This is a genomic window from Kitasatospora sp. NPDC098663 (assembly GCF_044760075.1).
In the GTDB taxonomy this organism is placed as follows: Bacteria; Actinomycetota; Actinomycetes; order Streptomycetales; family Streptomycetaceae; genus Kitasatospora.
In genome coordinates, this window is the sequence record NZ_JBIWAP010000001.1 from 338,581 (window position 1) to 396,251 (window position 57,671).

Here is a 57,671-nt window from a genome sequence, read left to right on the forward strand (position 1 = left end):
GCGTCCTGGTCGACCACCTGCTCCCCGGCACCAAGGAGCACCGCATCGCCGCCCAGGTCACCGGCGACGCCGTCCTGGTCGTCGGCCACCCCTACATCGACATCTGGCAGGCCGTGAAGCCCGCCTCCGTCGGCATCGCCGGCTGGCCCGCCGTCCCGCGCGGCGAGGAGTGGAAGGAGGGCGTCTGCCGCCGCCTCGGCTGGCCGGTGAACACCCCCGCCGCCTGGAAGCGGATCCTCTCCACGGTGGACAGCTACAAGGACCTGGAGCCGGAACTGCTGGGCAAGGTCGAGGAGCTGATCGACTTCGTGACGGTTCCGGAGTGAGGCCGATCAGACGTACTGCTGAAAGTCCGTGGTGTCCAGATCGATCTCGAGCAGGCCGACGGGGACGGGCTCGCCGAACTTGCTGGTCCGCTCGGACATATACCTCGGGAGGCCGGACCCGGGATCCCTGCCCAACTCGGTCAACAGCACGCAGACCCCCTTGATCGGGTCCACGATCAGGTACGCGGGGACGGAGCCCTCGGCGTAGAGCTCCCGCTTGGTCCGGTAATCACGATCGACGCTGGTCTTCGACACCACCTCGACCACCAGGGTGACGGCGGGCGACGGCAGCAGTCGTCCGTGCTCCTGGACCGCCCCGCGTTCGAAGACGACCAGGTCGGGCTGGGGTTCGCTCGCCTGGCCGGGGATCCCCAGGTCCTGGGTCGTGAGGGGACGCCACCGACCGTACGGAAGCTGGTGCTGAATCGCCAGGACGATGAGGTTGTGGACCATGTCAGGCCCCGCCATCATCACGATTTCCCCCCTGATGAGTTCGGCCTTGATGCCTTCCGGCACCTCCAGGTTCTCGAAGATCCCGGTCATCCGATCATCGATGGCGGTCATCGCACGCTCCCTCCGACGGCTGACACCCACGGTAACGAATGTCAGTCCACCAGGTCACGTACGACCGCGTCGGCGAGCAGCCGGCCCTGGAGGGTGAGGACGGCGCGGCCCCCGGCGTACGGCCCGGCGGCGAGGAGGCCGTCGGCGAGGTGGCGGGCGGCGGCGTGGCGGCCGGTGTCGGTGAGGAGGGTGAGCGGGATGCCCTCGGCGAGGCGCAGTTCCAGCAGGATGCGCTCGACCCGGCGGTCCTCCTCGGCGAGCACCTCGCGGCCCAGGGCCGGGGTGCGGCCCTCGGCGAGGGCCTGGGCGTAGGCGGCGGGGTGCTTGGCGTTCCACCAGCGGACGCCGCCGACGTGGCTGTGCGCGCCCGGGCCGGCGCCCCACCAGTCGGCGCCGGTCCAGTACAGCTCGTTGTGGCGGCAGCGGCCCTCGGGGGTGGTGGCCCAGTTGGAGACCTCGTACCAGGTGTAGCCGGCGGCGCTGAGGGCCTGTTCGGCGATGAGGTAGCGGTCGGCGTGCACGTCGTCGTCGATCATCGGCAGTTCGCCGCGCTTGACCCGGGCGGCGAGCTTGGTGCCGTCCTCGACGATCAGGGAGTACGCCGAGACGTGGTCGGGCCCGGCGCCGATGGCGGCGTCCAGGGAGGCACGCCAGTCGTCGTCGGACTCGCCGGGGGTGCCGTAGATGAGGTCCAGGTTGACGTGGTCGAAGCCGGCGGCGCGGGCCTCGGCGACGCAGGCCTCGGGGCGGCCCGGGGTGTGGTGGCGGTCGAGCAGCTTCAGGACGTGCGGGCGGGCGCTCTGCATGCCGAAGGAGATCCGGTTGTAGCCGCCCTCGCGCAGTTCGGCCAGGTAGGCCGGGTCGACGGACTCCGGGTTGGCCTCCGTGGTGACCTCGGCGCCGTCGGCGAGCCCGAACTCCTCGCGCAGCGCGGCCAGCATCTTCACCAGGTCGCGGGCGGGCAGCAGGGTGGGGGTGCCGCCGCCGAGGAAGACGGTCTGCACCGGCAGGTCGACCGGGCCGAGGACCTGGCGGGCCAGCCGGATCTCGGCGACCACGTTGTCCGCGTAGGTCTCCTGGGAGGCGACCGCCCCGGAGGAGCGCAGCTCGGTGGCGGTGTAGGTGTTGAAGTCGCAGTAGCCGCAGCGGCTGGCGCAGTAGGGCACGTGCAGGTAGAAGCCGAACGGCCGCTGACCGAGTCCGGTGCGGGCGGATGCGGGCAGGGAACCGTCGGACGGCACCGGTTCGCCGTCGGGGAGTGCGGAGGGCATGACCCCATTGTCCCGTACGGCTCACCCGAACCGGTGAGCCGTACGGGGGCGGGGCCGGTCAGGCCTCGTTGGCGCCCGCGTACATCGCGGTGACGGCGTCCGCGTAGGTCCGCTCGACCACCGGGCGCTTGATCTTCAGGCTCGGGGTGAGCTCACCGTGCTCGATGTCGAGATCGCGCGGCAGCAGGTGGAACTTCTTGATCGTCTGCCAGCGCTGGAGGTCGGCGTTGAGCCGCTTGACGAAGCCCTCGATCAGCTGGTGCACCTGCGGGTCGGCGGTCACCTCGGCGTAGGACTTGCCCTGCAGCCCGTGCTCGGCGGCCCACGGCATGATGACCGCCTCGTCCAGGCCGATCAGCGCGGTGCAGAAGTTGCGGCCGTTGCCGATCACGAGGATGTTGCTGACGAACGGGCAGACCGCCTTGAACCTGCCCTCGACCTCGCTGGGCGCGACGTACTTGCCGCCGGAGGTCTTGAACAGGTCCTTCTTGCGGTCGGTGATCCGCAGGAAGCCGTCGGGACCGAGCTCACCGATGTCCTCGGTGTGGAACCAGCCGTCGGCCTCCAGCACCTCGGCGGTCTTCTCGGGCAGGTCGTGGTAGCCGCGCATGACGCCGGGGCCGCGCAGCAGGATCTCGCCGTCCTCGGCGATCCGGACCTCGGTGCCGGGCAGCGGGCGGCCCACGGTGCCGATCCGGATGTCCTCCTCACGGTTGACGCAGGAGCCGGCGCTGGTCTCGCTGAGGCCATAGCCCTCCAGGATCGGCACGCCGGCGCCGAGGAAGAAGTAGCCGATCTCGGGCGCGAGCGCGGCGCTGCCGGAGACGGCGCCGCGCAGCCGGCCGCCGAAGGCCGCGCGGATCTTGGCGTAGACCAGCTTGTCGGCCAGGCCGTGCTGGAGCCTGAGGCCCAGCGGGGCGGTGCCGGCGCCGGTGGCGATCCGGCTCTCCTGGACGGCGCGGGCGTGCTCGCGGGCGACCTTGGCGGCCCACCGGAAGATCTTGTACTTGGCGCCGCCCTCGGCCCGGGCCCGGCCGGCGATGCCGTTGTAGACCTTCTCGAAGATGCGCGGCGCCGAGGCCATCACGGTCGGCCGGATGACCGGCAGGTTGTGGATGATCCGGTCGACCCGGCCGTCCACGGCCATCACGTGGCCGGTGGCGATCTGACCGGAGATCAGCGTCTTGCCGAACACGTGCGACAGCGGCAGCCACATGAACTGGACGTCGTCGGAGCGCAGCAGCCCGCTGGCCTCCTGGGCGCGGGCCTCGTACGCCCAGCAGTCGTGCACCAGGCGCACGCCCTTGGGGCGGCCGGTGGTGCCCGAGGTGTAGATGAGGGTGGCCAGCTGCTCCTTGTCGAGCGCGGCGACGGTCTTCTCGACCACGTCCGGGTGCTGCTCCAGGTACTCGGCGCCGCGCTGCTCCAGCTCTGCGAGGGTGAGCACCGTGAGGGCGTTCAGGCCCTCGGCCCCGGGGGTACCAGTGCCGGGGGCCTCGGCGGCGCCGGCCTCGGGGGCGTCGAACAGGATGACGGTCCGCAGCTCGGGCAGCTGTCCGAGCTGGCCGACGGCCTTGGCGAGTTGGGCGGAGTTCTCCGCGAACAGCGCCCTGGAACCGGAGTTGGAGAGGATGAACGCGGTCTCATCGGCGTTGGTGCTGGGATAGACGGTCGTGGTGGCGGCACCCGCGCACATGTTCCCGAGGTCGGCGATGATCCATTCGAGCCGGGTGGAGGAGGCGAGCGCCACCCGGTCCTCCGGCTGGATGCCGAGCGCCATCAGGCCGGCGGCCACCGCCCTGACCCGGGCCGCGGTCTGCGCCCAGGTGAGCGAGCGCCACTGCTCGGCGCCCGGGGCGCTGTCCGCGGCGTGCTCGTCGACCGGGGCCGGGTAGCGGTAGGCCTCGGTGTTCGGGGTGGCGGCGACCCGCTCCAGGAAGAGGTGGGCGACGGAGGCGGGACGCCCGGCGACCAAGTCGGCACTGCCGGAGTCGATCAGGGACTGCGCGGAACTCAACGAGGACCTCCGGGGGCGGGTGGCCGTCTGAGGGATGGTTTCGGCGCCCGTGGGGGCGGCCGCCGGGCCCCCGGTCAACCCGGGCGATACCGGCGAGTAACAAGGGGGCAATCAGCAGCCTAGGGGGAAACCGGTCATTCCGTAAGAGGGCGGGGCCCGGCCGGCACACCGCCGCGCCACCGGTGCCCGACGACGACTCCGCCCGCGCCCCGGTGAACCCGGGCAATCGGGCCCGCCGTACGGTTCGGCAAAGGACTGGGCAAACCTGCGATCCACAACTCGTGAATCTCCTGTACGAGTCCACCAAAGAACGAGAATCGGGATGCGAATCCACCCGTCGACGACAAGAGTGTGCCAGTGCTGATCAGACTCCTCAGGGCGTACCTGCGCCCGTACTCCCGACCGATCGCGCTGCTCGTGGGGCTCCAACTGGTGTCCACCCTGGCGGCGCTCTACCTGCCGACGCTCAACGCCGACATCATCGACGACGGCGTGGTCAAGGGCGACACCGGCTACATCCTGCGCGTGGGCGGGGTGATGATCGGCATCACCCTGGTCCAGGCGCTCTGCTCGATCGGCGCCGTCTACTACGGCTCCAAGACCGCCATGGCCTTCGGCCGGGACGTCCGCGCCGCCGTCTTCGACCGGGTGCAGAGCTTCTCCTCCCGCGAGGTCGGCCAGTTCGGCGCCCCCTCGCTGATCACCCGGACCACCAACGACGTCCAACAGGTCCAGATGCTGGCCCTGATGAGCTTCACGCTCATGGTGGCCGCCCCGATCATGTGCGTCGGCGGCATCATCATGGCCCTCAACCAGGACGTGCCGCTGTCCGGCCTGCTGCTCGCCGTCATCCCGCTGCTCGGCGCCGTCGTCGTCCTCCTCGTCCGCTCGCTGCGCCCCAAGTTCCGCAGCATGCAGACCCGGATCGACACGGTGAACCGGGTCCTGCGCGAGCAGATCACCGGCATCCGGGTCATCCGCGCCTTCGTCAAGGACGACCACGAGCAGGCCCGCTTCGCCAAGGCCAACGGGGACCTCACCGACACCGCCCTCCAGGTCGGCCGGCTGATGTCGTTCATGTTCCCGGCCGTGATGCTGGTCGTGAACGTCTCCAGCGTCGCCGTGCTCTGGTTCGGCGCCCACCGGATCGACAACGGCGGCATGCAGATCGGCGCGCTCACCGCCTTCCTCTCCTACCTGATGCAGATCCTCATGAGCGTCATGATGGCCACCTTCATGTTCATGATGGTGCCGCGCGCCGAGGTCTGCGCCGAGCGCATCGAGGAGGTCCTCGGCACCTCCTCCAGCGTCGTCCCGCCCGCCGCGCCGATCACCGAGGTGCTGCGCCGCGGCAACCTGGAACTGCGCGACGTCGACTTCCGCTACCCCGGCGCCGAGGCCTCGGTGCTGCGCGGCATCGCCATCACCGCCCGCCCCGGCGAGACCACCGCCGTCATCGGCTCCACCGGCAGCGGCAAGTCCACCCTGCTCGGGCTCGTGCCCCGGCTCTTCGACGCCACCTCCGGCCAGGTCCTGCTCGACGGCGTCGACGTGCGCGAACTCGCCCCCGAGGCGATCGCCGAGAGCGTCGGCCTCGTCCCGCAGAAGCCCTACCTGTTCTCCGGCACCGTCGCCAGCAACCTCCGCTACGGCCGGCCCGACGCCACCGACGAGGAACTCTGGCACGCCCTGGAGATCGCCCAGGCCAAGGACTTCGTCCAGGAACTGGCCGAAGGCCTGGACGCCCCCATCGCCCAGGGCGGCGGCAACGTCTCCGGCGGCCAGCGCCAGCGCCTGGCCATCGCCCGGGCCCTGGTCCGCCGGCCCGACGTCTACCTGTTCGACGACTCCTTCTCCGCGCTCGACTACGCCACCGACGCCAGGCTGCGCAAGGCCCTCGCCCGCGAGACCTCCGACGCCACCGTGCTGATCGTCGCCCAGCGCGTCTCCACCATCCGCGACGCCGACCGGATCATCGTCCTCGACGAAGGCGCGGTCGTCGGCACCGGCACCCACCACGAACTGATGGCCGACAACCCGACGTACCGGGAGATCGTGCTCTCCCAGCTCACCGAGCAGGAGGCGGCGTGACCACCCCCGGCAAGCCCGACGCGGACACCAGGACCGCGGACACCGCGACAGCCGACCCCGAGGCCGCGGACCCCGGAACCACGGACACCAGAACCGCGGACCCCGCGGAGCCCGACCCGGACACCAGGACCGCGGACCCCGCCGACGAACTGCCCAGCGACTCGCAGGCCGCCGCCGCCCGCCGCGGCCCCGCCGGACCGGGCCGCTTCATGGGCGGCCAGGGCACCGAGAAGTCCATGGACTTCAAGGGCTCCGGCAAACGACTGCTCTCCCTGCTGCGCCCCGAACGCAACCTGATCTCCGGCGTGCTGGCCCTCGGCGTGCTCAGCATCGGCTGCGCCGTCACCGGCCCCAAGGTCCTCGGCAACGCCACCGACCTGATCTTCGCCGGCGTCGTCGGCGCCCGCTTCGAACCCGGCACCTCCAAGGCGCAGATCGTCGAAGGGCTGCGCGCCCACGGCGAGGGCGGCGTCGCCGGCCTGCTCTCCTCAGTGGACTTCACCCCCGGCCAGGGCATGGACTTCGGCGCCATCGGCACCGTCCTGCTCTGGGTGCTGGTCATCTACCTCGCCTCCGCCCTGTTCGGCATCGTCCAGGGCCGGCTGGCCACCGCGGCGATCCAGCGGGCCGGCTACCGGCTGCGCCAGGACGTCGAGGCCAAACTCGCCCGGCTGCCGCTCAGTTACTTCGACAAGCAGCCGCGCGGCGAGGTGCTCAGCCGGGTCACCAACGACATCGACAACATCAGCCAGTCCATGCAGCAGACCATGGGACAGGTCGTCAACTCGCTGCTCACCGTGGTCGGCGTGCTGGCGATGATGTTCTGGATCTCCCCGCTGCTGGCGACGATCGCCCTGGTCTCGGTGCCGCTGTCGGTGGTCGTCGCCGCCAAGGTCGGCAAGCGGGCGCAGCCCCAGTTCGTCCAGCAGTGGAAGTCCACCGGCCAACTCAACGCGCACATCGAGGAGATGTACACCGGCCACACCCTGGTCAAGGTGTTCGGCCGCCAGCGCGAGTCCGCCGAGACCTTCCGCGAGCACAACGAGGCGCTGTACACCTCCAGCTTCCGGGCGCAGTTCATCTCCGGAATCATCCAGCCCGCGATGATGCTCATCGGCAACCTGCAGTACGTGCTGGTCGCGGTCGTCGGCGGCCTGCGGGTGGCCAGCGGCGCGCTGTCCATCGGCGACGTGCAGGCGTTCATCCAGTACTCGCGGCAGTTCAGCCAGCCGCTCACCCAGGTCGCCAGCATGGCCAACCTGGTGCAGTCCGGGGTCGCCTCCGCCGAGCGCGTCTTCGAACTGCTGGACGCCCCCGAGCAGACCCCCGAGCCGGCCGTGTCCGAGCGGCCCGACACCATCCACGGCCGGGTCGCCTTCCAGGACGTGTCCTTCCGCTACGACCCCGAGAAGCCGCTCATCGAGGACCTCTCGCTCAAGGTCGAACCCGGCCAGACCGTCGCCATCGTCGGCCCCACCGGCGCCGGCAAGACCACCCTGGTCAACCTCCTGATGCGGTTCTACGAAGTCAGCTCCGGGCGGATCACCCTCGACGGGGTCGACGTCTCCGCGATGTCCCGCGAGGAACTGCGCTCCGGCATCGGCATGGTGCTCCAGGACACCTGGCTGTTCGGCGGCACCATCGCCGACAACATCGCCTACGGCGCCCAGGGAGCCACCCGCGAGCAGGTCGTCGAGGCCGCCAAGGCCGCCCACGTCGACCGCTTCGTGCGCACCCTGCCGGACGGCTACGACACCGTCATCGACGACGACGGCGCCGGGGTCAGCGCGGGCGAGAAGCAGCTGATCACCATCGCCCGGGCGTTCCTCGCCCAGCCGTCGATCCTCGTCCTGGACGAGGCGACCAGCTCCGTCGACACCCGCACCGAGGTGCTGATCCAGCGGGCCATGGCCCGGCTGCGCACCGGCCGCACCAGCTTCGTGATCGCGCACCGGCTCTCCACCATCCGGGACGCCGACGTGATCCTGGTGATGGAGAACGGCTCGATCGTCGAACAGGGCTCGCACGACGAGCTGATCGCCGCGGACGGCGCCTACGCGCGACTGTACCAGGCGCAGTTCGCGGAGGCCGTGGCCGAGGTGGACTGACCGTCGCACACCGCGTGCCGAGCCGGGGCGGACAACCGCCCCGGCTCCTCGTCCGCGGCGCGCCGCGATGGCCCGCTCCGGCGGGGAGAACGAGGAGGGGCCCGGGCGGTTGTCCGCCCGGGCCCCTCTCACGCGCCTGTGGTTACTTCTTTTCCTTCGGCGCCTCGGCGTCGGTGGACAGCGCGGCGATGAAGGCCTCCTGCGGGACCTCCACGCGGCCGACCATCTTCATCCGCTTCTTGCCTTCCTTCTGCTTCTCCAGCAGCTTGCGCTTACGCGAGATGTCACCGCCGTAGCACTTGGCGAGGACGTCCTTGCGGATCGCGCGGACCGTCTCACGGGCGATCACCCGGGAGCCGATGGCCGCCTGGATCGGCACCTCGAACTGCTGGCGCGGGATCAGCTTCTGCAGCTTGCCCGCCATCATCACGCCGTAGCCGTAGGCCTTGTCCTTGTGCACGATCGCGGAGAAGGCGTCCACCGCGTCGCCGTGCAGCAGGATGTCGACCTTCACCAGCTGGGCGGACTGCTCGCCGATGGGCTCGTAGTCGAGCGAGGCGTAGCCGCGGGTCTTGGACTTCAGCTGGTCGAAGAAGTCGAAGACGATCTCGGCGAGCGGCAGGGTGTAGCGCAGCTCGACCCGGTCCTCGGACAGGTAGTCCATGCCCTGGAGGTTGCCGCGGCGGGACTGGCAGAGCTCCATGATCGCGCCGACGAACTCGTTGGGCGCCAGGATGGTGCCGCGCACGACCGGCTCGTACACCTCGGCGAGCTTGCCGGTCGGGAACTCGCTCGGGTTGGTGACGGTGTGCTCGGTGCCGTCCTCCATGATCACCCGGTAGACCACGTTCGGGGCGGTGGAGATCAGGTCGAGGTTGAACTCGCGCTCCAGGCGCTCCCGGATGATCTCCAGGTGCAGCAGGCCGAGGAAGCCGCAGCGGTAGCCGAAGCCGAGCGCGACCGAGGTCTCCGGCTCGTACACCAGCGCGGCGTCGTTCAGCCGCAGCTTGTCCAGGGCGTCGCGCAGCAGCGGGTAGTCCGAGCCGTCCAGCGGGTACAGGCCGGAGAACACCATCGGGCGCGGCTCCTTGTAGCCGCCCAGCGCCTCGGTCGCACCCTTGTGCATCGAGGTGATGGTGTCACCGACCTTGGACTGCCGGACGTCCTTCACGCCGGTGATGATGTAGCCCACCTCGCCGACGCCCAGGCCGTCGGCGACCTTCGGCTCGGGCGAGATGACGCCGATCTCCAGCAGCTCGTGGGTGGCGCCGGTGGACATCATCGCGATCCGCTCGCGCTTGGTGAGCTGCCCGTCCACGACACGCACGTAGGTGACCACGCCGCGGTAGGAGTCGTACACCGAGTCGAAGATCATCGCGCGGGCCGGGGCGTCCTTGACGCCGACCGGGGCCGGGACGGTGTTGACGATGTGGTCCAGCAGGTCCTCGACGCCGAGGCCGGTCTTGGCGCTGACCTGCAGCACGTCCGAGGGGTCGCAGCCGATGATGTGCGCGATCTCCGCCGCGTACTTCTCCGGCTGGGCGGCCGGCAGGTCGATCTTGTTCAGCACCGGGACGATCGTGAGGTCGTTCTCCAGCGCCAGGTACAGGTTGGCGAGGGTCTGCGCCTCGATGCCCTGGGCCGCGTCGACCACCAGGATGGTGCCCTCGCAGGCCGCGAGGGAGCGGGACACCTCGTACGTGAAGTCCACGTGGCCGGGGGTGTCGATCATGTTGAGGATGTGCGTCGTCCCGGCACTCGGACCGGTGTTCGGCGCCCACGGGAGGCGGACCGCCTGCGACTTGATGGTGATGCCGCGCTCGCGCTCGATGTCCATGCGGTCGAGGTACTGGGCGCGCATCTGCCGCGGGTCGACGACGCCCGTGATCTGCAGCATCCGGTCTGCGAGCGTCGACTTGCCGTGGTCGATGTGGGCGATGATGCAGAAGTTGCGGATCAGCGCCGGGTCGGTACGGCTGGGCTCTGGCACATTGCTGGGGGTCGCGGGCACCTTGGTCCGATTCTCCGTTGGTCCGGGGCCGGGGGTGTCCTGGTCATCGCTGACCGGTTTTCCCGGGGACCGGACAGTCTCGTCCGATCGAAATAGTTCCTCCCATCCTCCCACGACCACGGCGCGAGCCGCCGTTCGGTCCGCCCGGACCTTCTCCGGGCCCGCGCCAGGCGGCAGGATGGCACCCCGTGATCCTCGAAAGCGCACTGCTCGACGTCCTGCCCGGCCAGGAGGACGAGTTCCTCGCCGCCTTCGCCGAGGCCCGGCCCCTGATCGCCGTCCAGCAGGGCTTCCGCTCCCTGCGACTGCGGCGCTGCCTCGACGAAGGACGCGGCTCGCGATTCCTCCTCCAGGTGGAATGGGAGACGCTCACGGACCACACCGAGGGCTTCCGCGGCTCCGCCGAGTACCGGCGCTGGCGGGAGCTGCTGCACCGCTTCTACCGGCCGTTCCCGGAGGTCGAGCACTACGGGGAGCCGGTGCTCAGTGCGTAGGCGACCCACTGCGGGGCCGGGCGCCCGGTTTGGGGCGGGTGGCGGGCCCCTGGTAGCGTGGGCTGCTGCACCTGGCCCCGGCATGCCCTCTCAGCTGCCCGGTGGCCGCGCGGTGCAGCCCGTTCAATCCTTTTAGACAAGACTGAGGCTCCTTCGTGGCGAACATCAAGTCCCAGATCAAGCGCAACAAGACCAACGAGAAGGCGCGCCTGCGCAACAAGGCCGTCAAGTCCTCGCTGAAGACCGCCCTGCGCAAGGCCCGTGAGGCCGCTGCCGCCGGCGAGACCGAGAAGGCCACCGTGCTGGCCCGCGCCGCCTCCAAGGCGCTGGACAAGGCCGTGAGCAAGGGCGTCATCCACGCCAACCAGGCCGCCAACAAGAAGTCGGCCATCACCAAGCGCGTCAACGCGGCCGTCCAGGCCTGACGCCTCGGGGGCCTCGGCCCCCACCGCCTCGGGACGGACCCGGCCCTCTACCCGGACCCCTGAGGCGCGCGAGACTCGCACCGCACGCGGCCTGCGTTCGCCACGCGGGTGCGGTGTACGAAGCAGTACGACAGGCGCCGTAGTCGGCCTCTCCCCAGAGGCCCACTGCGGCGCCTGTCGCGTTCCGTGGCCCGGCCGCTCGTCGTCGACCGGTCACGCGCGAGCGGGGCTCCGGACGGCGCTGCGGGCCGACGCCGGGGAGGCCGTCCGCTCGATGGGCGCGTAGGCGGTGGCGGGCGGGTCCGGTTCGGTGACCGGGCAAGCGGGTAGCCGGGTCCGGCTCGGGTCCGGCTCGGTGGCCGCGCCGCCGCTAGTACGCCGGGCGGGACCCGGCCCGGGCCGCCCGGGCGACGGCCACCACCGCGCGCTCCAGCGCGAAGGCCGGATCGTCCGAACCACCCTTGACGGCGGCGTCGGCCTGGGCGATCGCGGTCAGCGCGGTGGCCACCCCGTCGCCCGTCCAGCCGCGCATCTGCTGGCGCACCCGATCGACCTTCCACGGCGGCATGCCCAACTCGCGGGCCAGGTCGGCCGGACGCATGTTCCGCCCGGTGGTCGCCAACCGCCCGATGCTGCGCACGCCGGAGGCCAGCGCGTAGGTGATGCCGGTCGGCGGCTGGCCCACCGCCAGCGCCCAGCGCAGCCGCTCCAGCGCCTCCGCGGCCCGGCCGGTGACCGCCAGATCGGCCACCTCGAAGCCCGTCGCCTCGGCCCGGCCGCTGTAGTAGCGGGCCACCACCGTCTCGTCGATCGCGCCCTCGACGTCCGAGGTGAGCTGGCTGCACGCGGCCGCCAGCTCCCGCAGGTCGCTGCCGAGCGAGTCCAGCAGGGCCTGGCAGGCCTCCGGCGTCGCCGAGCGGCCCAGCGTACGGAACTCGCCCCGGACGAAGGCCAGCCGCTCGTTCGCCTTGGTCAGCTTCGCGCACGCCACCTCGCGACCGCCCGCCTTGCGCCCGGCGTCCAGCAGGCCCTTGCCCTTGGCACCGCCCGCGTGCGCCAACACCATGATCACTTCTTCGGCCGGCGCCTCGATGTACGCCTTGACCTCCTTCACCGAGTCGGCGGAGAGGTCCTGCGCGGCCCGCACCACGATCACCTTGCGCTCGGAGAACAGCGACGGCGTGGTCAGCTCGGCCAGGCTGCCCGGCTGCAGGCCGCCGGGCGGCAGATCCCGCACGTCGGTGTCCGGGTCCGCCGCCTTCGCCGCCGCCACCACCTGGGCGACCGCGCGGTCCAGCAGCAGCTCCTCCTGGCCGACCGCGAGGGTCAGCGGGGCGAGCAGGTCGTCGGGTGCACTCTTCCTGGCCATCGCCTACCAGCATCCCACGGGGCACGGACACTCCCGCCCGGGGCGACCCCGGCCCCCGGCCCTCCGGTCCTGCCTCTCCCGCCCGACCTGCCCGACCTGCCCGACCCGGCCTGCCGGACCCGACCTGCCCGACCGCGCCGGTCACCCGACCTGGACAATGGTCCGGTGACCGAGAACCACACCACCGACCTGCCGGACGTCAACGACCCGCACGCCCGGCAACTGCTCGTCCTGCCCGACCGCGACGCCGCTGAGGACGCCTCCGAGGAGCTCAGCGCCGCCCACCCCAACCTCGGCGAGCTCGACCTCGTCCGGGACGCCCTGGCCGGCGAGGACGACGCCGAGGACGCCCAGTGGCTGGTCGTCGTCGAGCCCCCGGAGGACGGCTGGACCCCGGCCCTGCTGCGCGCCCTGGACGCCATCGCCGTCGAGCACGAGGGCTGGCGCGAGGAAGGCTGACCCGGTCGGCCCTGCCAACAGCTCGCGCTTGATGGTCGAGTGCGACGCACCACCGCAGGTGCCCGTACTGCGGCGCGCTCCGGGCGGGGCCCGGAGCGCGCCGCAATCATTCTCCGGGCCCCGCCCCCCTCCCCTCCCCCCTCCCCACCCCTTTCCCTTCCCCACCCGATGGCTGGGAGGAGAGGAGGGCGGGGTCAGCCGGGCGGGGCTCGCGGGGTGTGCGGGCCCCGCCCGGTACGGGAGTCGGACGCTCCGTCCGCAGCGTGCGAGCGGGGCTTGCGCGCCTCGTGCGCCGCCTGCGGGTGCACGGACACCCCGAGGACGGCCGGCGAGCCACCCGTCACCGCGATGTCACCCACCCGATCGGTGCGCAGCACACTCGCGCCCAGCGCGCGCAGCCGGTCCACCGTCCGCACGGACGGATGCCCGTACGCGTTTCCCTCGCCGCACGAGATCAACGCCAGCCGGGGACGCAACACACCGGTCAAAGCCCAGTCCTGATGTGCCGATCCGTGGTGCGCCACCTTCAGGACGTCCACCCGCCCCAACCGGCCCAGCAGCGCCGACTGGGCAGGCGGTTCGAGGTCACCGAGCAACGCCATCCGCAGTCCGCCCGCCACCGTCACCACCAGCGCGACGCTCGCGTTGTTCGCCCCCGGCGCCTCGACAGCCGCCCCGGCGTCGGGCCAGACCACCTCCCAGGACAACCCCGGCCCCACCGAGCGCCGTTCACCGCGCCCCGCACGCAGCAGCGGGACTCCGGCACCGGCCGCCCAGCCCGCTACCCGGGCCGCCTCACCCGGTGGATCGTCCAGGGTCGTGCCCTCGATCGCTCCGACCCGGCGGCCCCGGACCACCCCCGGCACACCTTCGACGTGATCGGCGTGGAAGTGCGTCACCACCAACAGCGGCACTTCCGAGACACCCAGATCCCGCAGGCACCTGTCAGCGGCGTTCGGATCCGGCCCCGCGTCGACCACCACCGCGCTGTCCGGCGCACCGGCCGCGAGCACCAGCATGTCCCCTTGGCCCACGTCGCACATCACCATCCGCCACCCCGGCGGCGGCCAGCCGGTCGCGATCCGGGTGAGCTGCGGTGGCCGCAGCAGCACGGCCAGCAGGACCACGAGCAGGACCCCCGTCACCAGCGCCCGCACCCACCGCCGCCGAACGCGGACGGGCTTGCCGGACGGCACTCGCCGTGGCAGCAGGAGCGGCATCACCCAGCAGGCCGCCAGGGTGGCCAGCGCGACCGTCACCGTCCCGAACCACCCGCCCGGCCAGGAGACTTGGCTGCCCGGAAGTTCGGCACCGCGCCGCGCCACCAGGGCGAGCCAGCCGACCGGCACGCCGGCCGGCTCCGCGAGCAGGCGGGCCAGGTCCGGGAGGAGCGGCTGCAGCACGAGCACCCCGAAGCCGAGCAGGGTCGCCGGGGCCACCGCCAGTTCGGCCAGCAGGTTGCACGGGATCGCGACCAGGCTGACGTGCCCGGACAGCACCACCGTCACCGGCGCGCACAGGGCCTGGGCGGCGGCCGTCGCCGCCAGGGCACCCGCCAGGTGGTGCGGCCAGCGCCGGGACCGCAGCGCCTCGGCCCAGTGCGGCCCGAGGACGAGCAGCCCGGCCGTGGCGAGCACCGAGAGCAGGAATCCGAAGGAACGCGCCAGGAACGGGTCGAGCAGGACGAGCACCAGTACCGCCCCGGCGAGCGCCGGCACCGCCTGCCGGGGCCGGCCGGTGGCCAGCGCGAGCATGCCGATCAGCCCCGTCCCGGCCGCGCGCAGGACGCTGGGCTCCGGCCGGCAGACGGCGACGAAGGCCAGCGTCAGCGCCGTCCCGAGCAGCGCACTGGTGCGCAGCGAGAGCCCCAGCAGCGCGGCCAGCCCGCGCCGTTCCGGGGTGCCGGCCTGCCCCGGGGCGCCCAGCAGCGCGCCGAGGACGATCGCCAGGTTGGCCCCGCTCACCGCCACCAGGTGCACCAGGTCGGTGGCCCGGAAGGCGTCCTCAAGGTCGTCGGGCAGTCGCGAGGTGTCCCCCACGACCAGGCCCGGGAGCAGGCCGCGCGCGTCCGGCGGGAGCCCGTCGCTGGCCGTGCGCAGACCGGCACGCAGCCGCCCGGCGATCCGCTGCGGCAGGCTCGGCGGCGCGAGGTGCCGGGGCGGGCCGTGGACGACCAGCAGCGCCGCGCACTCGGTGTCGTAGCCGTCTCCTGCGGGCCGCACCTCGGCCTCCACCGCCAGCCGCTCCGACGGGAGCAGCCCCTGCCAGGGCCCGGATTCCGCGCCTCGGACCATGACGGTCACCGGGGTCCGCGTCCGGGTGCTCCGCCCGTCCGGCAGGAGCGTGACCCGGTCGGCCACCGCGTCGACGGTGAGGAGGGTCTGCCCGCCGGTGGTCCCGCCCCGGGCCGCGTGGGTCTTCGGGTCCCCGGCGACGGTCAGCTCGGCCTCCACCACCCGAGCGGGCTCGCCCGGGGACCGCGGCGGGGCGTGCTCGGCCGCTCGGACGAGCTCCGGCAGCGGCCCCCGGTGCAGATCGGCGGTGTGCAGCGGGGTCGCCACCGCGGCGGCGGCTCCGGTGAGCAGGACGGCGGCCAAGGTCACCGCCGCCGCGCGTCGGCGCAGGAGCGCGGGCCTGACGAGCAGCAGGACGGCCGCCGGCGCGGCGGCACCCGCCAGAACGAAGGCGAGGACGTCGTACCCCGGCTCCAGGCCGAGGAGCGCGGCCGTCACCACCCAGGCCGAGACGGCGGGAAGCAGCAGCCGGAAGTCGGCACCGGTGGAGCGGTTCGGCAGGTTCGGTTCGGTGGTGGCGGGCATGGCGGTACCTCCCTTCGACGGGTGGCGGCGACGGACGAACGACGACGGACCATGACGGATGGGCGGGAGAACAGGCGGGCAAGGGGACGGGCGGGGAGGTCAAAGAGTCAGCAGCGGACGGAGTTCCGCGAACGTGCGCGCCCCGATGCCGCTGACCTGCCGGAGCTGGTCGAGCGTGCGGAACGAGCCGTGCGACGTGCGGTAGGCGAGGATGCGCTGGGCGAGGGTCGGGCCGACGCCGGGGAGGGTGTCGAGCTGTTCGAGGCCGGCGCGGTTGAGGCTGACGGGCGGTCTGGGCGTGCCGGCCGCCGGCGGTCCGTTGCCTGCTCCGGCGCCCGGGGCGGAGGCCTGAGCCGGCTCGCCGACCAGGATCTGTTCACCGTCCGTCAGTACCCGGGCCAGGTTGAGGCTTCGGGTGTCCGTCTCCGGCAGCGGACCGCCCGCCGCCCGTAGGGCGTCGGCCACCCGCGAGCCGCCGGGCAGGGTGTGCAGGCCGGCGAGGTGCACCCGCCCGCCGATGTCGACCACGACGACCGCCCCGCTCCCGGGGCCGACGAGGTCGGCCGCCGAGACGGTGGCCGGGCCCGATGCCGGAGCCGGCACGGATGCGGATGTTGCCCCCGCCGACCCCTCCGCCCCCGGTGAATCCGGTGAGACCGGTGAAACTGGTGAGCCCAGGGCGGAGGCCAACGCCGGCACGGCCACCGCCTGCGGTCTGGCCAGCCAGAAGTGCTGCACGGCGTAGCCGACCGCGAACAGCAGCAGAACGGCCAACCCGGCCACAGCCCGCCGGTCGAGCGCCATCGCCGAGCCGAATCGAAGGCCAGACCCGGCCCCCGGCTCCGGCGGATCCGCGTCACCGCCCGCCCTGACCGGCTCCAACGGCGCAGGTGGCACAGGCGGCGCAGGCCCCGCCGGCGGAGGCCGCTCCCCCGCCCCGGACGGAACCGCGCCCGAAGGCGGCCCGGTCGACGCGAGCGCGCCCACCGCGGCACCGGAGCCCACCGGCCCGCCGACCCCGGCCTCTGCCCCTGCCCCATCGCCCACGGCGCTGCCACCGCCGCTCGGCAGCAGCGCCGCCATCCGCAGCCGGACGGTCTCGTTGATCTCGTGGCGCTTCGCCGCGCCCAGGCCCATGGTCGTCATGCCGAGGACGGTAGGAGTCCTCGGCAGAGTTCGCAGAAATTACCGAACCCCTGTGGACAACTCGGGGGTTGTGGACAAAACAGATCACTCACACGAGTGATCGGTATCGCGAAGAGTTGACCAGAGCCCGCGACGCGACGCGACGCGCCCGGCCCGCTCAGCTCAGCTCAACTCAGCGCGGCGCGGCGCGGCGCGACGACCACCGCGAGCAGCCCCGGCCCGACGTGCGCGCCGATCACCGCCCCCACCTCGCCCACGTACAGCTCCCGCAGCCCCGGCACCCGGGCCCGCAGCCGCTCCGCGAGCGGCTCGGCCCGTTCCTCGGCCGCCAGGTGGTGCACGGTGATGTCGACCTCCCCGCCCCCCGACCGCTCGACCGCGATCTCCTCCAGGCGCGCGATCGCCCGCGACGCGGTGCGCACCTTCTCCAGCGGTTCGATGCGCCCCCCGTCCAGGTGCAGCAGCGGCTTGACCGCCAGCCCCGACCCGAGCAGCGCCCGCGCCGCCCCGATCCGGCCGCCCCTGCGCAGGTGTTCCAGGGTGTCGACGTAGAAGAATCCGCTGGTCACGGCCGCCCGCCGGGTGGCGCCCTCGGCCGCCGCCGCCAGGTCCCGCCCGGCCGCGATCGCCTCGGCCGCCGCCAGCACCGCGTATCCGAGGGCCATGCCGACCAGACGGCTGTCCACCACCCGCACGGGTACCGGCGCCTCGGCGGCCGCCAGCCGGGCGGCCTCCACCGTGCCGGACAGCTCGCCGGAGATGTGCACCGAGACGATGCCCTTCGCCCCGGCCTCGGCGGCGGCCCGATAGGCGGCGGCGAAGGCCTCGGGGTTCGGTCGGGAGGTCGTCACCCGCTGCCTGTCGCGCAGCGCCTCGGCGACGTCCTTGGGGGAGATCTCGACGCCTTCGCACAGGACCGCGTCACCGACCGCGACGCTCAGCGGGACCACCGTGATCCCGTACCGGTCGAGGGTCTCCTGCGGCAGGTAGGCCGTGGAGTCGGTGACAAGTGCGAGGTCAGAGGGCATGAGGCGGAGATTACTCCCCGTTCGTCCGGGAGGACAGCGCCCGGGTGCGAGCCCCGAAGGGCCCCGCGGGCACCGCCGGAACAACCGCGCAGCACCTGCCGAAACACGGCCGCGGCACCCGACGCGGGGTGCTCAGCCCGCCGTCGGCCCTGCCGACGGCTTCCGCAGCCGCTGGGCCAGCTTGGCCAGCGGGTCGGCGAGCCCGAGCAGTTCCTCCGAGCTCGGGCGCCCCTTCCCCTCCGTCAGCCCGGCCCGCGCAGCACCGCCGGAGGCCGCCCCTGACCGCGTACCCGCAGACGCGGACGCGGAGCCAGAGGAGCCAGAGGAGCCAGAGGCGGCAGCGCCAGCAGCGGAGCCCCCGGAGGAGGACGCGGACGACGACTCCCCCGAGGTGTCCCAGTGCCGCAGCGCCCCCGCCTCGCTCTCGCACTCCTGGCTGAGCCGGCTCAGCTCGTCGTCCGCGAACCGGTGCATCCGGTCCTGCGCGGCCCAGCGCATGGTCTCCGCGGAGTGGGTGATCCGTTCGGCGCGCTCGCGCAGCTCCGGCAGCTTGGCCGCGATCCGCGCGGTGTCCGGCTCCCGCTCCAGCATCCGCAGTTCGCCGTCGAGTTCGGCGGCGTGTGTGTCGAGCCTGCCGAGCAGGGCGAGGGACTCGCCGAGCTGGCCGTCCTGGGGGAGGCCGCTCTCCAGCACCTGCCGGGTGCCGTCGAGCGAGGTGCGCAGGCCGAGCCGGACGGCGGCGATCTGGCCGGGCGGTCCGACCTTGGTGAAGGTCTTCGCCTTGAGGCCGGCGTTCTCCACGGCGCGCCGGGCGTTGGCCTCGTGCCGCCCGATCTTCGTGGCGACGGCCTTCGCCGCCTTGACCGTACCGACCACGGCCAGGACGAACGCCGCGATCCCGAAGAGCAGGACCAGGCCGATCATCACGCCGAACGCGTTCATCGCGAGCCACCTTCCGCCACCGTTTCGGCCCCCACCGGACCCAACGCGGGCCGCACTGCCGAGGGTTCCACGGTAGCCGCCGGATCGGGTCCGGAGCGGACGGAACGGGCCCGGGCGGTGGAGATCAGGGACAGATCGGGGATCTCCCCGAGGGTTCGCGGGTCCTCCCGAGGGCCCGGGTACGAGCAAGGGCGGGCGTCCCGAAGGACACCCGCCCCAGCAGCGTCGGCCGGCCGACCGACAACCAGCCGACCTCGGCCTCAGCCGGTGACGATGTTCACCAGCTTCGGCGCCCGCGCGATCACCTTGCGCACCGGCGCCCCGCCGATCGCCGCGACGACGGCCGGGTCGGCCAGCGCCAGCGCCTCCAGCTCGGCGTCCGAGATCGTCGGCGCGACCTCCAGCCGGGCCTTCACCTTGCCCTTGAGCTGCACCACGCAGGTCACCGTCTCGTCCACCACGTACGCCGGGTCGGCGACCGGGTAGTCGGTGTGCGCCAGCGACTCGCCGTGGCCCAGCCGGCGCCACAGCTCCTCGGCGATGTGCGGGGCCAGCGGCGCGACGATCAGGACCAGCTGCTCGGCCACGGCGCGCGGCGTGGAGCCGCGCTTGACCAGGTAGTTGTTCAGCTCGATCGCCTTGGCGACGGCCGTGTTGAACCGCAGCCCGGCCATGTCGCCGCGGATGCCGTCGATCGCCTTGTGCAGGGCACGCAGCGTCGCCTCGTCCGGCTCCTCCTCGGTGACGACCAGGTCGCCGGTGGCCTCCGAGACGACGTTGCGCCACAGCCGCTGCAGGAAGCGGTACGAGCCGACGACGGCGCGGGTGTCCCAGGGGCGGGAGACGTCCAGCGGGCCCATGGACATCTCGTACAGGCGCAGCGTGTCGGCGCCGTACTCGTCGGCGATCTCGTCGGGGGCGACTGCGTTCTTCAGGGACTTGCCCATCTTGCCGGCCTCGCGCTTGACGGCCTCGCCCTGCCAGAAGTACTGGCCGTCGCGCTCCTCGACCTCGGCGGCGGGCACCGGGAAGCCGCGCTCGTCTCGGTAGACGTCGGCGGTGATCATGCCCTGGTTGAACAGCTTGTGGAACGGCTCGACGGACGAGACGTGGCCCAGGTCGTGCAGCACCTTGTGCCAGAAGCGCGCGTACAGCAGGTGCAGCACGGCGTGCTCGGCACCGCCGACGTACAGGTCGGCGCCGCCGGCCGGCTTGGTGGCCGTGGGGCCCAGCCAGTACTTCTCGTTGGCCGGGTCGACGACCGCCGAGGAGTTCGACGGGTCGACGTAGCGCAGCTCGTACCAGCACGAACCCGCCCAGTTGGGCATGGTGTTGGTCTCGCGCCGGTACGTGCGGACGCCGTCGCCCAGGTCCAGCTCGACGTTGACCCAGGCCTCGTTGCGCGACAGCGGGGTCTTGGGCGAGGAGGTGGCGTCGTACGGGTCGTAGGTGTGCGGCGAGTAGTCCTCGACCTCGGGGACCTCGACCGGCAGCATCGACTCGGGCAGCGCGTGCATGACGCCGTCCTCGTCGTAGACGATCGGGAAGGGCTCGCCCCAGTACCGCTGGCGGCTGAACAGCCAGTCCCGCAGGCGGTAGTTGACGGTTCCCTCGCCGATGCCGCGCTCGGCCAGCCAGGCGGTGACGGCGGCCTTGGCGTCGACGACGCTCAGCCCGTCCAGCGTCAGCCCGTCCCGGGAGGAGTTGACGATGGCGGAGTCGTAGGTGTCGAAGGCGTCGTCCCAGGCGGCCGGGTCCTCGCCGCGCCCGTCGGTGGGCTGGACGACGCAGCGCATCGGCAGCGCGAAGGCGCGGGCGAAGGCGAAGTCGCGGTGGTCGTGGGCGGGGACGGCCATGATGGCGCCGGTGCCGTAGCCCATCAGCACGTAGTCGGCGATGAACACCGGGACGGACGCGCCGCTGACCGGGTTCACGGCGTAGGCGCCGGTGAAGACGCCGGTCTTGACCTTGGCCTCGACCTGCCGCTCGACGTCCGACTTGGCGGCGGCGGTGGCCCGGTAGGCGGCGACGGCCTCGGCGGGGGTGGCGGCGCCGCCGGTCCACTCGGCGGGCACGTCCGCGGGCCAGGCGGCCGGGACGATGGAGTCGACCAGGCCGTGCTCGGGGGCCAGCACCATGTAGGTGGCGCCGAACAGGGTGTCGGGCCGGGTGGTGAAGACGGTGATCTTCTCGTCGGAGCCGACGGCGAAGTCGACCCGGGCGCCCTCGGAGCGCCCGATCCAGTTGCGCTGCTGCAGCTTGATGGCCTCGGGCCAGTCCAGCAGGTCCAGGTCGGAGATCAGACGGTCGGAGTACGCGGTGATGCGCATCATCCACTGGCGCAGGTTGGACTTGAACACCGGGAAGTTGCCGCGCTCGGAGCGGCCGTCCGCGGTGACCTCCTCGTTGGCCAGGACGGTGCCCAGGCCGGGGCACCAGTTGACCGGCACCTCCTTGGAGTACGCCAGCCGGTACTCGCCCAGCAGTTCGTCGCGCTCGGCGGCGGACAGGTCGGCCCACGGGCGCCCGTCCGGGGTCGGCTTCGTGCCGGACTCGAACCGGGCGATCAGCTCGGCGATCGGCCGGGCCCGGCCGGCCTGCTCGTCGTACCAGGAGTTGAAGATCTGCAGGAAGATCCACTGGGTCCAGCGGTAGTACTCCGGGTCGATCGTGGAGATCGAGCGGCGCGGGTCGTGGCCCAGGCCCAGCCGGCGCAGCTGCTGGCGCATGTTGGCGATGTTGGCCTCGGTGGAGACCCGCGGGTGGGTGCCGGTCTGCACCGCGTACTGCTCGGCGGGCAGGCCGAACGCGTCGTAGCCCAGCGTGTGCAGCACGTTGTGGCCGGTCATCCGCTGGTAGCGGGCGTAGACGTCGGTGGCGATGTAGCCCAGCGGGTGGCCGACGTGCAGGCCCGCGCCCGAGGGGTACGGGAACATGTCCATGATGAAGCTGTGCGGCTTCGCGGCGACGTCACCGGCCGCCGGGTCGGCCAGCGCACCGGCGGGGTTGGGGGCGTTGAAGGTGCCCTCCTTCTCCCAGAGGTCCTGCCAGCGGGACTCGATCTCCGCCGCCAGCGCGGCGCTGTACCGGAACGGCTCGGTCGCGGTCTCGGCCGTGCCGGACGCAGGGGTCGTCTCGCTCATGGTCCTTCAAGCTCCATCGATGTCAGTTGGCGAACCGCGGACACGGCCGGCCCGTGCACGGGGGCGGAAAACAAAAAATCCCCTCGCAGGAGGGGACGCCACGCCGACTCCGGCACCGCCCGAGGGCGTAACCGGTCCTGGTCAGCGCGGCCGGCTAAGGAGCAGGCGCACGGTTCGCATGGGCTCAGGGTACCGCAAGCGGATCAGGGCGCTCCCGGGTATCCACCGGGGCCCGACGGCCCCCCGGGCCCGCCCCCGCACGGACCGTCGACGTGAGAAGCCCTGCCGAAGCCACCCCCACCGCACGCAGGCCTCACCGCCCCGCCGACGCCGCCGCCCGCGTCGCCGCGTCGAAGTCGCGCAGCGCCCGCGCCAGCCGCTCGGACTGCATGCCCGCCGCGAGCGCCCGGGCGAGCGACGCCGTGCGGGCGGCCTCCCGCTGGTCGCCGAGGCGCCGGTGGGTCTCGGCGAGGCGGACCATCAGCAGCGCCTTGGACCGCCCGCGGCCGGCCCCCAGCCCGGCGACGGCCTCGGCGAGCAGCGCCTTGGCCATCCGGTGCTGGCCCAGTGCCAGCCGCCCCTCCCCCACCATCCCGGCGAGTTCGGCGCGGGCCGCCTCCGTGCCGGGCACGCCGTCGAGTTCGGCGAAGGCCCGGGCGGCGGCGGCCTCGGCCTGCTCGGCCTCGCCCCGGCGGCCGTGCGCGCGGGCGATCCGGCCGAGTTGCCGGGCCCGTCCGGCGGGGCTCAGTACGGAGCCGTGCCGCGCCAGGGCGGTGTTGAGCGCGGCGACGGCGTCCAGGCCGCGTCCGCCGGCGCCCTGGGTGGCGAGCACCACCAGGCCGCCGAGCACGGCGACGCCGAGCCGGGCGTCGCCGCTGACGTGGGCGGCCCGCAGGGCGGCGACGAAGGCGCGCTGGGCGGCCGCGTCGTGGCCGAGGTCGTACGCGGCCCAGCCGGCCAGCCGGGCGAGCCGGCTGGCCGTGCCGTACAGCTCGCGGCCGACCCGTTCGTCGTAGGCGCCGAGTTCCAGCAGCTTGGCCAGCATGGCGAGTTCGGCCCGGGTGGGGCCGAGGACGAGCCCGCCGCCGCAGGAGCGTTCGAGCCGCTGCTTGCTGCGGTAGGACAGGCCGAGGTCGCCGACGAGGCCGGGGTCGATGCGCAGCGCCCCTTCCCCGCCCCCGACGGGCGGGGGCGGGGAGGCGAGCCGTTCGGCGGCCTGGTCGAGGTCGGCGCCGCGGAAGAGGTCGGTGAGGCGGACGGGCCCGGCGTCGGTGGCGGCCTCGCGCAGCGCGGTCTGGGCGGTGTCGGCGGTCCACGGGTCGGTGAGCAGCCGGGGCGAGAGGATCTTGGCGCCGCGGTGGCCGCCCATCCGGCCCCAGAGCTGTTCGTAGGTGACGGCGATGCCGAGGGTGCGGCTGAGCACTTCGCAGACGGTCTGGTCGTGCGGGCTGCGCGGCACCATGCCGCGGTCGCGCCACTTGTAGGGGGCGGTGGAGCTGATGGCCAGGCCTGGCGGCAGGGCGAGGCTCACCTCGCGGGCGAGCCGTTCCGGACTCCAGCCGAGCTGGTGCAGTATCCGGGCCAGTTCCTCGTTCCGCCTTCTCTCCAGATCGGCCATGGAACGACGGTAGCGGTCTTTCCCGCCCTTCCGCCGGTGGCGTGCACAGAACGCCGAAGGGCCGCCTCCCATTTCGGGAGGCGGCCCTCGACTTCTGTGGAGCTACGGGGAATTGAACCCCGGACCTCTTGCATGCCATGCAAGCGCTCTACCAACTGAGCTACAGCCCCTTGACCTGCGACGTCACCGGGGGCTTTCGACCGTTTCCGTCCGGTTTCCCTCGGCGACATCGACTACTTTACACGGTCCCAGGGGTGCTCCACGAATCCGTTCCCGGGGCCCGCGTTCCCGCCCTCCCAGGCCCGCACTCCCCCACCCCCGAGACCCGCGGGGCCCGCACCCCCGAGACCCGCAGGGCCCGCACCCCACCCCGGAAGCGGCCCGACAACGCGAGAGGCCGCCACCCGATGGGTGACGGCCTCTCAACTACTGTGGAGCTACGGGGAATTGAACCCCGGACCTCTTGCATGCCATGCAAGCGCTCTACCAACTGAGCTACAGCCCCGCGACACGGGCGCTCCTGATCGAACAGGACCGCTGGTGCGGAGTGGAGCTATGGGGAATTGAACCCCAGACCTCTTGCATGCCATGCAAGCGCTCTACCAACTGAGCTATAGCCCCGCAGTCGTCGGATCTCCCGCTTCCCTTCCGGGCCGCGTTCCTTCCCTGCGAACGAGGAAAACTCTAGCTGGTCAGGCCCGGAACTGCGAAATCCGCCCCTGTGAAGCCCCTGCACGCCCCCTGGCGAGCCCCTGCATGCCCGCACCCCACCCCACCCCGCGACACGCCCGTCGCTCAGGTGTCGTCGCCGATGACCGGCTGCGGGAGCGTGCCCGCGTTGTGCTCCAGCAGGCGCCAGCCGCGCGCCCCCTGCCCGAGTACCGACCAGCAGCAGTTGGACAGCCCGCCGAAGCACTCCCACTGGACCGGGTCCAGGTCCAGCAGCCGCCCGAGCATGGTGCGGATGGTGCCGCCGTGGCTGACCACCACCAGCGTCCCGTCCTCCGGCAGCTTGTCGACGGCCTCCAGCACGACCGGCACCGAGCGGTCGGCGACCTCGGTGGCCAGTTCGCCGCCGCCGCGCCGCACCGGCTCGCCGGCCGCCCAGGCCGCGTACTCCTCCGGGAAGCGGTCGCGGATCTCGGCGTTGGTCAGGCCCTGCCAGGAGCCCGCGTAGGTCTCCCGCAGGCCCTCGTGGTGCTGCACGTCGAGGCCGGTGACCTTGGCCAGTTCCTCGGCCGTGCGCTTGGCCCGGGTGAGGTCGGAGGAGATCAGCAGGTCGGGGCGCAGGCCGGAGAGCAGCCGGGCCGCCCGCTGGGCCTGGAGGACGCCCTGGCCGGTCAGTTCGATGTCCGTGGTGCCCTGGAAGCGGGACTCCAGGTTCCACGAGGTCTGGCCGTGGCGCCAGAAGACGACGCGCGGCCCCCGCCCGTCCCGGCTCAGTGCAGGTCCTCGGGCTTGCCGAAGTCGTCGGCCGGGGCGACGACGTTGCCGGCCTCGTCGGTGTGGGCGTCGGGCCGGTTGCGCGTGGCCAGGGCGTCCTCGGGCAGCGGCAGCTCGGGGCAGTCCTTCCAGAGGCGGTCCAGCGAGTAGAAGGAGCGCTCCTCGGAGTGCTGGACGTGCACGACGATGTCCAGGTAGTCGAGCAGGATCCAGCGGCCGTCGCGCTCGCCCTCGCGGCGCACCGGCTTGATGTCCAGCTGCTCGCGCAGCTGGTCCTCGATCTCCTCGGCGATCGACCGGACCTGGCGGTCGTTGTTCGCGGAGGCGATCAGGAAGGCGTCGGTGATCGACAGCACCTCGCTGACGTCGAAGGCGATGATGTTGTGCGCGAGCTTGTCGGCCGCCGCCTGCGCGGCGACGGTGATGAGCTGCTGGCTGTGGTCGGTGACGGTCACGGTGTTCTTCCGGCTCGGCGGCTTGGGGGGCGACCCCTGGCTCCTGGCCGGGGGTCGCCTTCCAGGATCTCACGCCGCCCGGGCGGCCCCGGAACGCTTTTCCGGGGCCGCCCGGGCCGGAGGCCGCGGCCTACTGGCTCTTCGGCGGCTGGTAGTCCTTGCCGAGCACGACCACCAGGTCCGCGTTCTGGGCGTCGGCGACCTTCTTCACCGCCGTGTCCGGCAGTCCGAGGCTGATCGCCAGCGACTTCGCCGCGGCCTGCCGGGCGTCGTCGGTGTAGCGGATCTCACTGGCGGCCTGCGCGGCGGTCTTGGAGCCGGGCAGGAAGGTCAGGCCGGAGTTCACGATCTGGACCTGTGCGGCGGCCGCCGCCTGGTCGTTGCCGGTGGCGTCCTGGAGCGAGACCCGGGCGGGGGCGTCGGCGGAGGCCGCGGACTTCACGGTGCCGCCGAGCACGTCCTTGACCTGCTTGCCGGCGGTGGCGTCGTCCAGGCCGCCGTCCGGTTTGACGGTCAGCGCGGTGGTGCCGAGGTGGCCGTCCTTCGCCTGCTGGGCGAGCTGGGCGAGCACCCCGGCGAGGGCGTCCTCGGGCAGCGAGGGGTCGAGCACCGCGTTCATCCGGTGCACGTCGTCCTTGGCGTCCTTGAACTCGGTGGGCATGGTGCGCACCACCGCGTCCATCACCTGTCCGAACCGGGCCAGTTGGGCGTCCCGGTTCTCGCCGGACGCCTGGAGGGTGGCGTAGGCGACCGCGGCCTTCCCGTTCAGCAGGGTGTTCTTGCCGGCCGCGGACAGCAGCTTGCCGTCCGGCTTGCCGCCCTCGTGGGTCTCGGCGTTGGTGTCGACCCGGACGCCGCCGAGCTGGGAGACCAGCATCTCCAGGTAGGGGGTGTCCAGCCGCCAGGTGCCCGCGACCGGGGCGCCGAGCACGGTGGACAGGCCGTCGCGGGTCGCGGAGGCGCCGATGCTGTCCATGGCCTGGCCGACGGTGGTGACCGGCGGGTCGCCGGGGCCGGGCAGCCGCAGGGTGTCGGGCAGCAGGAGCACGGTGCCCTTCTTCCCGGTGGAGTCGTTGACCAGCAGCGCGCTGGAGACCTTGCCCTGGAGGTCGCGCAGGTGGACCACGTTGACCTGGCGCGGACCGGCCGCGCTCGCCGCGGTCTGCTTGTCGCCGGTGAACCAGAGGTAGCCGCCGGTGCCGGCCGCCGCGAGCGCCACCACCACGCCGAGGCCGATCAGCCGGTTGCGCAGCCGGCGGCGGCGCTCGGCGCGCACCTCGCTGCGGGACTCGGCGAACTTCAGCCAGTCGATGACGTCCTCGGACTCCTCCTCCTCGTCGACGAAGGTGAACTCGTCCGTGGGGTAGTCGTCCTTGGCGGCCTTGCCTCCACCCTTGCCGCCGGGCTTGCCGGCCCGGGCCCCGCCGACCAGTTCGGACGGCGGCTCGGGCTTGGCGCCCGCCGCGTCGGCGGCGGGCCGGGGCACGCGCGGGCGCGACGGCGCGGGGGCGACGGGGGCGGGCGCGACGGCCTCGGGCTCGACCGCCGCCGGCGAACCCGCCGCCGGCGCGGCCGGGTAGGCCTGCTGCTGGTAACCGCCCCCGGCCTCCGGCCCGGCCGACCCCCATCCCCCGTACGCCGGGTCCTGGTAGCCGTAGCCCCCCTGCTGCTGGTACGCCTGCGCGGGCTGCCCAGGCTGCACCGGCTGCCCGTACTGGTCGTACTGCTGGTCGTACTGCTGCTGCGGGGGCTGCTGGTACGCCTGGTACGGCTGCTGCTCCTGGTAGCCGCCGTACGGGTCCCCCGTGTACACCGGCTGCCCGTACTGGTCGTACTGCTGCTGGTCGTACTGCTGCTGCGGAGGCTGTTCAGGCTGCTGCTGGTACCCCTGGTACTGCTGGTACTGCCCGGTCGACCAGTCCTCCGGCTGCTGCTGGTGCCGCTGGCCTCCGCCGCTTCGCTCGGTCACGCCCGCTCCTGGTCAGGTCCGGTGCGGCGCGTAGAGCGCCCGCTTGTCGATGTAGCGGACCACGCCGTCCGGGACGAGGTACCAGACCGGTTCGCCCTTGGCGACCCGGTTGCGGCAGTCCGTGGAGGAGATGGCCAGCGCGGGGACCTCGACCAGGGAGACCCCGCCCACCGGGAGCCCGGCGTCCGACAGGGTGTGTCCCGGGCGGGTGCACCCGATGAAGTGCGCGAGCGAGAAGAGCTCGTCGGAGTCGCGCCAGGAGAGGATCTGGGCGAGCGCGTCGGCGCCGGTGATGAAGAAGAGGTCGGCGTCCGGGTGCTGGGAGTGCAGGTCGCGCAGGGTGTCGACGGTGTACGTCGGGCCCTCGCGGTCGATGTCGATCCGGCTGACCGAGAACTGCGGGTTCTCGGCGGTGGCGATGACCGTCATCAGGTAGCGGTCCTCGGCCGGGGTGACGTGGCGGTCGCTCTTCTGCCACGGCTGCCCGGTCGGCACGAAGATCACCTCGTCCAGGTGGAACGCGCTCGCCACCTCGCTGGCGGCGACCAGGTGGCCGTGGTGGATCGGGTCGAAGGTGCCGCCCATCACCCCGAGGCGCTTCTTCACCGGTTCCGGTCCGCCGGGATTCCCGGCCTGCTCTCCCATGCCGCCACACCTTACGCGACGCCCGTTACGGTGCGGGAACGCCCGGGTGGGGGTTGTCCGAAGACGCGTGAGGGAGCGGCCGGCCGGTACGCCGGACGCTCCCCGAGCGGCCCCGGGAGGCGGCTCAGCGGTCCCGGTTGAAGCGGGTGGTCACGAAGAGCAGGAGCGCCAGGATGAACAGTGCGGCGCCACCCGTCAGGTACGGGTTCAGGCTCTCGTGGTTGCCCCCCTCGCTCTCGGCGAGCAGGTTCAGGACGGGGAGTGCGGCGGCAGTGTTCATGGTCGGCGGGACCTTCTCGGCTCGGGTGAACGGACCAGGGGTTCTTCCGGGCCCGTGAAGGCCCACCTGTCATCGTACGGGGGCTTACCCGGCAACCGCTCGGCGGCCCACCGCCGCTGACCGGGCGTGAGCCTGAACCGGGGCGTCGGCGCTCAGTTGCCGCGGAAAGCCCGCGCCATGATCCAGACCAGCAGGCCGACGCCGACGAACGACGCCACCACGATGATCCGCAGGAACAGGCCCGGGCCGGCCTCGTTGGAGATGGGTGCGGCCAGGCTGACAAGCGCGTCGGTGGACATCTGCGGGGCTCCTCGAACTGCTCGGTACCGGGGCCGGGTCCGGTCTCGGTTCTCCAGGGCATTCAGGGTAGACCGGCCTCACACCGGCGGCGCCCACCGGCCCCTGCGGCGTGGCCCGGCCCGCGCGTACGCTGCCGGTGGGGACGAGTACGCAACCGCGGACGTTGCAAGGACAGTCGTTGCAGGCGTAGACCAGCGGGGGCCGGCCGCCGAGCCGGGGCCGCCGTCGACCAGGAGGTACTCAGACCATGACCGACCCGACCGCGAAGACCCCGAGCCGGCGCCGCCAGCGCTTCCCCGACATCTCCACCCGCGCCTGGGAGCACCCCGCGGACCGTTCCGCCCTGGTCGCCCTGCGCAAGCTCACCGGCTTCGACGACGTCCTGCGCAAGCTCGCCGGGCTGGTGTCCGAGCGCTCGATCCGGCTGATGTTCCTGGCCACCGCCGTGAAGACCTCCGAGCGCCAGTTCCCCGAGCTGTACGACATGGTGCGCGACGCCGCCTACGTGCTCGACCTGGAGCAGGTCCCGGACCTGTACGTCACCCAGGACCCGACGGTCAACGCGTACTGCATCGGCATCGACACCCCGATCATCGTGATCACCAGCGGCCTGATCGAGCTGCTCGACGAGGAGGAACTGCGCTCGGTCATCGGCCACGAGGTCGGCCACGCGATGTCCGGCCACGCGGTCTACCGGACGATGCTGATGATCCTCACCAACATCGCCACCCGGGTCGCCTGGGTGCCACTCGGCAACCTGGCGATCATGGCGATCGTCACCGCGCTCAAGGAGTGGTTCCGCAAGGCGGAGCTGTCCAGCGACCGGGCCGGCCTGCTCGCCGGGCAGGACGTCCAGGCGTCCATGCGCGCCCTGATGAAACTGGCCGGCGGGCACAACCTGGCCGAACTGAACGTCGACGCCTTCCTGGAGCAGGCCGAGGAGTACGACAAGGCCGGCGACCTGCGCGACGGCGTGCTCAAGCTGCTCCAACTGCTGCCGCAGAGCCACCCGTTCGCGGTGGTACGGGTCGCCCAGCTGAAGAAGTGGGCGGAGAGCGACGAGTACCGCTCGATCCTGGCCGGCGCCTACCCGCGCCGCACGGACGACCCGGACACCTCGGTCGGCGAGCAGTGGAAGGCCGCCGCCGACCACTACACGACCTCGGTGAAGGAGAGCAAGGACCCGCTGATGGGCCTGATCCGCGACGTGGCCGGCGGCGCCGCGACCGTCGGCGGCAAGCTCCGCGACACCTTCGCCGACACGTTCACCGGCGGCTCCCGCGGCGGTTCCGCCACCCGCGAGGACGGCCGCACCGACCGGGGCGAGCGCACCGACGGCTGACCCGCCGCACCCGCGCCGACGGCCGGTGCGCCCCGCCCGGGGGCACCGGCCGTCGGCCTGCCGGGGCGGGCCTACCCCGGCTGCCAGTGGTACACCGCCACCCCGGCCCCGTCCGCCACCCGCCGGTACCCGCCGCCGTCGACCAGCCCGGCCAGGAACCGCCGCTGCTCCGCCACCGGCACCGGGAAGGCGTCCGGCTCCTCCAGCACCGCCACCCACTCCGCCACCGGCCGCCCCCAGCCGCCCGGCCCGCCCGCCCCGCCCGGCGGCGTCAGGTACGGGAACAGCGACACCGTGCAGCGCCCGGTCAGCTGCGGCGCCAGGCGGTTGGCGGCGGCCACCCGGGCGCCGTCCGGGACGACCGCCAGCACCCTGCGCACCTGCGCCGCCCGCCCGTCGCCCCGCCGGGCGTCCCCCGACAGCACGCCCGCCACCGGGCCGGCTGCGGTCAGCGCCACCGTGGCGGCGAGCATCCCCGCCGCCACCGGCAGCCCCCGGCCCAGCCTGCCCAGCCGGGGCAGCCGGGGCAGCAGCAGGCCCACCCCGTGCAGCCCCGCCGTGAACAGCAGCGGCACCAGCACCGCGTCGTAGTGCTGCCCGGTGCGCCAGAACGCCGGGTTGTCCACCCAGAACCGGGCCGCCAGCAGCACGCCCGCCAGCAACACCAGCGGCGAGCGCAGCGCCAGCAGCAGCGTCGGCGCCAGCAGCAGCAGGACGGTCAGCGCCTTGACCGCCGGGAACAGCAGCCGCGCCAGCGGGTTCCCGCCGTCGAACTCCCCCATGTGCGCGTACGTGTACTCGCCGCCGGGGTTGAGCGCCGGGATCACCACCAGGGTGACCAGCAGCCCGGCCGCCACCGCCGCCAGCACGGTGACCGCCCCCAGCCGGCGCCGCCCGCGCCACCACACGTAGCCGCCGACCGCCGCGACCAACAGCGCCTGGTCCTCCTTGACCAGCAGCAGCGGCAGCGCCCACGCCACCGCCGGGCCGTACCGCTCCCGGGCCAGCGCCACCACCGCGCACGCCGCGAGCGGCACCGCGAAGGCCACCTCGTGGAAGTCGAACGCCACCGCGCTCTGCAACCCCGCCGACAGCCCGTACGCGACCCCGGCGACCGCCCCGCCCGCCGGCCCCAGCACCCGCACCGCGTACGCCGTCACCGGCACCGCGGACAGCGCCACCAGCACCGCCTGCGCCACCAGCAGCGTGCCTGCCCCCGGCCAGAGCCGGTAGAACGGCGCCAGCACCGCCAGCACCGGGCTGAAGTGGTCGCCCAGGAGGTTGAAGCCGGTGCCCTTCAGCGCGACCACCGGCGCTTCGAGCCGGGAGTAGGCGCGCACCGCCTCCTCGAAGATGCCCAGGTCGAAACCCGCACTCTCCAACCGGGCGTGCCGGGTGAGCGAGACGGCCGCGTACAGCGGGGCGAACAGGGCGGCCACCGACCACGGCAGCACACGTCGGAAATCCATGGTCCGGACGCTAGGAATTCCGCACTGAAGGGAAACTGAGGAAAGCTGAGGAAAACTTCAGCTCGGATATCCCGGGCAAGCCGGTCAAGGCCGTTGCGGGAAAACGGAATTCCCCCAAGGATGGTCGCCATGCGGCTACTGATCGTCGAGGACGAAGAGCGACTCGCGCGGTCCCTGAGACAGGGGCTGGCGGCGGAGGGCTACGCGGTCGACCTGGCCCACGACGGCGTCCAGGGGCTCGAACTCGCCCTCACCGAGCCCTATTCGGCGATCGTGCTCGATCTGATGCTGCCCGGTCTCAACGGCTTCAAGGTCTGCCACGAACTGCGCGGCGCCGGGAATTCCGTACCGATTCTGATGCTCACCGCGAAGAACGGCGAGTACGACGAGGCCGAGGCACTGGACTGCGGCGCCGACGACTTCCTCAGCAAGCCGTTCTCCTACGTCGTGCTCACCGCCCGGCTGCGCGCCCTGCTGCGCCGCGGCGCCGCCGCCCGCCCGCCGGTGCTCGCGGTCGGCGCGCTGCGGATCGACCCGGCGGCCCGCCGCTGCACCGCCGCCGACCGACAGGTCCGGCTCACCACCAAGGAGTTCGCCGTGCTGGAGTGCCTGGCCCACCGCCCCGGCGAGGTGATCCCCAAGGGCGGCATCCTGGACACCGTCTGGGACGCCGCCTTCCGGGGCGACGTGAACATCGTCGAGGTCTACATCGCCGCCCTGCGGCGGAAACTGAACGTGCCCGGCGTCGGCTGCCGGATCGAGACGGTGCGCGGCGCCGGGTACCGGCTGGTGCCCGATGCGCGCTGACCGCCTCCGCCCGCTGCTGCGCCCCTGGCACCGCTCCTCGCTCCGCGTCCGCGCCGCCCTCGGCGCGGCCCTCGCCTCGGTGCTGGCCTTCTCGGTGGCCAGCCTCTGGGTCGGCGGCGCGGTCCACGACCAGTGGACGGCCGTCACCGAGAAGCAGGCCCGGGAAAGCGTCCGGCTCGTCGCCCACGACATCCCCACCGGCACCCAGACCTGGGGCTCGACCCTGAAGGAGTCGTTCCTGCTGGTGCTGGCCGACGGCAACGTGGCCTTCCCGGCCAGCCCCGACGGCCGGGGCAGCATCACCACCTACCGCAACCAGGGCTCCGTCCAGGCCAACACCCTGCTGGGCGAGTACGCGGGCCTGCCGCCCGAGCCCTTCGCCGCCCTTCCCCCGTACCCCCAGGACGTCCCCACCGGGCAGACCGGGCAGGTCCGGATCACGCTGCCCGACCACACCCGGCTGTTCCACTGGCCCGCGAACGGTCCCTCCCTCGTCAGCCGGGACGTCACCCTGCTCAAGCAGGTCACCGACCAGGCGTCCTCGGAGGCGCTGGAGACGTACACCGGCATCGCGGGCCTGCCGGCCCAGCGCGTCACCGTCTACCTGCTGGTCAACCCCACCTCCGCCGACCAGGCCGAGGACCGGATCACCGGCATCCTGCTGCGCTACGTACTGCCCGCCGCGACCCTGTTCACCGCCCTGATCGCCTGGCTGGTCACCGGCCTGGCGCTGCGGCCGGTGGAGTCGATCCGCCGGGGCATGGCCCGGATCGGCGCCGGCGCCTTCCACGAGCGCGTCCCGGTGCCACCCTCGCGGGACGCCATCGCCCGGCTGGCCGAGACCACCAACACCACGCTCGGCCGCCTGGAACACGCGATCGACGAGCAGCGCCGGCTGGTCTCGGACGCCTCGCACGAGCTGCGCAGCCCGCTGGCCGCGCTGCGCAACTCGCTGGAGGTCCCGCTGGCCCACCCGGCGGGCGTGGAATGGCCGCAGGTGGTCCGCGACGCGCTCACCGACACCGAGCGGCTGCAACTGCTCACCGACGACCTGCTGCTGCTCGCCGCCGTCGAGGAACGCTCCGGGCCGCTCGGCGGCGAGCCGGTGGACCTCGCCGACCTGGTCGGCGAGCAGGTCGCCGAACGCGCCCACCCGTCCGCCGATGGGCCGGCCTTCCTGGCCGTCTCCCTGGAGCCCGCGCCCGTCCCGGGCAGCGAACTGCGGCTGGGCCGGCTGGTGCGCAACCTGCTCGACAACGCCGCCCGGCACGCCCGCACCGCCGTCGCCGTCTCGGTGACCGTCGAGGACGGGCACGCCGTGCTGACCGTCACGGACGACGGCCCGGGCATCCCGCCGGAGGACCGGGAGCGGATCTTCGACCGGTTCGTCCGGCTGGACGACGCCCGCTCCCGCGACGCCGGCGGCGCCGGCCTGGGCCTCGCCCTGGTCCGCTCGATCGCCCGCGGCGTCGACGGCACCGCCGCCTTCACCGACCCGCCCCCGCCCGGCCCGGGCGCCCGCGCGGTGGTCCGCCTCCCGCTCGCCGCCGGCGCCCCGGACACGCCCTAGCTAAGGCGCCAGCACCCCGCACACCTGCCAGGCCGGCTGCGCGTGGTTGCCCGGATCGATCGGCGCCGGCGGCGGGACCTGGGTGCCCTGCGGGGTGGCCAGCACCGGCTGGAGGAAGCCGGCCATCGAGGTGGTGCAGGGCTCCGGCCCGGCCTGGATCACCGAGTCCACCAGCCGCAGCTGGGCCGAGGCCAGGTCGACCCGGTCGAACTGGAAGGTCAGCTGCCGCCGGACGGTCTCCAGGGTGACCGGCGCACCGGCCGCGGCTCCGGCCGCCTTCAGCGCGTAGACGAAGGTGTGGTCGGTGGTGATCTGCAGCGTGCCGCCGTCGGCCTCGTCGATCCGCATCGCGCCGGTCACCTTCATGGTGTCGGCGGCCAGCGCGACCTGCGCCGGGTCGAAGCGCACCAGCCAGCCGGTCAGCGCGTGGTGCCGGTCGTCGACCGGCTGGGTCACGCTGGTGTCGAACTGGGCCTGCTCCCCGGGGGTGACGAAGGCCCGCACGTCGGCGGTCGCGCCCTGGACGAGGGTGGCCGGGGCCAGCGAGGAGGCCACCAGGTAGCGCTGGACGGTGTCGAGCGCCTTGGTCACCTCGACCCGGCTGAAGTGCTCGGTGGCGGCCCCGGTCGGGGTGCCCAGTCCGATCGCCCCGTCGCTGTACCCGACCGGCAGCGCGGCGAACGGGTTGGCCGGGTCGGCGACCGGCCGGACCACCGAGGCCGGACTCAACGCGACCAGGCTGACGGTCAGTTGGCTGCCCTCGGGCCGGGCCGAGATCCGGTTCGGCGAGCTGACCCCGAAGTACACCGCGGCCCCGAAGGCCAGCAGCACGAGCAGCAACAGGGCGAGCGCCTGCCGCGGCACGCTGCCCAGCGGGCCGAACCGCACCCGCGGGCGGGTGGCCCGGCCGAAGGACCCGGCCAGCCGCTCCCGGGCGGACAGCTCCTGGATCCGGGCAGCCCGGACGAAGGACTCGTCGAAGACGACGGACCGGTACTCGTCCTCATTGCCGGAACCACCGTCGGGCGCACCCTCAGGAGGCTCTCGCGGGTCACCCATGACACCAGGGTAAGGCGCGCCCTCGCCCCTCCACGAGGGTGCGCCCGCAGATTCCCGGGAACGCCCCGCGACCGCCCGCCCCGGCGCGCACCACCCCCGTGCCACGCCCTACGACGTCACCCCGCAGGTGCGGTGACCACGAGCGACGGCTCGGCCGGCGCGGGCCTCGGATCGGTCCCGGGGCTGCTGCTGCCGGACTCCGGGCGCCGGGGCGCGCCGGAGGAGCCGCCCACGCCCTGGTAGATCGCCGCGACCGCGACGGCCACCAGGCTCACGCCCATGATCACGGCGAGCACCCAGGCCACCGGCCGGTGCCAGCGCTGCTGGGCCACGTACCGCCCGCGCCCGCGCGCCGGGTCGTAGCCGCGTCGGCGGCGGCCCGGGCGGCCGGTCGCCCGGCCGGGGCCCGACCAGGGATCGGGGTACAGGTGGTCGTCGTCGAGTCCGCTCGGGTGCGGGCGCAGCTCCAGCGGCAGCCCGTCCCCGGCGGTGACGTCATAGCCCCAGACCGGGCCCGCGGTGTCCGGCTCGAACCGGGCCTCGGCGGCGGCGAGCTGCCGCTCCTTGGCCGTCGGCTCGTGCACGGCGGCGGACCGGACGAAGGCCTCATCGAAGACCACGGTGGCGAACTCGTCGTCCGCACCACCGTGGTCGGCGCCGTCGGGGTACGGCGAGCCCCCCACATCGTCAGCCACGGCTTCAGCGTATTACCGGGCGGCCGATTTGTCTGTGGCTCATCGCAGTTGGTCCGTCACACGTGTGACGCGGGCCGCCGCGGAACGCCCCGGGGCCCGGCCGGCCGACCGCGCGGGCCGCGCTCAGCGCGCGTCCGCGTCCCCGCCCACGGTCTGCGTCGCCTCGCCGCGCACGTGCCCGTCACCAGTGACGATGTACTTGGTGCTGGTCAGCTCGGGCAGGCCCATCGGACCGCGGGCGTGCAGCTTCTGGGTGGAGATGCCGATCTCGGCGCCGAAGCCGAACTCGGCGCCGTCGGTGAATCGGGTGGAGGCGTTGACGGCCACCGTGGTCGAGTCGACCAACCGGGTGAAGCGCCGGGCGGCGGCCTGCGAGGTGGTGACGATCGCCTCGGTGTGGCCGGAGGACCAGCGGCGGATGTGCTCGACGGCGGCGTCCAGCGAGGGCACCACGGCCGCCGCCAGGTCGTAGGACAGGTACTCGGCGCCCCAGTCCTCCTCGGTGGCGGGCACCACGGTGGCGGCGCCGCCCTCGGCGGCCTTGAGCACCGCGTCGTCGCCGTGCACGGTCACCCCGGCCTCGGCGAGGGCGGCCAGCGCGAGCGGCAGGAAGGCGTCCGCGACGTCCTGGTGGACGAGCAGCGTCTCGGCCGCGTTGCAGACGCTGACCCGCTGCGCCTTGGAGTTCAGCAGGATCCCGACGGCCATCGCCAGGTCGGTCTGCGCGTCCACGTACACGTGGCAGTTGCCGGTGCCGGTCTCGATCACGGGCACGGTCGAGCCCTCGACCACCGTGCGGATCAGCGAGGCCCCGCCGCGCGGGATCAGCACGTCGACCAGGCCGCGGGCGCGCATCAGCTCCTGGACGGAGTCCCGGCTCTCGCCCGGGACGAGCTGGACGGCGTCGGCGGGCAGCCCGGCCGCGGCGACCGCGTCCCGCAGGACGGCGACCAGCGCGGTGTTGGAGCGGTAGGCGGAGGCCGAGCCGCGCAGCAGCACGGCGTTGCCGGACTTGAGGCAGAGCGCGGCGGCGTCCACCGTGACGTTCGGCCGGGCCTCGTAGATGATGCCGACCACGCCGAGCGGCACCCGCACCTGGCGCACGTCCAGGCCGTTGGGCAGGGTGTAGCCGCGCAGCACCTCGCCGACCGGGTCGGGCAGGCCGACGACGTCGCGCACGTCGGAGGCGATCGCGGCGATCCGCTCGTGGTCGAGGCTCAGCCGGTCGATCACCGACTCGGCGGTGCCGGCCGCGCGGGCGCGGGCCACGTCCTCGGCGTTGGCGGCGGTGATCTCGGCGCTGCGGGCCACCAGGGCGTCCGCGATCGCCAGCAGCGCGGCGTCCTTCGCCCTGCGCGGCAGCGGGGCGAGCGCGGCGGCGGCCTCCCGGGCTCGGCGCGCTACGGCGAGGACGGGGCTGTCGGCGGTGGCGAGATCGCTGGTCATGCGCCAAGGGTAGCGACTGCGCGGGGCCCGCCGAGCGGCCATTTCGCCCGGCGAGACGGCCTGGCGGGACGGTTCTCCCCGGCGGCTCACCCGCTCCGGGGCTCGTCCCGGTGGCCGCGTCCGGGGTGCGTCCCCCTCAGTACGGGTGCACCCCGCCCAGGTGCGGCGGCGGATCGCCGAAGCCCTCCGCCACCCGCTTGTGGTACGTCGCCCGGTCGACCACCTCCAGGCCGACGATCTCCCACGGCGGCAGGTTCGCGGTGACCTTGTGCTCGCCCCACAGCCGCAGCGCTATCGCCGCCGCGTCGTGCAGGTCCCGGGCCTGCTCCCAGTACCGGATCTCGGCGTGGTCGGCTGCGTAGCGGGCGGTGAGGAAGAACGAGTGGTCGTGCGCCAGCCGCTCCAGCGAGGTCCGCAGCGAGGACAGCGGGGTGACCTGGCCGGACACGCTCAGCACCACGTGCCAGAGCCGGGCCTGCTCGGGCACGGTGGGCGGCTCCCCCGGGTCCGCGTGCCGCGACCGCGGCCTGCGCATCCCGCCGGGCGTCTGCGGCGGCGGACCGGCCGGCTCGGCGGGTCCGTCCCCGCGTCCGCCGTCGATGCTGGTCAGCCGCCGGCCCGCCGTCCCTGCGGTCAGCGTTGCCTCGCTTCTGCGTTCCACCGGCGGCCTCCTGTTCGGCGATGTCGTGTCGTCCCCCGCACCGGACCCGCCGGCCCGCGGCCGACCGGTACGGCTGCACCGCTCCTCGCCCGCGGCCGAGCCACTCCCCGTACGGAGCGGCCCGCCCACCGCGCTCTGCCGGTCGGCCGGTACCGGCCGACCGGCCGGTCAGCCGCGCAGAACGACCAGGTCGTCGCGGTGGACGACCTCACGCTCGTACGCGGCGCCGAACTCCTGGGCCAGGTCGCGGGTGGACCGGCCGAGCAGGCGGGGCAACTCCCTCGCATCAAAGTTGACCAGTCCGCGAGCCACGATGTGGCCGTTTTCGGCAAGAAGGTCCACCGGATCACCCGCCGTGAACTCCCCGTCCACCTTGGTGACCCCGGCGGGCAGCAGCGAGGCGCCGCCGGAGACGACGGCCGTGACGGCGCCCGCGTCGAGGTGCAGGGCGCCGCGCGGGCTGCTCGCGTGGGCCAGCCAGAGCATCCGGTCGGAGGTGCGGCTGCCGGTGCGCAGGAACAGGGTGCCGGTGCGCCGTCCGGCCAGCGCGTCGGCGGCGTGGCTGGCGGCGGTGAGCACCACCGGGATGCCCGCGCCGGTGGCGATCCGGGCCGCCTCGACCTTGGTGACCATGCCGCCGGTGCCGACGCCGGCCTTGCCCGCGCTGCCGATCTCGACGCCGTCGAGGTCGTGCGGGCCGCTCACCTGGTCGATCCGGCTGGTGCCGGGCCGGGCCGGGTCGCCGTCGTAGAGGCCGTCCACGTCGGAGAGCAGCACGAGCAGGTCGGCCCGGACCAGGTGGGCGACCAGCGCGGCCAGCCGGTCGTTGTCCCCGAACTTGATTTCGGCGGTGGCGACGGTGTCGTTCTCGTTGACGATCGGCATCGCGCCCATGGCCAGCAGCTGGTCGAGGGTGCGGTAGGCGTTGCGGTAGTGGGCGCGCCGGCTGGCGTCCTCGGCGGTGAGCAGCACCTGGCCGACCCGGATGCCGTACCGGGCGAAGGAGGCGGTGTAGCGGGCGACCAGCAGTCCCTGGCCGACGCTGGCGGCGGCCTGCTGGCGGGCCAGGTCCTTGGGCCGCTTGTCCAGGCCGAGCGGGGCCAGGCCGGCGGCGATGGCGCCGGAGGAGACGAGGACGACCTCGGGGGCGTCCGGGCGGCTGCGCACCTTGGCGAGCGCGTCGACCAGGGCGTCGACCCGGTCGGCGTCCAGGCCGCCGGCCGCCGTGGTGAGGGAGGAGGAGCCGACCTTGACGACGATCCGCCGGGCGGTCAGCACCTCCTCGCGCAGTGAGTCCTCGCTCATCTCGCTGTACGCCCTTCCGGTGTGGTGCGGGTGCGGCGGGCCGGGCCCGGCCGTCACCCCCGAAATCTACGCGATCCGCGCAGGTCGCCCGCAGGGAGTTTCACCGGCTGGACCGGCCCCGGCCTCGGCGAAGCCACGGCCGGAGTCACGGCCGGAGCGCCGGTCCGGACGGCCGGCGGTCCTGGGCCGGTACGGTCCCCGACCGCGGACCCGGCAGACATGACGACCCGTCAGTTCCGAACGGGGGGCCGGACACGCGAACGGCCCCCACCGCCCCGGAGGGTGGTGGGGGCCGTTCGCCCGGGTCGGCCGGGACGCGTCCCGGCCGACCCGGTCACTCCTCGTCGTCGCCCTCGTCGATGGCGGCCGGGCGGGTGCTGGAGAGCGCCTCGAAGGCGAGGAACTCGGCCTCGGCCGCGTCCTTGCCCTTCTGCTTCTCGCGGCGGCGGTCGACCGCCGGGCGCGGGCTCTCCAGGCGGTGGTCCTCACCGCGGCGGCCGAGCATCTCGGCGCCGGCGGCCATGGTCGGCTCCCAGTCGAAGACGACGGCGTTCTCGTCCGGGCCGATGATGACGGTGTCGCCCTCGTGCGCCCCGACCTTCCACAGCTTGTCCTCGACGCCGAGGCGGGCCAGCCGGTCGGCGAGGTAGCCGACGGCCTCGTCGTTGGAGAAGTCGGTCTGGCGGACCCAGCGCTCCGGCTTGGTGCCGCGGATGCGGTAGGCGCCGTCCTCCTCGGTGATGGTGAAGCCCTCGTCGTCAACGGCCTTGGGCCGCAGCACGATCCGGGTCGACTCCTCGACCGGCTTGGCGGCGCGCGCCTCGGCGACGATCTGCGCCAGCGCGAAGTTCAGCTCGCGCAGGCCCTTGCGGGAGGCGGCGGAGACCTCGAACACCCGGTAGCCGCGCTCCTCCAGGGACTCCCGGGTGAGGTCGGCGATGTCCTGGCCGTCCGGCACGTCCACCTTGTTGAGCGCGACCAGGCGCGGGCGCTCCTCCAGACCGCCGTACTCGGCCAGCTCGGCCTCGATGGTCTCCAGGTCGGTCAGCGGGTCGCGGCCGGGCTCCAGGGTGGCGCAGTCCAGCACGTGCACCAGCACCGAGCAGCGCTCGACGTGCCGCAGGAACTCCAGGCCCAGGCCGCGGCCCTGGCTGGCGCCGGGGATCAGGCCGGGCACGTCGGCGATGGTGTAGACGGTGTCGCCGGCGGTGACCACGCCGAGGTTGGGGATCAGGGTGGTGAACGGGTAGTCCGCGATCTTCGGCTTGGCCGCCGAGAGCACCGAGATCAGCGAGGACTTGCCGGCGCTCGGGTAGCCGACCAGGGCCACGTCGGCGACGGACTTGAGCTCCATCACGATGTCGCGGGCCTCGCCGGGCTCGCCGAGCAGCGCGAAGCCGGGCGCCTTGCGGCGGGCCGAGGACAGCGCGGCGTTGCCGAGGCCGCCACGGCCGCCCTGGGCGGCGACGAAGCTGGTGCCGTGCCCGACCAGGTCGGCCAGCACCTCGCCGTTGCGGTCCAGCACCACGGTGCCGTCCGGCACCAGCAGGACGAGGTCGCCGCCGTCCGCGCCGGTGCGGTGGCCGCCCGCGCCGGGCTTGCCGTTGGTGGCCTTGCGCTTGGGCGAGTGGTGGTACTCGAGCAGGGTGGTGATCTGCGCGTCGACGGTGAGGATGACGCTGCCGCCCTCGCCGCCGTTGCCGCCGTCGGGGCCGCCGAGCGGCTTGAACTTCTCCCGGTGCACGGAGGCGCAGCCGTGGCCCCCGTTACCCGCGGCGACGTGAAGTTCGACGCGGTCCACGAAGGTGGTCATGGTGTGCCTCCAGTGTGCGAAAGTCTGCTGCTACCTGCGTAAAGCATGAAGGGTGGACCGGAACATTCCGGCCCACCCTTCACTGTGAGTCTGGTGTGACTCAGGCCTCGACGGCCACGACGTTGACGACCTTGCGGCCGCGGCGGGTGCCGAACTGCACGGCACCGGCGGTCAGCGCGAACAGGGTGTCGTCGCCACCGCGACCGACGCCCGCACCCGGGTGGAAGTGGGTGCCGCGCTGGCGCACGAGGATCTCGCCGGCGGAGACGACCTGGCCGCCGAAGCGCTTCACGCCGAGGCGCTGGGCGTTCGAGTCACGGCCGTTACGGGTAGAGCTTGCGCCCTTCTTGTGTGCCATATCTCGCTATCCCCTTACTTGCTGACCGAGTCGATGCTGGTGATGCGCACCGCGGTGTGCTTCTGACGGTGACCCTGGCGACGGCGGTAGCCGGTCTTGTTCTTGTAGCGCAGGATGACGATCTTGTCGCCCTTGGTCTGGTCGACGACCTCGGCGTGGGTCTTCACACCGGCCAGGACCCACGGGTCGGACGTGACGGCTTCGCCGTCGACGATCAGGATGGTCGAGAGCTCGACCGAGTCACCCGGCTTGGCCTCGATACGGTCGATCTCCAGCACGTCGCCGACGGCGACCTTGTGCTGGCGGCCGCCTGCGCGAACGATCGCGTACATGCGGTACCTGCTTTCCTTACTCGGTCGGAACTCCCGACGCCAGCCGCCTGGGTACGGACACAGGGGCCTCTCCCCGCCCGCTGCCGCGCGAACGCGGCGCTTCGGGAAGGTGATGTGCTCGGGAGCGTGTGGCGTAGACACGCCGAGGGTCAAGAATACGGACCGGCCGCCCGGGGGGCAAACCGGCCCGTACGGCCCGGGGCGGGAAGGGTCCCGCCCCGGGCGCGTGGGCACTACTCGGCCGCCGTATCACCTTCGGCGGCCGCCGCCTTCTTGGCCGCCGCGCTCGTCCGCTTGGTCGCGGTCTTGCGGGCGGTGGTCTTCTTGGCCGCCGTGGTCGTCTTCTTGGCGGCGGTCTTCTTCGCGGCGGTCTTGCGGGCGGCCCGCTTCTTGGGCGCCGGGGCCTCATCCGCGGGCGGCTCCTCGGCCTCGGCCTCGGCGGCCGGTGCCTCCTGCGCCGGAGCCTCGACGACGGCCTCCACGGCTTCCACGGTCTCGACGGCCGGGGCCTCCTCCGCGGGCGCCTCGACGACGGCCTCCACGGTCTCGACGGCCTCGGGCGTCACCACGGCCGGGGCGGCCGGGTTGGCGGCCTCCAGGGCCGCCTCCAGCGCCGCGTCGGCCCGCGCCTGGAGCACCACGATCTCGGCCTCGCCCGGCGCCCCGGCCGGAGCCGTCGCCTTGCGGACCGCGCGGCGGCGGGTGCGGCCGGCCGGAGCCGCCGGAGCGGCGGGGATCTCGACCAGGTCCGGCTGGGCGGCCGGGGCCTCCTCGACGGCCTCCGCCTCGACGCCCGGGACCTCCAGGGCCAGCTGGCCCTCGATCTCCTCGCGCACCGGCTCGCCCTCGACGGCCACCTCGGCCACGGCGGCCTCGACGGCCTGCGGCTCCTCGGCGGCCGCCCCGCCCTTGCCCCGGCGACGGCGCTTGCTGCTGCCCGCGGCCGCCTCGGCCGACACGGCCGGGGTGTGGACGTGGGCGCTCGGCTGCTCCATGTGAACGATCACGCCGCGGCCGTTGCAGTGCACGCACGGCTCGGAGAAGGACTCCAGCAGGCCCTGGCCGACCCGCTTGCGGGTCATCTGGACCAGGCCCAGCGAGGTGACCTCGGCCACCTGGTGCTTGGTCCGGTCCCGGCCCAGGCACTCCAGCAGGCGGCGCAGCACCAGGTCCCGGTTGGACTCCAGCACCATGTCGATGAAGTCGATCACGATGATGCCGCCGAGGTCGCGCAGCCGCAGCTGGCGCACGATCTCCTCGGCCGCCTCGATGTTGTTGCGGGTGACCGTCTCCTCCAGGTTGCCGCCCTGGCCGACGAACTTCCCGGTGTTGACGTCGACGACGACCATCGCCTCGGTGCGGTCGATCACCAGCGAACCGCCGCTGGGCAGCCAGACCTTGCGGTCCAGCGCCTTCATCAGCTGCTCGTCGATCCGGTAGGTGGCGAACACGTCCACCTCGGAGGTCCACCGCTGGAGCCGCTCGGCGAGGTCCGGGGCCACGTTGGAGACGTAGTCGTGGATGGTGCGCCACGCCTCGTCGCCGGAGACGATGACCTTGGTGAAGTCCTCGTTGAAGATGTCGCGGACGACCCGGACGGTCATGTCCGGCTCGCCGTACAGCAGCGCGGGGGCGTTGCCGGTCGCGGCCTTCTTCTGGATGTCCTCCCACTGCTGCTGCAGCCGCTGGACGTCGTGGGTCAGCTCCTCCTCGGAGGCGCCCTCGGCGGCGGTGCGCACGATGACGCCCGCGTCGTCCGGGACGATCTTCTTGAGGATCTGCTTCAGCCGGGCGCGCTCGTTCTCGGGGAGCTTGCGCGAGATGCCGGTCATCGAGCCCTCGGGCACGTAGACCAGGTAGCGGCCGGGCAGCGAGATCTGGCTGGTCAGGCGGGCGCCCTTGTGGCCGATCGGGTCCTTGGAGACCTGCACCAGCACGGACTGGCCGGACTTCAGCACCGACTCGATCCGGCGCGGGCCGCCGTGGCCCAGCGCACCGAAGTTGACCTCGCCGGCGTACAGCACGGCGTTGCGGCCCTTGCCGATGTCGACGAAGGCGGCCTCCATCGACGGCAGCACGTTCTGGACCTTGCCCAGGTAGACGTTGCCGACGTACGAGGTGGCCTGCTCCTTGTTGACGTAGTGCTCGACCAGCACGCCGTCCTCAAGGACGCCGATCTGGGTCCGCTGGCCGTTCTGGCGCACCACCATGACGCGCTCGACCGACTCGCGGCGGGCCAGGAACTCGGCCTCGGTGATGATCGGCACCCGGCGGCGGCCCAACTCGCGGCCCTCGCGGCGGCGCTGCTTCTTCGCCTCCAGACGGGTCGAGCCCTTGATCGACTGCACCTCGTCCGGGTCGAAGGACGGCTCGGTGGAACGGCGGCGCGGCTCGCGCACCTTCACCACCGTGCGGACCCCGTCCTCGGTGGTCTCGGCGGTCTCGACGGCACCGGCCTCACCGCTGCGGCGGCGACGACGGCGACGACGGCGGGACGAGGACAGGCCGGCGGCCAGGTCGTCGTCGTCCTCGACGTCCTCCTCGGCGTCCGCGGCCGGCTCCTCGACGACGGACTGCCCGGTCTCGACGGCCTCGGCCTCGAACTCCTCGGCCTCGCCACGGCGACGACGACGGCCGCCCCGACGGCGACGGCGCGACGGACGGTCGTCCTCCCACTCGCCCTCGGTCTCCGGACCGGTGACGGGGGCCTCGACGACGGGCGCCTCGACCGGCACCTCGACGGCCCGCTCGACCGGCTTCGCCTTCTCGGCGGCCTTCGCCCGCTCGATGACCTTGGCCTTCTCGGCCTTCTCGGCCTTCTCGGCGGCCTTCCGCTCGGCGGCCTTCGAACGGCTCGGCGGCTGCACCCGCACCGAGGTGCGCACCCGGCGACGGCGGCCGACGCCGCTGTACTCGAACTCGTCCTCCTCGCGCTGCGCGGCGGCCGGGGCCTCCACCGGCGCCGGAGCGGCGGCGGGCTGCTGCGGCGCCTGCGGCTGCGCGGCGGGGGCCGGGGCGGCGGCGGGCTCCTGGAACACCGGAGCCTGGAAGATCGCGGTGGACGGGCGGACCGCACGGCGGCGCACCCGGTGGGTCGGCTCGGCGGCCGGCGCGGGCTGGACGGCCGCGGGCTGGACGGCCGCGGGCTCCTCGACCGGCTCCTCCTCGACGGGCTCCTCCGCCGCGGCGGGCTCCTCGACGGGGGTCTCGACGACCGGCGCGGCCTCGACCACGCGGCGGCGACGGGGCCGGCGGGCCGGAGCGGCGGGGGCCTCCTCGGCGGCGGGCTCGACGGCGGCGGGGGCCTCGGCCACCGGGGCGGCGGCGGGCTCCTCGGCCGGGGTCTCGGCGGCGGCCGGCGCCCCGGCGGGCGACTCGGCGCGCTTGCGGGTGCGGCGGGCCCGGGCGGGCTTCTCGGCCACCGGCTCGGCGGCCGGCTCGGCGGCCTTCTCGACCGGCTTGGCGGTCGCCTTCGCGCTCGCCTTCGCGGTCGTCTTCTCGACGGCGGGCGCCTCGGCGGCGGCCGGCTCGGTGGCCACGACCGGGGTCGTCTCCGGCGTCCCGGCCGGAGCCTCGGCGCGCTTGCGGGTCCGGCGGGCCCGGGCGGGCTTCTCGGCCACCGGCTCGGCGGCCGGTGCGGCCTGCGCCTCGGCGGCGGGCGCCTCGGCCGGAACGACCGTCTCGGCCGTCTCGGCGGCCGCGCCCTGCGGGGTGCCCGCCGGGCGGGACACCGCACGGCGACGGCGGCGCGGCGGCGCCGCGGAGGTGCCCTCGCCGCCGGTCGCGGCGGTCTCGTTCTGTTCCGTCGCCGCGTTCTGCTGCGGATCGGTGTTATCGAGCATGCGGGTGGATCTCCCGTCAGGCCCCCGGGCTCCACATCCGGGCACGGCACGGCACCCGTGGCCGGCCGGCATCTCGACGATGCTCGGGCCGGACCCTTTCACGGTGCCGCCGCGCGGACGCGAGGCCGCACAGGGGCTCGTAGTCTCGCTCGGCGCCCCGCCGCTCGGCGGGGTGTCGAAAGTCTTCTGGTCTGACCAGTCTTCTGAGGTTTTCCCAAGCTGCGCCGTTCCCCAACCCCGGGTGGCTCCCGGACGGGGTTCCCGGGCCCACCGACCTTCCTGGTCGGCGGGCCTCAGGTGGACGGCCTGTGCTGCGACGACGCTCGCTCCCCTGGGGAGCCGCGGGAACCTGGAGGACCGTCGGGCCCAGTGAGGCACTGGACCCGGCCTCCGCCCGTCAGGCGGACGCGGCCCCGCGAACCCCGGCGGCTGTCAGCCGGCCGGAGCCGCGGCGCGGTCGAGCGCCAGCGGGTCGGTCACCGTGCCGGACTCCTCGTCGAGCGGCCCCTGCGCCAGCCTGGTCACCTCTGCGGGGACCGGCGGCGCCAGGTCGGCCGTCACACGGAGACCGGACAATACGTCGTCGGGTCGTACGGCGGGTGTGGCGTGTCGTACTACCAGGCGCAGTATCGCACAGGGACGACCGGTCCGAACATCGCGGTCCGCTTCGGCCGCCGTGTCCGCACCGTCGACGACCTGCGGCGCGACGATCTCGAGCGCCGCCACCGGACCGCGCGCGTCGAAGACCCGCACGCCGTTCTTGGTCACTCGTTCGACCTCGGCCCGCTCCGCGGCGAGGAACACCGCGACCGCGCGGGCGGCCTCCTGCGGCTCGACGCCGTCCAGCCGGACCAGCCACTCGGAGGCCTCGAGGCGCTCCACGAAGTTCGGCGTCCGGACCTCGACCGCGTCGATCACGTCCAGTCCGGTCGGCAGCGACTCGTCCAGCTGTGCCCGCAGTTCCTCCGGGTCACGGAGGGCGGCCAAGCCGATCTCCAGGTACTCCGCCTCGCTCGCCACCCCGGTCGGGGCCGCGTTGGCGTAGGACACCTTCGGGTGCGGGGTGAAGCCTGCCGAATAGGCCATCGGCACGGCGGACCGGCGCAGGGCGCGCTCGAAAGCGCGCTGGAAGTCACGGTGGCTGGTGAAGCGGAGCCGGCCGCGTTTGGTGTAGCGGAGACGGATCCGCTGCACCGTCGGAGCGGGCGGAGGACCGTCGGGCGTACGGCGTGCCAGGGTCGCTCAGTCCTTAGTCAGTTGTCCCCGTCCGGCGCGACGGCTGCCGCCGCTGTCCGGACTCTGTCACCTCAAAGGGTACGCGCCCCGCCACCCCCCTCGTCCCGCCCCTGGTCAGCCGCACCCCGACGCCCCCCACCCGCGCCCCTGTGACCGAGACGGCCGGGCCCACAACCCCCCGACACTCCGCGGCGAGTACGTCCCCGCAGGTGGCGGGCCGTCCTGAGGCCGCCGTCCAGCGGCGGGAAATTCCCAGAACATCCCTGAAGCCGTTCCCCCGTGTTGGGACGCCCGCCCGCCAGGCAGGATTCGAGCCGTCCGAGTGCGGCCCACCCGGACCCACCGACCGCACACCGGGGGTGTGCGGCATGAGGAAGGGAACCTCCATGCGCAAGATCCTCGCCGGCCTCGCCGTGACCGGCCTCCTGTTCGCGGGCGGCGTCGCCACGGCGGGCAGCGCGTCCGCGGCGCAGGCCGGCAGCTACTGCGGGACCACCTACACGACGTGGGAGCCGCTGCTGCGCGGCGGCGAGAACAACGACGCCGTCAAGGCCCTGCAGTGCGAGCTCAACTCCTCGCTGAACACCACCCCCCTGAACGTCGACGGCGCGTTCGGACAGGACACCCTGAGCAGGGTGCTGCGGTTCCAGGCCTGTACCGGCCTCTCCCAGGACGGTCAGGTCGGCGCGCAGACCTGGGCCAAGCTGGACTCCGTCAGCACCTCGACCAACTGGGCCTGCTGATCCCGCACCCGGCCGTCGCCCGCCCGGCGAACGCGTGGAGCCCTCCCCGATCCCCGGGGAGGGCTCCATCCGTCACTTCGGACACGTCACGCGGCCCGGACCCACCCGATCCGCGCCGCCCGCGCCGTCAACTAGCCCTGCGGGGCAGCCCCGTTGACCACGGCCAGCGGAAGCAGCTTCTTCCCGGTGGGACCGATCTGGATCTTGAGGTCCATCTGCGGGCACACACCGCAGTCGAAGCACGGGGTCCAACGGCAGTCGTCGACCTCGACCTCCTCCAGGGCGTCCTGCCAGTCCTCCCAGAGCCAGTCCTTGTCGAGGCCGCTGTCCAGGTGGTCCCAGGGCAGCACCTCCTCGTAGGTGCGCTCGCGGGTGGTGTACCAGTCGACGTCGACGCCGGTGCCGGCCAGGCCCTTCTCGGCGGAGGCCATCCAGCGGTCGTAGGAGAAGTGCTCGCGCCAGCCGTCGAAGCGGCCGCCGTCCTCGTAGACGGCGCGGATGACGGCACCGATGCGGCGGTCGCCGCGGGACAGCAGGCCCTCGACGATGCCGGGCTTGCCGTCGTGGTAGCGGTAGCCGATGTTCTTGCCGTACTTGCGGTCGCCGCGGATCGAGTCGCGCAGCTTGGCCAGCCGGGCGTCGGTGGCCTCGGCGGACAGCTGCGGGGCCCACTGGAACGGGGTGTGCGGCTTGGGCACGAACCCGCCGATGGAGACGGTGCAGCGGATGTCGTTCTGGCCGGTGACCTCGCGGCCCTTCTGGATGACGTTCTTCGCCATCGCGCCGATCTGGAGCACGTCCTCGTCGGTCTCGGTGGGCAGGCCGCACATGAAGTACAGCTTCACCTGGCGCCAGCCGTTGCCGTAGGCGGTGGCGACGGTGCGGATCAGGTCCTCCTCCGACACCATCTTGTTGATCACCTTGCGCATGCGCTCACTGCCGCCCTCGGGGGCGAAGGTGAGGCCCGAGCGGCGGCCGTTGCGCGACAGCTCGTTGGCGAGGTCGATGTTGAAGGCGTCGACGCGGGTGGACGGCAGCGACAGGCCGATCTTGTCGTCGCTGTAGCGGTCGGCCAGGCCCTTGGCGATGTCCCCGATCTCGGTGTGGTCGGCGCTGGACAGCGACAGCAGGCCCACCTCCTCGAACCCGGTCGCCTTCAGCCCGCGCTCCACCATCTCGCCGATGCCGGTGATGCTTCGCTCCCGCACGGGGCGCGTGATCATGCCGGCCTGGCAGAAGCGGCAGCCGCGGGTGCAGCCGCGGAAGATCTCCACGGACATCCGCTCGTGCACGGTCTCCGCGAGCGGGACGAGCGGCTGCTTCGGGTAGGGCCACTCGTCGAGGTCCATCACGGTGTGCTTGGACACCCGCCACGGCACGCCCGGGGCGTTCGGCACGACGCGGCCGATCCGGCCGTCGGCCAGGTACTCCACGTCGTAGAACTTCGGCACGTACACCCCGCCGGTGCGGGCGAGGCGCAGCAGCAGCTCGTCGCGGCCGCCCGGGCGGCCCTCGGCCTTCCAGCCGCGGACGAGCTCGGTGATGTCGAGCACGGCCTGCTCGCCGTCGCCGACCACCGCGCAGTCGATGAAGTCCGCGATCGGCTCGGGGTTGAACGCGGCGTGGCCGCCGGCCAGGACGATCGGGTCCTCGTCGGTGCGGTCCTTGGCCTCCAGCGGGATGCCGGCCAGGTCGAGCGCGGTCAGCATGTTGGTGTAACCGAGCTCGGTGGAGAACGACAGGCCGAACACGTCGAAGGCCTTCACCGGGCGGTGCGCGTCCACGGTGAACTGCGGGACGTCGTGCTCGCGCATCAGCGCTTCGAGGTCCGGCCAGACGCTGTAGGTGCGCTCGGCGAGCACGCCCTCGCGCTCGTTGAGCACCTCGTAGAGGATCATGACGCCCTGGTTGGGCAGGCCGACCTCGTAGGCGTCGGGGTACATCAGCGCCCAGCGGACGTCGCAGGCGTCCCAGTCCTTGACGGTCGAGTTGAGCTCGCCGCCGACGTACTGGATCGGCTTCTGGACGTGCGGGAGAAGGGCCTCCAGGCGTGGGAAGACCGATTCGACAGTCATGTACTAGGAACCCTTACGACGTGATTCGGGTGCCGCGCGCATCGGCAGGCGACGGCGGGGAGGGGTGACCCTCAAGGGTAGCCCAATCCGGGGAAAGGCCCGCTGGCTCACCCCCGGGCTCACCGGCGCCCGGCCCGGGCACCCGCCCGCGCTCCGGCGCGGCCGCCCCGCCCCGGCCCGCCCCGGCACGCGCAGTGCGCGCCCGCCGCCCGGCGCCGTCCGCCGTTGACATGCCCGGACCACCCGTGCGGTACTGACAGGGCCCCGCCAGAGACCTCTGCACCCCTTCCGGACACGGGAGTTGGGCCGTACGCTCAACCCTCGCCGATTCCTCCCCGGCGACCCGTCCCCGGCGTGCAGGGCCCCGCCCCCGGCCCCACCGGCCGCGTCCCTCGGCGCCCCCGCGCGCCCCGGCGGCCCGACAAGCCAGGCGGCCGCGCGGCCACGCGGCCACGCCCTAGGAGAGCCATGACCGACACCGACCGGCGGGTCCGCCCGCCCCGACCCCTCGGCAGCCGGGCCGCCCGCTACCCCGCGCCGGCCCAGGCCGAGGCCGCGGCCCGGCGCCTCGCGCTGCGCCACCCGGAGCGGTGCCGGCTGCGCGAGGTGGGCCGCTCGCGGGCCGGGCGCCCGCTGCTGCTGCTGTCCGTCGACCGGGGCCCGCGCACGGTGCTGGTCGTCGGCGGCCCGCACCCCAACGAGCCGATCGGCACGGCCGGCGCCCTGCGGCTGGCCGAGGTGCTGCTGGCGCGCCCCACCCGGCCCGGCCTGTCCTGGCACCTGCTGCTCTGCCTGGACCCGGACGGCGCCGCGCTCAACGCGGGCTGGCTGGACGGGCCGCTCACCGCGCGCCGGCACTACGAGCACTTCTTCCGCCCCTCGTTCGAGGAGCAGCCCGAACTGCTGCCGGCCGCCGACGCGGGCCGGCCCCCGATGCCGGAGAGCCTGGCGCTGACCGGCCTGATCGACGAACTGCGCCCGTTCCTGCAGTGCTCGATGCACGGGGTGGACTTCGGCGGCGCCTTCATCCAGCTGACCGCCCCGGTGCCCGGGCTGCCCCAGCTCTTCGCCGCCTCGGTGCGCCGGGCCGGCATCCCGCTGGACGTCGACCCCTTCGACGCGGTCGGCTGGGCCAGCCCCTTCCCCGGCACCTATCTGATGCCCCCGGCGGACGGCGCGGGCCGGTCACGGGCGCTGCCGGACGAGCCGGAGCTGTCCACCTGGTCGTACGCCGGCCGGCACGGCGGGGTGACGGCCGTGCTGGAGGTGCCGATGTGGGCCGTGGACGCGGTCGGCGACGGCCGTCCGCACCCGGCGGCGGACCGGGCGGTCGGCGCCGCGGCCCGGGCGCTGCGCGAGCGCGCCGAGGAGCTCTCCGGGCTGCTGGCCCACGTGCCCGCGCACACCCGGGCGGCGCACGGGGAACTGGTGCGCGCGGCCGGGTTCACGCTGGAGTTCTGCCCGTCGGTGGCGCAGGAGTGGCTGGCCCGCTGGTGCGCCGAGCCGCTCACGGTGTCCCGGGTGACCACCGCCGAGATCGTCGCGGCCCGGATCCCGCTGCGGGTGGCGTCGACGGTGCTGCGGCTGCTGGCGGACACCGGCGGTCCGACCGTGGAGGCGGCCCGGGGCCGGGCCCGCGACATCGTCACCGAGAGCCTGGGCCGGCTGCACCACCGCTTCGGCGCCCGCTGGGTGCCGGTCCAGGAGCAGCTGGCCCACCAGGTCCGCGCGGCGCTCACCGCCGCCGACCGCCTGCTCTGACCGGGACCGCAGCCCGCCACAACCGGGCGACAACTACCCACCCACAGAGCCAGGTTGAGAAACGCCAAGGGCCGACCCGAGAAATTCCCGGGCCGGCCCTCGACCGACGAACGCGCGGACGGACAGTCGACTCAGGCCGCTATCGGCCGCTGACTGCGGACCGCCTGGAGCAGCCCGATCGCGATCCAGACCGCGAACATCGACGACCCCCCGTAGGAGACGAACGGCAACGGGATGCCCGCCACCGGCATGATGCCCAGGCACATCCCGATGTTCTCGAAGGCCTGGAAGGAGAACCAGGCGATGATCCCCGCGGCCACGATCGTCCCGTACAGGTCGGTCGCCTGCCGGGCGATCCGGCAGGCCCGCCACAGCACCACGCCGACCAGCAGGATGATCGCCAGCGCCCCGACGAATCCCAGTTCCTCACCGGCCACCGTGAACACGAAGTCGGTCTGCTGCTCCGGCACGAACTGCCCGGTGGTCTGCGTCCCGTGGAACAGCCCCTTGCCGGTCAGCCCGCCCGAGCCGATCGCGATCCGGGCCTGCGCGGTGTTGTAGCCGACGCCGGAGGGGTCCAGCTGCGGGTTGGCGAAGGCCGCGAAGCGGTCGATCTGGTACTTGCTCAGCACCCCGAGCTTCCAGATCGCCACGCACCCGCCGGTGCCCGCCACCAGCAGCCCGAGCACCCAGCGGTTGGCCGCCCCCGAGCCGAGCAGGATGCCCAGCACGATCGCGGCCATCACCATCACCGAGCCGGCGTCCGGCATCAGCAGTACGACGCACATCGGCAGGAAGGCCCAGACCAGGCCGCGGAACACCGCCCGGTGCGAGGGGTACTCCCGCTCCCCCGCGTCCACCTGGTCGGACAGCACGACCGCCATCGCCAGCACGATCCCCAGCTTCGCGAACTCGGCGGGCTGGATGGAGAAGCCGCCGCCCAGTTGGATCCAGGAGTGCGCGCCGTTGATGGTCGAGCCCAGCGGGCTGAGCGTGGCGAGCAGCATCAGGATCACGCCGATGTACAGGAACGGCACGAGGGTGCGGAAGCGCCGACTCCCTATCCCTATCACCACCGAGCACAGCACCAGCCCGACGACCAGGTTGGTCAGGTGCCGGTACAGGAAGTACTGCGGGTCGCCGTGGGTGAGCGAGTCCCGGCCGCGGGTGGCCGACCAGACCAGCAGAGAGCTGCCGAGGGACAGGGCGAGCGCGGCGAGCAGCAGTATCCAGTCCAGCCGCCACAGCGGCGAGTCCTTGGCCAGGGCCTTGGAGACCCCGCTGCGCTGCGGGCTCAGCCGCAGTTGCCGATAGGAGCCGTAGGAGGTCATGCCCGCCCCCTTCCCGGGCCGCGGTTCGGTTCGAGTGCGGCGTCGGCCGCGGTGCCCGGGGCGGGCCGGTCGTTCGGCTGCGCCGGGTCCAGGAAGGCCGAGGCCGGGGCGGGCTCGCCCTGCGTTTGTTCCAGGAAGGCCGGCGCCGGGCCGACGGTGTTGCTGGTGTCGGCAGTGTTCGCGGTGTAGGCCGCCTGCTTGACGATCGCGGTGCCGTCCGGGTTGAACTTCGGCAGTTCGGCCTGCGGCGCGGGCAGCAGCGCCTTGCCGTTGTCGATGTTGCCCTTGTCGTCGACGCCGTACAGCGCCTGGTAGATCCGGCGGACGGCGTCGCCGGAGCCGCCGGAGCCGGTGCCGCCCTGGCTTATCGTCATGACGACCGCGTAGTCCTTGCTGTACGTGGTCAGCCAGGAGGTGGTCTGCTTGCCCTCGACCTCGGCGGTGCCGGTCTTGGCGTGCAGCTCGATCTTGTTCTGCGGCCAGCCGGCGCCGGAGAACTTCCAGGCCGCGGTACCGCCGGTGATGACGCCCGCGGTGGCCTGGTCGATGTAGCTCAGCAGCTTCTGGGAGCCGGGGAACTTGCCGTCCTCGTGCGGGGCGATCTCGCGGACGAGGTCCCCGCTCGGGCTTATCACCGCCTTGGCGATGGTCGGCCGGTAGAAGGTGCCGCCGTTGGCCAGCGCCGAGTAGATCCGGGCCATCTGGACCGGGGTGACGAGCGTGTCGCCCTGGCCGATCGCGAAGTTGACGGCGTCACCGGCGCGCATCTGGTAGCCGTCGACGCAGTTCTCCTTGGCGATCTGGTCGGAGAAGCTGGTGCCGCCCTTCTGCGCCTGCGCGCACCAGGCGTCCTTGTTGTTGTCGTAGAAGGACTGCTTCCACTGCCGGTCCGGCACCCGGCCGGTGACCTCGCTGGGCAGGTCGATGCCGGTCTTGGCGCCGAGGCCGAACTGGTGGGCGGTCTTGAAGAACCAGTCGCCCGGCTCCTTCTTCGGCTTGATGCCGCCGTCCTTCATCCACTGGTCGTACGCCAGGCCGTAGAAGACGGTGTCGCAGGAGACCTCCAGCGCCTTCTCCAGGGAGATGGAGCCGAAGTTCTCGCTCTCGAAGTTCTTGAACTCGCGGCCGCCGATGGTCATGCTCTTCGGGCACGCGTACGTCCCGTCCAGCGAGTAGCCGGCCTCCACGGCGGCGGTGGTGGAGACGACCTTGAAGGTCGAGCCGGGGGCGGACTGACCCTGTATGGCCCGGTTCAGCAGCGGGAAGTTGGAGTCCTTGCTGGTCAGCGACTGGTAGTCCTTGCCGGTGATGCCGCCCACCCAGAGGTTGGGGTCGTAGGTCGGCGCGCTGGCCATCGCGACGATCCGACCGGTGTGGACGTCCATCACCACGGCGGCGCCGGAGTCGGCCTCGTAGTTGCGGTTGGTGACCTTGTCGAAGGTCTTCCGGGCGTCGGCCATGGCCTGCGCCAGGTTGTCCTCGACCACCTTCTGCACCCGGGCGTCGATGCTGGTGACCAGGTTGTTGCCGGTCTGCGGGGCGGCGGCGCCGGCGGTGCCGATCACCCGGCCGAGGTTGTCCACCTCCAGCTGGGTGATGCCGGCGGTGCCGCGCAGGTCGCGGTCGTACACCGACTCCAGGCCGGCCCGGCCGATCTGGTCGGCCGGCAGGTAGCGGTCCAGGCCGGACTTGGAGGCGGTCTTGCTGACCTCCTCGTCGGTGACCGGCGAGAGGTAGCCGAGCACCTGCGCCATGTTGGCGCCCTCGGCGCCGGTGTAGCGGCGCACGGCGGTGGGCTGCGCGGTGACCCCGGGGAAGTCCTCGCGGCGTTCCATTATCTGCATCGCCTGCTGGGTGGTCGCCTCCTTGGTGACCGGGATCGGCTGGTAGGGCGATCCGTTCCAGCAGGGCTGCGGGGTCTTGGCGTCGCAGAGCCTGGTCTTCTCCTGCACGTCCTTGGCGGGCATCCCCAGCACCTCGGCCAGCCGGCCGAGCACCGCCTTGCCGCCGTCCTTCTGCTGCAGCAGCGAGGTGCGGCTGACCGAGACCACCAGCCGGGCCTCGTTGCCGGCCAGGATCCGCCCGGAGGCGTCCAGGATCTCGCCGCGGACGGCCGGTTCGACCACCTCGCGGATGTGGTTGCCGGTCGCCTTGGCGGTGTAGACGCTGGCGTTGCGGATCTGCAGGTACCACAGCCGCCCGCCGAGGGTGGCGAGCAGCGACAGGACCAGGATCTGCAGCACCACCAGACGGATCGTCACCCGCCGGGTACGGCCGGTCTCGGGGATGTTGCTCACGTCTCGTGCGCTCCAGGATGCGGGAAGTCGGGAGGTCGGGGGCCGGGCCGGTTACGGGCGCCGGGCGAAGCCGGGAATGCGCCGCTTCTTGTAGGACGGGCCGGCCGAGGCGTCGCGCGTGGTGCGGTAGCGGGCCAGCGTGCCCAGGCCGGAGCCGCCCTCGTCGTCGTCGGTGGCCGCGGTCACCGGGTCGCGCCCGAAGCGGCGGCCGACCAGCATCACCAGCGGCACCACGAACGGCGCCAGCAGCACGTCGTACAGCAGGGCGCTGACCACCAGGCCGCCGAGGCCGACGTGCCGGGCCGCGGTGTCGCCGACCAGGGCGCCGACCATCGCGTACAGCAGGGTGGAGGCGACCGCGGCGGCGGCCACCACCACCAGCGCGCCGAACACCGACCGCTGGCGGCCGTGGTCCGGGCGCAGCAGCCCGGCGGCGTAGCCCATCAGGCAGAGCACCAGCGCGTAGCGGCCGATCGCGTGGTCGGAGGGCGGCGCGAGGTCGGCGAGCAGGCCGGCCGAGAAGCCGACGACGCAGCCGCCGGACGGCCCGTACACCAGGGCCAGGCCGACCACGACGAGCAGCAGTATGTCCGGGGTGGCCCCCGGGAGCTGGAGCCGGCCGAAGACGCTGACCTGGAGGATCAGGCCGAGCAGGATCAGGCCGGCGGAGACGGGGATGCGGGCGAGGCGCATGGCTCAGTTCCCCCCAGTGGGCTTGGCGGGCGGGGCGGCGGGCGCGGTCGGGGCCTGGGCCGCCTGTCCCTGGGCGGGGGCCGGCGGCAGGACGGCGTCGCGCGGGTCGGCGCGCGGCGGCACGACCACCACGCCGACCAGGTCCAGCCGGGTGAACTGGACGAAGGGCTCGACCAGGATGGTCTTGGTCAGCTGGCCCGGGGTGGCCTCGACCTCGACGACCTTGCCGACCGGCACACCGGGCACGAACGGGCGGCCGCTCTGCGAGCCGAAGGTGACCAGCCGGTCGCCGGCCTTGACCTGGGCCTTGCCGTTGAGCAGCGAGACCTTCATCGGGCTGGTGCCGCCGCCGGAGGCGAAGCCGATCTCGCCGCTGGCCTCCAGCCGGGTGCCGGCCGAGAAGCCGGGGTCGGAGGCGAGCAGCACGGTGGCGGTGGTCGGGGCGACGGTGGTGATCCGGCCGACCAGGCCCTGACCGTTGATCACCGTCATGTCGCGGGTGAGGCCGTCGTCGCTGCCGGCGTCGATGGTGATGGTCCAGGAGAAGCCCTGGGCCGGGCCGATCGCGATGACCTGGGCGGCCTTGACGGTGTAGCCGCCGGCGCCGGCGGTGCGCAGCAGGTCGTCGAGCTGCTTGGTGCGCCCGGTGGCCATGTCGGAGGAGGCGAGCCTCTGGCGTAGTTCGGTGTTCTCGCGGGCGAGCTCGTCGGTGCGGCCGTTGTTGGACGCGGCGTCGCGGAAGGCCCGGACGGTGTCGGCGACCGGGTCGACGACGGTGGCGGCTCCGCGCTCGACCGGGCCGAGGACGCTGGCGGCGGCGTGTCGGGCACCGCCGAGGGGGGAGCTCTCACCGCCCTTGATGTCCACGGTGACGAGCGCGAAGGCGACGGCCACCAGCAGGATGAGCAGCAGCCGGCTCTCTCGTGTGTCCCTCACGGTGCTGGTACTGCCCCTTCGTACCTGGTCGGCCGCCCGGGCTGTGGGGCCCGGGCGGCAGCCCGTTCAGTTGAGTGTCGGATGTCTCGGTGGTGCTAACGGCGCGGGGAGGAGTCCAGTACCTGCTGGAGCGCCTCGAACTCCTCGACGCACTTGCCGGAGCCGAGCGCGACCGAGTCGAGCGGGTTCTCGGCGATGTGGATCGGCATGCCGGTCTCGCGGCGCAGCCGCTCGTCGAGGCCGCGCAGCAGGGCGCCGCCGCCGGTGAGCACGATGCCGCGGTCCATCACGTCGCCGGCCAGCTCGGGCGGGCACTGGTCGAGGGTGGTCTTCACGGCGTCGATGATCGAGTTGACCGGCTCGTCGATGGCCTCGCGGACCTCGGCGGCGGAGATGACCACGGTCTTGGGCAGGCCGCTGACCAGGTCGCGGCCGCGGATCTCGGCGTGCTCGTCCTTCTCGCCCTCCAGGCCGAAGGCGCTGCCGATGCTCATCTTGATCTGCTCGGCGCTGCGCTCGCCGAGGAGCAGCGAGTACTCCTTCTTGATGTGCTGGACGATCGCGTTGTCCAGCTCGTCGCCGGCGACCCGGATGGACTGGGCGGTGACGATGCCGCCGAGGGAGATGACCGCGACCTCGGTGGTGCCGCCGCCGATGTCGACGACCATGTTCCCGGTGGCCTCGTGGACGGGCAGCCCGGCGCCGATGGCGGCGGCCATCGGCTCCTCGATGATGTGCACCTGGCGGGCGCCGGCCTGCGAGGAGGCCTCGATCACGGCGCGGCGCTCGACTCCGGTGATGCCGGAGGGCACGCAGACCACGACCCGGGGGCGGGCGAGGTAGCGGCGGCGGTGGATCTTGAGGATGAAGTAGCGGAGCATCCGCTCGGTGATCTCGAAGTCGGCGATCACGCCGTCCTTGAGCGGGCGGATGGCGACGATGTTGCCCGGCGTCCGGCCGATCATCTTCTTCGCCTC

Annotated in this window: 45 protein-coding genes and 3 tRNA genes (2 of these 48 only partly in view); 11 read left to right on the plus strand and 37 right to left on the minus strand. The window is 73.1% G+C overall.

From position 1 onward, the window contains the following. Window positions 1-326: the end of a DUF3097 domain-containing protein gene (locus ACIQVZ_RS01560; protein WP_400332343.1), read on the plus strand. It extends 502 nt beyond the left edge of the window; the window shows 326 of its 828 coding nt (coding positions 503-828); the start codon falls outside the window, past its left edge; it ends in the stop codon at window positions 324-326. Between the two features lie 6 nt (window positions 327-332). On the opposite strand, the gene ACIQVZ_RS01565 is transcribed toward ACIQVZ_RS01560, so the two are convergent. The 3 genes from ACIQVZ_RS01565 to ACIQVZ_RS01575 are packed head-to-tail and all read right to left on the minus strand — an operon-like array spanning window position 333 to window position 4,178. Then, the gene (locus ACIQVZ_RS01565; RefSeq protein ID WP_350878222.1) at window positions 333-890 is read right to left on the minus strand and encodes a Uma2 family endonuclease; all 558 of its coding nucleotides are present in this window, start codon (window positions 888-890) and stop codon (window positions 333-335) included. A 41-nt stretch (window positions 891-931) separates the two neighbouring features. Further along, window positions 932-2,161 (minus strand): radical SAM family heme chaperone HemW, encoded by a 1,230-nt coding sequence (gene hemW / locus ACIQVZ_RS01570; protein ID WP_402446235.1) that lies wholly within the window; start codon window positions 2,159-2,161, stop codon window positions 932-934. A 58-nt stretch (window positions 2,162-2,219) separates the two neighbouring features. After that, window positions 2,220-4,178, minus strand: a complete 1,959-nt coding sequence (locus ACIQVZ_RS01575) for an AMP-binding protein (RefSeq protein ID WP_350878224.1) — start codon at window positions 4,176-4,178, stop codon at window positions 2,220-2,222. 357 nt (window positions 4,179-4,535) lie between these two features. Between ACIQVZ_RS01575 and ACIQVZ_RS01580 the strand changes: the two genes are divergently transcribed. Both ACIQVZ_RS01580 and ACIQVZ_RS01585 read left to right on the plus strand, forming a co-directional pair. Beyond that, window positions 4,536-6,269 carry an ABC transporter ATP-binding protein gene (locus ACIQVZ_RS01580; protein WP_350878225.1) on the plus strand — a complete coding sequence of 578 codons (1,734 nt, stop codon included), beginning with the start codon at window positions 4,536-4,538 and terminating at the stop codon, window positions 6,267-6,269. A gap of 209 nt (window positions 6,270-6,478) precedes the next feature. Further along, window positions 6,479-8,377, plus strand: coding sequence for an ABC transporter ATP-binding protein (locus tag ACIQVZ_RS01585; RefSeq protein WP_402446386.1), 1,899 nt, complete (start codon window positions 6,479-6,481; stop codon window positions 8,375-8,377). A gap of 142 nt (window positions 8,378-8,519) precedes the next feature. Here ACIQVZ_RS01585 and lepA read toward each other — a convergent pair whose 3' ends face one another. After that, window positions 8,520-10,388 carry a translation elongation factor 4 gene (gene lepA, locus ACIQVZ_RS01590; protein ID WP_402446239.1) on the minus strand — a complete coding sequence of 623 codons (1,869 nt, stop codon included), beginning with the start codon at window positions 10,386-10,388 and terminating at the stop codon, window positions 8,520-8,522. A gap of 188 nt (window positions 10,389-10,576) precedes the next feature. On the opposite strand from lepA, the gene ACIQVZ_RS01595 reads away from it, so the two are divergent. Both ACIQVZ_RS01595 and rpsT read left to right on the plus strand, forming a co-directional pair. Then, entirely contained in the window at window positions 10,577-10,882 is a 306-nt protein-coding gene (locus ACIQVZ_RS01595; protein ID WP_350878228.1) for an antibiotic biosynthesis monooxygenase, read from the plus strand. Between the two features lie 155 nt (window positions 10,883-11,037). Beyond that, on the plus strand, window positions 11,038-11,307 hold the full coding sequence (gene rpsT / locus ACIQVZ_RS01600; RefSeq protein ID WP_350878230.1) for a 30S ribosomal protein S20: 270 nt from the start codon (window positions 11,038-11,040) through the stop codon (window positions 11,305-11,307). Between the two features lie 370 nt (window positions 11,308-11,677). Here the strand turns inward: rpsT and holA are convergent, their stop codons facing one another. Then, complete coding sequence (gene holA, locus ACIQVZ_RS01605; RefSeq protein ID WP_350878231.1) at window positions 11,678-12,676, minus strand: DNA polymerase III subunit delta; 999 nt, start codon at window positions 12,674-12,676, stop codon at window positions 11,678-11,680. A gap of 165 nt (window positions 12,677-12,841) precedes the next feature. Here holA and ACIQVZ_RS01610 point away from each other — a divergent pair, with 165 nt between their 5' ends. After that, window positions 12,842-13,135, plus strand: coding sequence for a hypothetical protein (locus ACIQVZ_RS01610; protein ID WP_402446242.1), 294 nt, complete (start codon window positions 12,842-12,844; stop codon window positions 13,133-13,135). Between the two features lie 194 nt (window positions 13,136-13,329). Here the strand turns inward: ACIQVZ_RS01610 and ACIQVZ_RS01615 are convergent, their stop codons facing one another. The 15 genes from ACIQVZ_RS01615 to ACIQVZ_RS01685 form a co-directional block, all read right to left on the minus strand. Then, window positions 13,330-15,954 (minus strand): ComEC/Rec2 family competence protein, encoded by a 2,625-nt coding sequence (locus tag ACIQVZ_RS01615; RefSeq protein WP_402446244.1) that lies wholly within the window; start codon window positions 15,952-15,954, stop codon window positions 13,330-13,332. Window positions 15,955-16,053: 99 nt separating this feature from the next. Then, window positions 16,054-17,100 carry a helix-hairpin-helix domain-containing protein gene (locus ACIQVZ_RS01620; RefSeq protein WP_402446247.1) on the minus strand — a complete coding sequence of 349 codons (1,047 nt, stop codon included), beginning with the start codon at window positions 17,098-17,100 and terminating at the stop codon, window positions 16,054-16,056. A gap of 167 nt (window positions 17,101-17,267) precedes the next feature. Then, on the minus strand, window positions 17,268-18,128 hold the full coding sequence (locus ACIQVZ_RS01625) for a DegV family protein (RefSeq protein WP_402446250.1): 861 nt from the start codon (window positions 18,126-18,128) through the stop codon (window positions 17,268-17,270). A gap of 132 nt (window positions 18,129-18,260) precedes the next feature. Then, a complete protein-coding gene (locus ACIQVZ_RS01630; RefSeq protein ID WP_402446253.1) occupies window positions 18,261-19,070 on the minus strand; it encodes a hypothetical protein in 810 nt (269 codons plus the stop codon). A gap of 260 nt (window positions 19,071-19,330) precedes the next feature. Beyond that, on the minus strand, window positions 19,331-22,213 hold the full coding sequence (gene leuS / locus ACIQVZ_RS01635) for a leucine--tRNA ligase (RefSeq protein WP_350878237.1): 2,883 nt from the start codon (window positions 22,211-22,213) through the stop codon (window positions 19,331-19,333). Between the two features lie 313 nt (window positions 22,214-22,526). Then, window positions 22,527-23,831, minus strand: a complete 1,305-nt coding sequence (locus ACIQVZ_RS01640) for a hypothetical protein (RefSeq protein WP_350878238.1) — start codon at window positions 23,829-23,831, stop codon at window positions 22,527-22,529. Window positions 23,832-23,928: 97 nt separating this feature from the next. Further along, a tRNA-Ala gene (locus tag ACIQVZ_RS01645) sits at window positions 23,929-24,001 on the minus strand. 262 nt (window positions 24,002-24,263) lie between these two features. Further along, window positions 24,264-24,336, minus strand: a tRNA-Ala gene (locus tag ACIQVZ_RS01650). A 43-nt stretch (window positions 24,337-24,379) separates the two neighbouring features. After that, a tRNA-Ala gene (locus ACIQVZ_RS01655) sits at window positions 24,380-24,452 on the minus strand. A gap of 174 nt (window positions 24,453-24,626) precedes the next feature. Then, window positions 24,627-25,274: a histidine phosphatase family protein gene (locus ACIQVZ_RS01660; protein WP_350878282.1), complete on the minus strand. Its 648-nt coding sequence runs from the start codon at window positions 25,272-25,274 to the stop codon at window positions 24,627-24,629. Continuing rightward, window positions 25,271-25,729 carry a ribosome silencing factor gene (rsfS, locus tag ACIQVZ_RS01665; RefSeq protein WP_063347541.1) on the minus strand — a complete coding sequence of 153 codons (459 nt, stop codon included), beginning with the start codon at window positions 25,727-25,729 and terminating at the stop codon, window positions 25,271-25,273. Before rsfS ends, ACIQVZ_RS01660 begins: the two co-directional genes overlap by 4 nt. Window positions 25,730-25,859: 130 nt before the next feature. After that, window positions 25,860-27,698, minus strand: a complete 1,839-nt coding sequence (locus tag ACIQVZ_RS01670) for an LCP family protein (RefSeq protein WP_402446258.1) — start codon at window positions 27,696-27,698, stop codon at window positions 25,860-25,862. Window positions 27,699-27,710: 12 nt separating this feature from the next. Beyond that, on the minus strand, window positions 27,711-28,343 hold the full coding sequence (gene nadD / locus ACIQVZ_RS01675) for a nicotinate-nucleotide adenylyltransferase (protein WP_063347543.1): 633 nt from the start codon (window positions 28,341-28,343) through the stop codon (window positions 27,711-27,713). Between the two features lie 124 nt (window positions 28,344-28,467). Next, the gene (locus ACIQVZ_RS01680; RefSeq protein WP_167745857.1) at window positions 28,468-28,623 is read right to left on the minus strand and encodes a hypothetical protein; all 156 of its coding nucleotides are present in this window, start codon (window positions 28,621-28,623) and stop codon (window positions 28,468-28,470) included. A gap of 152 nt (window positions 28,624-28,775) precedes the next feature. Then, on the minus strand, window positions 28,776-28,922 hold the full coding sequence (locus ACIQVZ_RS01685) for a hypothetical protein (RefSeq protein ID WP_159398425.1): 147 nt from the start codon (window positions 28,920-28,922) through the stop codon (window positions 28,776-28,778). Window positions 28,923-29,170: 248 nt separating this feature from the next. On the opposite strand from ACIQVZ_RS01685, the gene ACIQVZ_RS01690 reads away from it, so the two are divergent. Beyond that, entirely contained in the window at window positions 29,171-30,265 is a 1,095-nt protein-coding gene (locus ACIQVZ_RS01690; RefSeq protein ID WP_063347544.1) for a M48 family metallopeptidase, read from the plus strand. A gap of 71 nt (window positions 30,266-30,336) precedes the next feature. Here the strand turns inward: ACIQVZ_RS01690 and ACIQVZ_RS01695 are convergent, their stop codons facing one another. Continuing rightward, window positions 30,337-31,734: a DUF2079 domain-containing protein gene (locus ACIQVZ_RS01695; protein ID WP_402446263.1), complete on the minus strand. Its 1,398-nt coding sequence runs from the start codon at window positions 31,732-31,734 to the stop codon at window positions 30,337-30,339. Window positions 31,735-31,863: 129 nt separating this feature from the next. Between ACIQVZ_RS01695 and ACIQVZ_RS01700 the strand changes: the two genes are divergently transcribed. Beyond that, window positions 31,864-32,541: a response regulator transcription factor gene (locus tag ACIQVZ_RS01700; protein WP_402446266.1), complete on the plus strand. Its 678-nt coding sequence runs from the start codon at window positions 31,864-31,866 to the stop codon at window positions 32,539-32,541. Next, complete coding sequence (locus tag ACIQVZ_RS01705; protein WP_402446269.1) at window positions 32,531-34,111, plus strand: sensor histidine kinase; 1,581 nt, start codon at window positions 32,531-32,533, stop codon at window positions 34,109-34,111. Before ACIQVZ_RS01700 ends, ACIQVZ_RS01705 begins: the two co-directional genes overlap by 11 nt. Here the strand turns inward: ACIQVZ_RS01705 and ACIQVZ_RS01710 are convergent, their stop codons facing one another. The 10 genes from ACIQVZ_RS01710 to ACIQVZ_RS01755 all read right to left on the minus strand — a co-directional run bounded on the left by ACIQVZ_RS01710 (window position 34,112) and on the right by ACIQVZ_RS01755 (window position 46,816). After that, the gene (locus tag ACIQVZ_RS01710) at window positions 34,112-35,170 is read right to left on the minus strand and encodes a hypothetical protein (protein ID WP_402446271.1); all 1,059 of its coding nucleotides are present in this window, start codon (window positions 35,168-35,170) and stop codon (window positions 34,112-34,114) included. It lies immediately after the preceding gene. A 116-nt stretch (window positions 35,171-35,286) separates the two neighbouring features. After that, window positions 35,287-35,865 carry a hypothetical protein gene (locus tag ACIQVZ_RS01715; RefSeq protein ID WP_350878246.1) on the minus strand — a complete coding sequence of 193 codons (579 nt, stop codon included), beginning with the start codon at window positions 35,863-35,865 and terminating at the stop codon, window positions 35,287-35,289. A gap of 123 nt (window positions 35,866-35,988) precedes the next feature. Continuing rightward, on the minus strand, window positions 35,989-37,311 hold the full coding sequence (locus ACIQVZ_RS01720; RefSeq protein ID WP_350878247.1) for a glutamate-5-semialdehyde dehydrogenase: 1,323 nt from the start codon (window positions 37,309-37,311) through the stop codon (window positions 35,989-35,991). A 136-nt stretch (window positions 37,312-37,447) separates the two neighbouring features. Continuing rightward, complete coding sequence (locus ACIQVZ_RS01725; protein WP_402446275.1) at window positions 37,448-37,972, minus strand: hypothetical protein; 525 nt, start codon at window positions 37,970-37,972, stop codon at window positions 37,448-37,450. Window positions 37,973-38,140: 168 nt separating this feature from the next. Continuing rightward, window positions 38,141-39,277 (minus strand): glutamate 5-kinase, encoded by a 1,137-nt coding sequence (gene proB / locus ACIQVZ_RS01730; RefSeq protein WP_402446278.1) that lies wholly within the window; start codon window positions 39,275-39,277, stop codon window positions 38,141-38,143. A 334-nt stretch (window positions 39,278-39,611) separates the two neighbouring features. Beyond that, complete coding sequence (gene obgE, locus ACIQVZ_RS01735; RefSeq protein ID WP_402446283.1) at window positions 39,612-41,090, minus strand: GTPase ObgE; 1,479 nt, start codon at window positions 41,088-41,090, stop codon at window positions 39,612-39,614. Window positions 41,091-41,190: 100 nt separating this feature from the next. Continuing rightward, complete coding sequence (gene rpmA, locus ACIQVZ_RS01740) at window positions 41,191-41,448, minus strand: 50S ribosomal protein L27 (protein WP_344342406.1); 258 nt, start codon at window positions 41,446-41,448, stop codon at window positions 41,191-41,193. Window positions 41,449-41,462: 14 nt separating this feature from the next. Continuing rightward, window positions 41,463-41,780, minus strand: coding sequence for a 50S ribosomal protein L21 (gene rplU, locus ACIQVZ_RS01745; protein ID WP_350878251.1), 318 nt, complete (start codon window positions 41,778-41,780; stop codon window positions 41,463-41,465). Between the two features lie 233 nt (window positions 41,781-42,013). Beyond that, window positions 42,014-45,622, minus strand: a complete 3,609-nt coding sequence (locus ACIQVZ_RS01750) for a ribonuclease E/G (RefSeq protein WP_402446287.1) — start codon at window positions 45,620-45,622, stop codon at window positions 42,014-42,016. A 432-nt stretch (window positions 45,623-46,054) separates the two neighbouring features. Continuing rightward, entirely contained in the window at window positions 46,055-46,816 is a 762-nt protein-coding gene (locus ACIQVZ_RS01755) for a TIGR03936 family radical SAM-associated protein (protein WP_350878253.1), read from the minus strand. Between the two features lie 410 nt (window positions 46,817-47,226). Here ACIQVZ_RS01755 and ACIQVZ_RS01760 point away from each other — a divergent pair, with 410 nt between their 5' ends. Beyond that, window positions 47,227-47,601: a peptidoglycan-binding domain-containing protein gene (locus tag ACIQVZ_RS01760; RefSeq protein ID WP_350878255.1), complete on the plus strand. Its 375-nt coding sequence runs from the start codon at window positions 47,227-47,229 to the stop codon at window positions 47,599-47,601. Window positions 47,602-47,732: 131 nt separating this feature from the next. Here ACIQVZ_RS01760 and ACIQVZ_RS01765 read toward each other — a convergent pair whose 3' ends face one another. Then, window positions 47,733-49,676 (minus strand): TIGR03960 family B12-binding radical SAM protein, encoded by a 1,944-nt coding sequence (locus tag ACIQVZ_RS01765; protein ID WP_350878256.1) that lies wholly within the window; start codon window positions 49,674-49,676, stop codon window positions 47,733-47,735. A gap of 468 nt (window positions 49,677-50,144) precedes the next feature. Between ACIQVZ_RS01765 and ACIQVZ_RS01770 the strand changes: the two genes are divergently transcribed. Continuing rightward, window positions 50,145-51,437 (plus strand): M14 family zinc carboxypeptidase, encoded by a 1,293-nt coding sequence (locus tag ACIQVZ_RS01770; protein WP_402446292.1) that lies wholly within the window; start codon window positions 50,145-50,147, stop codon window positions 51,435-51,437. Window positions 51,438-51,568: 131 nt separating this feature from the next. Here ACIQVZ_RS01770 and rodA read toward each other — a convergent pair whose 3' ends face one another. From rodA to ACIQVZ_RS01795, 5 genes are all read right to left on the minus strand, one after another. Further along, window positions 51,569-52,768 (minus strand): rod shape-determining protein RodA, encoded by a 1,200-nt coding sequence (rodA, locus tag ACIQVZ_RS01775; protein WP_063347559.1) that lies wholly within the window; start codon window positions 52,766-52,768, stop codon window positions 51,569-51,571. Continuing rightward, complete coding sequence (gene mrdA / locus ACIQVZ_RS01780; protein ID WP_402446294.1) at window positions 52,765-55,065, minus strand: penicillin-binding protein 2; 2,301 nt, start codon at window positions 55,063-55,065, stop codon at window positions 52,765-52,767. The genes rodA and mrdA overlap by 4 nt, the downstream gene beginning before the upstream one ends. Window positions 55,066-55,116: 51 nt before the next feature. Beyond that, window positions 55,117-55,758, minus strand: coding sequence for a rod shape-determining protein MreD (gene mreD / locus ACIQVZ_RS01785; protein WP_350878259.1), 642 nt, complete (start codon window positions 55,756-55,758; stop codon window positions 55,117-55,119). Between the two features lie 3 nt (window positions 55,759-55,761). Continuing rightward, window positions 55,762-56,694 (minus strand): rod shape-determining protein MreC, encoded by a 933-nt coding sequence (gene mreC / locus ACIQVZ_RS01790; RefSeq protein ID WP_350878260.1) that lies wholly within the window; start codon window positions 56,692-56,694, stop codon window positions 55,762-55,764. Window positions 56,695-56,789: 95 nt separating this feature from the next. Continuing rightward, on the minus strand, window positions 56,790-57,671 hold the 3' portion of the coding sequence (locus ACIQVZ_RS01795; RefSeq protein WP_350878284.1) for a rod shape-determining protein. It continues 144 nt past the right edge of the window; 882 of the gene's 1,026 nt are visible here — the last part of the coding sequence; the start codon falls outside the window, past its right edge — the gene reads right to left on this strand; its stop codon occupies window positions 56,790-56,792.

Excerpts from the sequence above, each read along its gene's own strand:
- ACIQVZ_RS01565 (WP_350878222.1), bottom strand. The coding sequence starts at position 890 with ATGACCGCCATCGATGATCGGATGACCGGGATCTTCGAGAACCTGGAG.
- hemW (WP_402446235.1), bottom strand. The coding sequence starts at position 2,161 with ATGCCCTCCGCACTCCCCGACGGCGAACCGGTGCCGTCCGACGGTTCC.
- ACIQVZ_RS01585 (WP_402446386.1), top strand. The coding sequence starts at position 6,479 with ATGGGCGGCCAGGGCACCGAGAAGTCCATGGACTTCAAGGGCTCCGGC.
- holA (WP_350878231.1), bottom strand. The coding sequence starts at position 12,676 with ATGGCCAGGAAGAGTGCACCCGACGACCTGCTCGCCCCGCTGACCCTC.
- ACIQVZ_RS01615 (WP_402446244.1), bottom strand. The coding sequence starts at position 15,954 with ATGCCCGCCACCACCGAACCGAACCTGCCGAACCGCTCCACCGGTGCC.
- ACIQVZ_RS01620 (WP_402446247.1), bottom strand. The coding sequence starts at position 17,100 with ATGACGACCATGGGCCTGGGCGCGGCGAAGCGCCACGAGATCAACGAG.
- ACIQVZ_RS01625 (WP_402446250.1), bottom strand. The coding sequence starts at position 18,128 with ATGCCCTCTGACCTCGCACTTGTCACCGACTCCACGGCCTACCTGCCG.
- ACIQVZ_RS01630 (WP_402446253.1), bottom strand. The coding sequence starts at position 19,070 with ATGAACGCGTTCGGCGTGATGATCGGCCTGGTCCTGCTCTTCGGGATC.
- leuS (WP_350878237.1), bottom strand. The coding sequence starts at position 22,213 with ATGAGCGAGACGACCCCTGCGTCCGGCACGGCCGAGACCGCGACCGAG.
- ACIQVZ_RS01640 (WP_350878238.1), bottom strand. The coding sequence starts at position 23,831 with ATGGCCGATCTGGAGAGAAGGCGGAACGAGGAACTGGCCCGGATACTG.
- nadD (WP_063347543.1), bottom strand. The coding sequence starts at position 28,343 with ATGGGAGAGCAGGCCGGGAATCCCGGCGGACCGGAACCGGTGAAGAAG.
- ACIQVZ_RS01680 (WP_167745857.1), bottom strand. The coding sequence starts at position 28,623 with ATGAACACTGCCGCCGCACTCCCCGTCCTGAACCTGCTCGCCGAGAGC.
- ACIQVZ_RS01685 (WP_159398425.1), bottom strand. The coding sequence starts at position 28,922 with ATGTCCACCGACGCGCTTGTCAGCCTGGCCGCACCCATCTCCAACGAG.
- ACIQVZ_RS01690 (WP_063347544.1), top strand. The coding sequence starts at position 29,171 with ATGACCGACCCGACCGCGAAGACCCCGAGCCGGCGCCGCCAGCGCTTC.
- ACIQVZ_RS01695 (WP_402446263.1), bottom strand. The coding sequence starts at position 31,734 with ATGGATTTCCGACGTGTGCTGCCGTGGTCGGTGGCCGCCCTGTTCGCC.
- ACIQVZ_RS01700 (WP_402446266.1), top strand. The coding sequence starts at position 31,864 with ATGCGGCTACTGATCGTCGAGGACGAAGAGCGACTCGCGCGGTCCCTG.
- ACIQVZ_RS01705 (WP_402446269.1), top strand. The coding sequence starts at position 32,531 with ATGCGCGCTGACCGCCTCCGCCCGCTGCTGCGCCCCTGGCACCGCTCC.
- ACIQVZ_RS01710 (WP_402446271.1), bottom strand. The coding sequence starts at position 35,170 with ATGGGTGACCCGCGAGAGCCTCCTGAGGGTGCGCCCGACGGTGGTTCC.
- ACIQVZ_RS01720 (WP_350878247.1), bottom strand. The coding sequence starts at position 37,311 with ATGACCAGCGATCTCGCCACCGCCGACAGCCCCGTCCTCGCCGTAGCG.
- proB (WP_402446278.1), bottom strand. The coding sequence starts at position 39,277 with ATGAGCGAGGACTCACTGCGCGAGGAGGTGCTGACCGCCCGGCGGATC.
- obgE (WP_402446283.1), bottom strand. The coding sequence starts at position 41,090 with ATGACCACCTTCGTGGACCGCGTCGAACTTCACGTCGCCGCGGGTAAC.
- rpmA (WP_344342406.1), bottom strand. The coding sequence starts at position 41,448 with ATGGCACACAAGAAGGGCGCAAGCTCTACCCGTAACGGCCGTGACTCG.
- rplU (WP_350878251.1), bottom strand. The coding sequence starts at position 41,780 with ATGTACGCGATCGTTCGCGCAGGCGGCCGCCAGCACAAGGTCGCCGTC.
- ACIQVZ_RS01750 (WP_402446287.1), bottom strand. The coding sequence starts at position 45,622 with ATGCTCGATAACACCGATCCGCAGCAGAACGCGGCGACGGAACAGAAC.
- ACIQVZ_RS01760 (WP_350878255.1), top strand. The coding sequence starts at position 47,227 with ATGAGGAAGGGAACCTCCATGCGCAAGATCCTCGCCGGCCTCGCCGTG.
- ACIQVZ_RS01765 (WP_350878256.1), bottom strand. The coding sequence starts at position 49,676 with ATGACTGTCGAATCGGTCTTCCCACGCCTGGAGGCCCTTCTCCCGCAC.
- ACIQVZ_RS01770 (WP_402446292.1), top strand. The coding sequence starts at position 50,145 with ATGACCGACACCGACCGGCGGGTCCGCCCGCCCCGACCCCTCGGCAGC.
- rodA (WP_063347559.1), bottom strand. The coding sequence starts at position 52,768 with ATGACCTCCTACGGCTCCTATCGGCAACTGCGGCTGAGCCCGCAGCGC.
- mreD (WP_350878259.1), bottom strand. The coding sequence starts at position 55,758 with ATGCGCCTCGCCCGCATCCCCGTCTCCGCCGGCCTGATCCTGCTCGGC.